At 36.5% G+C, this 57,671-nt stretch carries 55 protein-coding genes and 1 other annotated feature (2 of these 56 cut by a window edge); of the genes, 20 read left to right on the forward strand and 35 right to left on the reverse strand.

The window, feature by feature from the left end; translation table 11 throughout:
* Positions 1–2,404 carry the 5' portion of a DNA polymerase III subunit alpha gene (dnaE, locus tag GHT08_RS11850; RefSeq protein WP_163581610.1) on the reverse strand. It extends 884 nt beyond the left edge of the window, so only the first 2,404 of its 3,288 coding nucleotides appear in the window; it begins with the start codon at positions 2,402–2,404; its stop codon lies off the left edge, out of view.
* A gap of 147 nt (positions 2,405–2,551) precedes the next feature.
* Here dnaE and ytrH point away from each other — a divergent pair, with 147 nt between their 5' ends.
* Positions 2,552–2,884, forward strand: coding sequence for a sporulation membrane protein YtrH (ytrH, locus tag GHT08_RS11855; RefSeq protein ID WP_163581611.1), 333 nt, complete (start codon positions 2,552–2,554; stop codon positions 2,882–2,884).
* Entirely contained in the window at positions 2,884–3,396 is a 513-nt protein-coding gene (gene ytrI / locus GHT08_RS11860; protein WP_163581612.1) for a sporulation membrane protein YtrI, read from the forward strand. The genes ytrH and ytrI overlap by 1 nt, the downstream gene beginning before the upstream one ends.
* A gap of 54 nt (positions 3,397–3,450) precedes the next feature.
* Here the strand turns inward: ytrI and GHT08_RS11865 are convergent, their stop codons facing one another.
* Positions 3,451–4,395 carry a DHH family phosphoesterase gene (locus GHT08_RS11865; protein WP_163581613.1) on the reverse strand — a complete coding sequence of 315 codons (945 nt, stop codon included), beginning with the start codon at positions 4,393–4,395 and terminating at the stop codon, positions 3,451–3,453.
* 119 nt (positions 4,396–4,514) lie between these two features.
* Between GHT08_RS11865 and GHT08_RS11870 the strand changes: the two genes are divergently transcribed.
* On the forward strand, positions 4,515–4,814 hold the full coding sequence (locus GHT08_RS11870; protein WP_163581614.1) for a YtpI family protein: 300 nt from the start codon (positions 4,515–4,517) through the stop codon (positions 4,812–4,814).
* A 391-nt stretch (positions 4,815–5,205) separates the two neighbouring features.
* Here the strand turns inward: GHT08_RS11870 and GHT08_RS11875 are convergent, their stop codons facing one another.
* From GHT08_RS11875 to GHT08_RS11910, 8 genes are all read right to left on the reverse strand, one after another.
* Positions 5,206–6,519 carry a DRTGG domain-containing protein gene (locus GHT08_RS11875; protein ID WP_163581615.1) on the reverse strand — a complete coding sequence of 438 codons (1,314 nt, stop codon included), beginning with the start codon at positions 6,517–6,519 and terminating at the stop codon, positions 5,206–5,208.
* A gap of 455 nt (positions 6,520–6,974) precedes the next feature.
* A complete protein-coding gene (locus GHT08_RS11880) occupies positions 6,975–7,655 on the reverse strand; it encodes a metal-dependent hydrolase (protein ID WP_163581616.1) in 681 nt (226 codons plus the stop codon).
* Positions 7,656–7,727: 72 nt separating this feature from the next.
* Positions 7,728–9,278: a polyamine aminopropyltransferase gene (locus tag GHT08_RS11885; RefSeq protein ID WP_163581617.1), complete on the reverse strand. Its 1,551-nt coding sequence runs from the start codon at positions 9,276–9,278 to the stop codon at positions 7,728–7,730.
* 78 nt (positions 9,279–9,356) lie between these two features.
* Positions 9,357–9,752, reverse strand: a complete 396-nt coding sequence (locus GHT08_RS11890) for a DUF350 domain-containing protein (RefSeq protein ID WP_163581618.1) — start codon at positions 9,750–9,752, stop codon at positions 9,357–9,359.
* Positions 9,753–9,771: 19 nt separating this feature from the next.
* Positions 9,772–10,437, reverse strand: coding sequence for a DUF4247 domain-containing protein (locus tag GHT08_RS11895; protein ID WP_238343559.1), 666 nt, complete (start codon positions 10,435–10,437; stop codon positions 9,772–9,774).
* A gap of 113 nt (positions 10,438–10,550) precedes the next feature.
* On the reverse strand, positions 10,551–11,219 hold the full coding sequence (locus GHT08_RS11900; RefSeq protein WP_163581619.1) for a PspA/IM30 family protein: 669 nt from the start codon (positions 11,217–11,219) through the stop codon (positions 10,551–10,553).
* 22 nt (positions 11,220–11,241) lie between these two features.
* Positions 11,242–11,751, reverse strand: coding sequence for a DUF4178 domain-containing protein (locus tag GHT08_RS11905; protein WP_163581620.1), 510 nt, complete (start codon positions 11,749–11,751; stop codon positions 11,242–11,244).
* A gap of 85 nt (positions 11,752–11,836) precedes the next feature.
* Complete coding sequence (locus GHT08_RS11910) at positions 11,837–12,589, reverse strand: SDR family oxidoreductase (protein WP_163581621.1); 753 nt, start codon at positions 12,587–12,589, stop codon at positions 11,837–11,839.
* A gap of 215 nt (positions 12,590–12,804) precedes the next feature.
* Here GHT08_RS11910 and GHT08_RS11915 point away from each other — a divergent pair, with 215 nt between their 5' ends.
* From GHT08_RS11915 to GHT08_RS11935, 5 genes are all read left to right on the forward strand, one after another.
* Positions 12,805–13,248 carry a universal stress protein gene (locus GHT08_RS11915; RefSeq protein WP_163581622.1) on the forward strand — a complete coding sequence of 148 codons (444 nt, stop codon included), beginning with the start codon at positions 12,805–12,807 and terminating at the stop codon, positions 13,246–13,248.
* A gap of 432 nt (positions 13,249–13,680) precedes the next feature.
* Entirely contained in the window at positions 13,681–14,568 is an 888-nt protein-coding gene (locus GHT08_RS11920) for an ABC transporter permease (RefSeq protein WP_238343565.1), read from the forward strand.
* A gap of 17 nt (positions 14,569–14,585) precedes the next feature.
* Positions 14,586–15,506: an ABC transporter permease gene (locus GHT08_RS11925; RefSeq protein ID WP_163581624.1), complete on the forward strand. Its 921-nt coding sequence runs from the start codon at positions 14,586–14,588 to the stop codon at positions 15,504–15,506.
* A 25-nt stretch (positions 15,507–15,531) separates the two neighbouring features.
* Entirely contained in the window at positions 15,532–16,563 is a 1,032-nt protein-coding gene (locus tag GHT08_RS11930) for an ABC transporter ATP-binding protein (protein ID WP_163581625.1), read from the forward strand.
* Positions 16,526–17,530, forward strand: a complete 1,005-nt coding sequence (locus tag GHT08_RS11935; RefSeq protein ID WP_163581626.1) for an ABC transporter ATP-binding protein — start codon at positions 16,526–16,528, stop codon at positions 17,528–17,530. Before GHT08_RS11930 ends, GHT08_RS11935 begins: the two co-directional genes overlap by 38 nt.
* 481 nt (positions 17,531–18,011) lie before the next feature.
* Here the strand turns inward: GHT08_RS11935 and GHT08_RS11940 are convergent, their stop codons facing one another.
* From GHT08_RS11940 to GHT08_RS11960, 5 genes are all read right to left on the reverse strand, one after another.
* Positions 18,012–19,631, reverse strand: coding sequence for a glutathione ABC transporter substrate-binding protein (locus GHT08_RS11940; RefSeq protein WP_163581627.1), 1,620 nt, complete (start codon positions 19,629–19,631; stop codon positions 18,012–18,014).
* Between the two features lie 338 nt (positions 19,632–19,969).
* Positions 19,970–21,157 (reverse strand): acetate kinase, encoded by a 1,188-nt coding sequence (locus tag GHT08_RS11945; protein WP_026287360.1) that lies wholly within the window; start codon positions 21,155–21,157, stop codon positions 19,970–19,972.
* Positions 21,158–21,326: 169 nt separating this feature from the next.
* Positions 21,327–22,304, reverse strand: a complete 978-nt coding sequence (locus GHT08_RS11950; protein ID WP_163581628.1) for a class I SAM-dependent methyltransferase — start codon at positions 22,302–22,304, stop codon at positions 21,327–21,329.
* Positions 22,305–22,495: 191 nt separating this feature from the next.
* Positions 22,496–22,981 carry a GerW family sporulation protein gene (gene ytfJ, locus GHT08_RS11955; protein ID WP_163581629.1) on the reverse strand — a complete coding sequence of 162 codons (486 nt, stop codon included), beginning with the start codon at positions 22,979–22,981 and terminating at the stop codon, positions 22,496–22,498.
* A complete protein-coding gene (locus GHT08_RS11960; RefSeq protein WP_163581630.1) occupies positions 22,981–23,424 on the reverse strand; it encodes a hypothetical protein in 444 nt (147 codons plus the stop codon). The genes ytfJ and GHT08_RS11960 overlap by 1 nt, the downstream gene beginning before the upstream one ends.
* 237 nt (positions 23,425–23,661) lie before the next feature.
* Here GHT08_RS11960 and GHT08_RS11965 point away from each other — a divergent pair, with 237 nt between their 5' ends.
* Positions 23,662–24,462, forward strand: coding sequence for an NAD kinase (locus tag GHT08_RS11965; RefSeq protein WP_163581631.1), 801 nt, complete (start codon positions 23,662–23,664; stop codon positions 24,460–24,462).
* 186 nt (positions 24,463–24,648) lie between these two features.
* Here GHT08_RS11965 and GHT08_RS11970 read toward each other — a convergent pair whose 3' ends face one another.
* The 6 genes from GHT08_RS11970 to ezrA form a co-directional block, all read right to left on the reverse strand.
* Positions 24,649–26,325 (reverse strand): amidohydrolase, encoded by a 1,677-nt coding sequence (locus tag GHT08_RS11970; protein WP_238343560.1) that lies wholly within the window; start codon positions 26,323–26,325, stop codon positions 24,649–24,651.
* 21 nt (positions 26,326–26,346) lie between these two features.
* Entirely contained in the window at positions 26,347–26,553 is a 207-nt protein-coding gene (locus GHT08_RS11975; RefSeq protein ID WP_018933566.1) for an alpha/beta-type small acid-soluble spore protein, read from the reverse strand.
* Positions 26,554–26,651: 98 nt separating this feature from the next.
* Positions 26,652–27,854, reverse strand: a complete 1,203-nt coding sequence (gene thiI, locus GHT08_RS11980; protein ID WP_163581632.1) for a tRNA uracil 4-sulfurtransferase ThiI — start codon at positions 27,852–27,854, stop codon at positions 26,652–26,654.
* Positions 27,855–27,860: 6 nt separating this feature from the next.
* Entirely contained in the window at positions 27,861–29,003 is a 1,143-nt protein-coding gene (locus tag GHT08_RS11985) for a cysteine desulfurase family protein (protein ID WP_163581633.1), read from the reverse strand.
* A gap of 145 nt (positions 29,004–29,148) precedes the next feature.
* Positions 29,149–29,496 (reverse strand): hypothetical protein, encoded by a 348-nt coding sequence (locus GHT08_RS11990; RefSeq protein ID WP_163581634.1) that lies wholly within the window; start codon positions 29,494–29,496, stop codon positions 29,149–29,151.
* Between the two features lie 24 nt (positions 29,497–29,520).
* Positions 29,521–31,227 (reverse strand): septation ring formation regulator EzrA, encoded by a 1,707-nt coding sequence (gene ezrA, locus GHT08_RS11995; RefSeq protein ID WP_163581635.1) that lies wholly within the window; start codon positions 31,225–31,227, stop codon positions 29,521–29,523.
* Between the two features lie 242 nt (positions 31,228–31,469).
* On the opposite strand from ezrA, the gene GHT08_RS12000 reads away from it, so the two are divergent.
* Positions 31,470–31,949, forward strand: a complete 480-nt coding sequence (locus tag GHT08_RS12000) for a GAF domain-containing protein (RefSeq protein ID WP_238343561.1) — start codon at positions 31,470–31,472, stop codon at positions 31,947–31,949.
* A 238-nt stretch (positions 31,950–32,187) separates the two neighbouring features.
* Positions 32,188–32,790 carry a 30S ribosomal protein S4 gene (rpsD, locus tag GHT08_RS12005; RefSeq protein WP_163581636.1) on the forward strand — a complete coding sequence of 201 codons (603 nt, stop codon included), beginning with the start codon at positions 32,188–32,190 and terminating at the stop codon, positions 32,788–32,790.
* A gap of 223 nt (positions 32,791–33,013) precedes the next feature.
* On the opposite strand, the gene GHT08_RS12010 is transcribed toward rpsD, so the two are convergent.
* Entirely contained in the window at positions 33,014–33,451 is a 438-nt protein-coding gene (locus tag GHT08_RS12010) for an NUDIX hydrolase (protein ID WP_163581637.1), read from the reverse strand.
* A gap of 320 nt (positions 33,452–33,771) precedes the next feature.
* On the opposite strand from GHT08_RS12010, the gene GHT08_RS12015 reads away from it, so the two are divergent.
* Entirely contained in the window at positions 33,772–34,488 is a 717-nt protein-coding gene (locus GHT08_RS12015) for a sulfotransferase family 2 domain-containing protein (protein WP_163581638.1), read from the forward strand.
* 95 nt (positions 34,489–34,583) lie between these two features.
* Here GHT08_RS12015 and GHT08_RS12020 read toward each other — a convergent pair whose 3' ends face one another.
* From GHT08_RS12020 to GHT08_RS12055, 8 genes are all read right to left on the reverse strand, one after another.
* Entirely contained in the window at positions 34,584–35,450 is an 867-nt protein-coding gene (locus GHT08_RS12020; RefSeq protein WP_163581639.1) for an ABC transporter permease subunit, read from the reverse strand.
* Entirely contained in the window at positions 35,450–36,235 is a 786-nt protein-coding gene (gene phnE / locus GHT08_RS12025) for a phosphonate ABC transporter, permease protein PhnE (protein WP_163581640.1), read from the reverse strand. The genes GHT08_RS12020 and phnE overlap by 1 nt, the downstream gene beginning before the upstream one ends.
* A 13-nt stretch (positions 36,236–36,248) precedes the next feature.
* Positions 36,249–37,013 carry a phosphonate ABC transporter ATP-binding protein gene (gene phnC / locus GHT08_RS12030; protein ID WP_163581641.1) on the reverse strand — a complete coding sequence of 255 codons (765 nt, stop codon included), beginning with the start codon at positions 37,011–37,013 and terminating at the stop codon, positions 36,249–36,251.
* A gap of 78 nt (positions 37,014–37,091) precedes the next feature.
* Positions 37,092–38,120 (reverse strand): PhnD/SsuA/transferrin family substrate-binding protein, encoded by a 1,029-nt coding sequence (locus GHT08_RS12035; RefSeq protein WP_163581642.1) that lies wholly within the window; start codon positions 38,118–38,120, stop codon positions 37,092–37,094.
* A 488-nt stretch (positions 38,121–38,608) separates the two neighbouring features.
* The gene (locus GHT08_RS12040) at positions 38,609–39,214 is read right to left on the reverse strand and encodes a DUF2812 domain-containing protein (RefSeq protein ID WP_163581643.1); all 606 of its coding nucleotides are present in this window, start codon (positions 39,212–39,214) and stop codon (positions 38,609–38,611) included.
* A 15-nt stretch (positions 39,215–39,229) separates the two neighbouring features.
* Positions 39,230–39,544, reverse strand: a complete 315-nt coding sequence (locus tag GHT08_RS12045) for a PadR family transcriptional regulator (RefSeq protein WP_163581644.1) — start codon at positions 39,542–39,544, stop codon at positions 39,230–39,232.
* A 192-nt stretch (positions 39,545–39,736) separates the two neighbouring features.
* Positions 39,737–41,161: an alanine/glycine:cation symporter family protein gene (locus tag GHT08_RS12050; protein ID WP_163581645.1), complete on the reverse strand. Its 1,425-nt coding sequence runs from the start codon at positions 41,159–41,161 to the stop codon at positions 39,737–39,739.
* Between the two features lie 112 nt (positions 41,162–41,273).
* A complete protein-coding gene (locus GHT08_RS12055; RefSeq protein WP_163581646.1) occupies positions 41,274–41,729 on the reverse strand; it encodes an SRPBCC family protein in 456 nt (151 codons plus the stop codon).
* Positions 41,730–41,977: 248 nt separating this feature from the next.
* On the opposite strand from GHT08_RS12055, the gene GHT08_RS12060 reads away from it, so the two are divergent.
* From GHT08_RS12060 to cydS, 3 genes are read left to right on the forward strand one after another with little or no spacing between them, the layout of a single operon-like run.
* Positions 41,978–43,315: a cytochrome ubiquinol oxidase subunit I gene (locus GHT08_RS12060; protein ID WP_163581647.1), complete on the forward strand. Its 1,338-nt coding sequence runs from the start codon at positions 41,978–41,980 to the stop codon at positions 43,313–43,315.
* 5 nt (positions 43,316–43,320) lie between these two features.
* Positions 43,321–44,337, forward strand: coding sequence for a cytochrome d ubiquinol oxidase subunit II (locus tag GHT08_RS12065; protein ID WP_163581648.1), 1,017 nt, complete (start codon positions 43,321–43,323; stop codon positions 44,335–44,337).
* Positions 44,338–44,371: 34 nt separating this feature from the next.
* Positions 44,372–44,470, forward strand: coding sequence for a cytochrome bd oxidase small subunit CydS family protein (gene cydS, locus GHT08_RS22600; protein WP_420370973.1), 99 nt, complete (start codon positions 44,372–44,374; stop codon positions 44,468–44,470).
* 222 nt (positions 44,471–44,692) lie between these two features.
* Here cydS and tyrS read toward each other — a convergent pair whose 3' ends face one another.
* Complete coding sequence (tyrS, locus tag GHT08_RS12070) at positions 44,693–45,964, reverse strand: tyrosine--tRNA ligase (RefSeq protein WP_163581665.1); 1,272 nt, start codon at positions 45,962–45,964, stop codon at positions 44,693–44,695.
* Between the two features lie 60 nt (positions 45,965–46,024).
* Positions 46,025–46,233, reverse strand: a binding site (T-box leader).
* Between the two features lie 128 nt (positions 46,234–46,361).
* Here tyrS and GHT08_RS12075 point away from each other — a divergent pair.
* The 4 genes from GHT08_RS12075 to GHT08_RS12090 all read left to right on the forward strand — a co-directional run bounded on the left by GHT08_RS12075 (position 46,362) and on the right by GHT08_RS12090 (position 52,597).
* The gene (locus tag GHT08_RS12075) at positions 46,362–49,349 is read left to right on the forward strand and encodes a transglycosylase domain-containing protein (RefSeq protein ID WP_163581649.1); all 2,988 of its coding nucleotides are present in this window, start codon (positions 46,362–46,364) and stop codon (positions 49,347–49,349) included.
* 806 nt (positions 49,350–50,155) lie between these two features.
* Positions 50,156–50,776, forward strand: coding sequence for a GNAT family N-acetyltransferase (locus GHT08_RS12080; protein WP_163581650.1), 621 nt, complete (start codon positions 50,156–50,158; stop codon positions 50,774–50,776).
* Positions 50,777–50,787: 11 nt separating this feature from the next.
* Positions 50,788–51,438, forward strand: a complete 651-nt coding sequence (locus GHT08_RS12085; protein ID WP_163581651.1) for a CBS and ACT domain-containing protein — start codon at positions 50,788–50,790, stop codon at positions 51,436–51,438.
* Positions 51,428–52,597: an acetoin utilization protein AcuC gene (locus GHT08_RS12090; protein WP_163581652.1), complete on the forward strand. Its 1,170-nt coding sequence runs from the start codon at positions 51,428–51,430 to the stop codon at positions 52,595–52,597. Before GHT08_RS12085 ends, GHT08_RS12090 begins: the two co-directional genes overlap by 11 nt.
* 61 nt (positions 52,598–52,658) lie before the next feature.
* Here the strand turns inward: GHT08_RS12090 and motS are convergent, their stop codons facing one another.
* The 4 genes from motS to GHT08_RS12110 form a co-directional block, all read right to left on the reverse strand.
* Positions 52,659–53,462, reverse strand: a complete 804-nt coding sequence (gene motS, locus GHT08_RS12095) for a flagellar motor protein MotS (RefSeq protein ID WP_163581653.1) — start codon at positions 53,460–53,462, stop codon at positions 52,659–52,661.
* Positions 53,452–54,276 carry a flagellar motor protein MotP gene (gene motP / locus GHT08_RS12100; RefSeq protein WP_163581654.1) on the reverse strand — a complete coding sequence of 275 codons (825 nt, stop codon included), beginning with the start codon at positions 54,274–54,276 and terminating at the stop codon, positions 53,452–53,454. Before motP ends, motS begins: the two co-directional genes overlap by 11 nt.
* A 177-nt stretch (positions 54,277–54,453) precedes the next feature.
* Positions 54,454–55,449 (reverse strand): catabolite control protein A, encoded by a 996-nt coding sequence (gene ccpA, locus GHT08_RS12105; RefSeq protein WP_163581655.1) that lies wholly within the window; start codon positions 55,447–55,449, stop codon positions 54,454–54,456.
* Positions 55,450–55,803: 354 nt separating this feature from the next.
* Positions 55,804–56,868: a bifunctional 3-deoxy-7-phosphoheptulonate synthase/chorismate mutase gene (locus tag GHT08_RS12110; RefSeq protein ID WP_163581656.1), complete on the reverse strand. Its 1,065-nt coding sequence runs from the start codon at positions 56,866–56,868 to the stop codon at positions 55,804–55,806.
* 160 nt (positions 56,869–57,028) lie between these two features.
* Here GHT08_RS12110 and pilM point away from each other — a divergent pair, with 160 nt between their 5' ends.
* Positions 57,029–57,671, forward strand: partial view of a pilus assembly protein PilM gene (gene pilM / locus GHT08_RS12115; protein WP_163581657.1) — the start only. 1,496 nt of this gene lie beyond the right edge of the window; the window shows 643 of its 2,139 coding nt (coding positions 1–643); its start codon is at positions 57,029–57,031; the stop codon falls past the right edge of the window.

Raw genomic sequence — 57,671 nt, forward strand, 5'->3', positions numbered from 1 at the left:
GGGCATCCAATATCGTTTGTACTGCTTGAAATCCTATTCCTTTAATCATATTTAAGCCAATTCTGATACTACCATTTTCTGCTTTGAATTTACCGATACTATAATTAATCGATGGCGGTAGAACCGCAATATTTCTGTTTTTCGCTTCTCGTAAATAAATTTGGATTTTTTCACTGTTTCCCATATGCATACTCAACATTTCAATAAAGAAGGCAACAGGGTAATTTGCTTTTAGGTATGCTAATTGATAGGCAATAACACTATAGGCAACAGCATGACTTCGGTTAAATCCATAATTAGAGAATCGGACAATCCAATCAAAAACTTCTTCTGCCGTCTGGTTATGGTACCCATTTTTCAAACTTCCATTGATGAATTTTTGTTTGTTCTCCATTATAAGGGTTTTATCTTTCTTACTGACTGCTCTTCTCAGAATATCTGCTTCACCATATGTAAAACCAGCCATTTTATGAACAATTTGCATAATCTGTTCCTGATAAACGAGCACACCATATGTTTTTTCCAATATCGAGGCTAAATCAGGATGAAGGTGAGGTATTTCCTTCTTTTTGTGTTTACGCTCGATATAGGTTGGAATAAATTCCATTGGGCCTGGTCGATACAGGGCATTTACAGCTACGATATCTTCAAAATTAGTCGGGCGTAATTCCCGTAAAACTTTTTGCATCCCTTGCGATTCTAGTTGAAAAATACCATTTGTTTCACCTTTTTGTAAAAGTCTATAGGTATTCTCATCATCAAAGGGTATGTCTTGTAAAGAAATAACCTGCTTATAATGATATTCAATTTGTTTTAAAATCTTCTCAATCAATGTCAAGTTACGTAATCCTAGAAAATCAATTTTTAATAAACCAATTTTCTCCAGATCATTCATAGGATATTGCGTAAGCGCAACATTACTTTGAGATGGCATTGTTGCAACGTGTTGTGTCATCTCTTGATCACTGATAATAACGCCGGCAGCGTGTGTTGATACATGTCGAGGGAGGCCTTCAAGCTGATTAGCAATTTTAAATAAACGTTTCAACTGCTCCGATTGTTTGACATACTCCGTTAATTCCGTTGTTTGCTTTAATAATGCCGCAATGCTACTATTACTATCCTTTGGCAATGATTTTAAAATATAAGCCTGATCATTATCAGGTATGTCTAAAACTTTAAAAAGCTCTCTTAATAAAGATCGTGCCGCAAATGTTCCGAATGTGATGATTTGGGCTACATGATCACTACCATATTTCTCTACAACATAACGAATCACTTGATCTCTCTTCTCATCGGAAAAGTCTATATCGATATCAGGCATCGTCACACGATCGGGATTTAAAAATCGTTCAAATAATAAATCATATTGAATTGGGTCAACATCTGTAATACCTAAAAGATATGCAACAAGGGAACCAGCAGCTGAGCCACGACCTGGTCCAACCATAATTTGATTTTCTTTTGCATAATTTACAAAGTCCCAAACAATGAGAAAATAATCACTAAAGCCCATCGATTGAATAACATCGATTTCATAGTGGAGGCGATCTGTAATCTCGTCAGTTACATGGGAATATTTATCAGGTATTTGTTTTTCACATAATTCCTCTAAATATTGATCTGCATGCATACCACCTGGGACAGGATATTTAGGTAATAACCTTTGTTCTAAACGAAGTTCAATTTGACACTGTGCTGCTAACTGGTTAGCTTCTGTCAGTAACTCTGGCCATGCTTGAAAAGCTATGTTCAGTTCATCAGCTGCTTTTAAATAGGTACCTTCCACACCCTCTAACACTTCCTTGTCCCATTTCACACCTTGATCCATAGCTCGTAAACAACTATAAGCCATTACTTCTTGCTTATTCAAATACCTTACATCTGACAAAGCGACCTTTTTAATATTCAGTTGTTCAAGGATGTTACGCTGATCGACCAATTGTTCGGATACACCGAGATACATATTGTTCCAACCACTATGCGAACTAATTTGTTGGAGATTTGCTTCTATTTGTTCTACAGGCCATTGTTCGGCAGGCAGAATGGTAAAAAGTGATTCATCGTAGTGCTTCATCATATCGATCGTTATTTTTTCACCGTGCTGCAGTGCTGTACTTATTTGTAGCAAATGCTTGTAGCCTGTTGCATTTTTAGCTAAAGCAATAACGGCAACTGAATACTCATGGAGTTTAATGCGATAAGAAAGCCCGATAATTGGATTAATGCCTGCCTTCTTACATGCTTGATAAAAAGGAATCGCCCCATGCATGATTCCTTCATCCGTCAATGCCAAGTGCTGATAACCATAGCTCTTCGCCTGTTTGACCAACGGTTCGATTTGGATCGTACTATTCATTAAAGAGTAGCCACTTTTCAGTTGCAGTGCAGATAAATGCGACATATTATCACCTCCTAGTGCAATGCGATCAAATGTTTTGTTTCTTTATTATATCAGACCTTGTGTAACTTGTAAGTTAGTAAACATATAGTAGACAAGTTTGCCATATATTTTAATTGAGGATTAAATTAATTCCCGGGAGGGGTGTGAATGGAAGAACGCTTCATGGCAACGATGATTCAATGTTATTTTATCGCTTTTGGTGTGATGATTGGTGGTTCGATCATTGGAAGTATAGGTGCATTTCTAGCCGGCGATGCCCCATTCACACATATAAACCGGATCGCTAAAAATTTACGTATTTGGGCTATTGTTGCAGCAATTGGGGGTACTTTTGATGCCATCTATAATTTTGAAAGAGGTATCTACGAAGGATCTACTATTGATTTAGTCAAACAAATTTTACTGATTATTACTGCAATGGGCGGTGCACATACTGCACTATTAATTATCGAATGGATTATTCAAGAGGAGATACAATAATGCACATTCCACCGTATCACAAACGTCCATCATGGCAACGATTTCTGGCCGGTGTTGCGATTGGTACGATTATCGGCTATATAATCTTTATTTACATGTTTGGTGAATTACAAGAACAGTGGATTGAAGAAAACCTGGCATTGCGCGGAGATCTTCAGGACCTTAGACAAAGCTATGAAAATTTACGAAAAAATCATGAAGCACTTGATCAGCAAACAAAACAAGGTTTGCAAGTTGGAGAAATAAATATTGAATTTTTAAATCTGGAAGAATTGAATATAGACTCTGATCGAATTATGATTCAACAATTAGAAGATTCTATTCGAACTGAGGCATCTCATGCTATCGGAAAAAGCGTTGAGGAGATTATCAATTCCATAGATTTACTTATTTCGACCATTGAAAACAAAACCATTAATATAGATGATTTCAGGTTTCAAGCAGAAGTTCGCAGAATTATTGTAACGGAGACAGTATATTTATCGATCGAACTTAAGATGGCAGAATCCTAATCATTTCTCAAGGTCATACAACACTTGTTGACCTTGAGAGATGACCTCTTAAGATTATTGTTCTTTACATACTTCTTCTAAATCAGCCAAAACATTGTCTACTGTCTCCCACTGATGAATTTTAGCGCCTGATGCAAGCGGATGTCCGCCACCTTCATAATTTGCTGCTACTTGATTAATAACAGGACCTTTGGAGCGGATTCGAACACGAATAACATCGTCTTCTTCGACAAATATCACCCATACTTTGATCCCCTCAATATCTCCTAACACCCCTACCACAGAGCTAGTCTCTGATGCCTCTACTTCAAACTCTTTTAAAATATCCTTTGTTAATTTGACATAGCTTACACCAGCTTCTGATACCGAAATATTTTGAAGAATGTAGCCTTTCAATTTGGCAATGTTTAAGTTTGTTTTATACATTTCTTCATACATCTCAGTGCGGTCAAAATTATATGCAACTAATTCTGAGGCATATCGGAAAGTCCTTTTGGTCGTACTCGGAAATAAAAAGCGCCCAGTGTCACCAACGATTCCACTATACAAAAGAAAAGCAGCTCTATCCGTCATATTTAACCCGTTGTCTTTGTGTTCTCTATAAAAATGGTAAATCATTTCACTTGTGGAACTCGCATTTACATCTATCCATTGCAGTTCTCCATAAGCATCCACTACTGGATGGTGATCGATTTTTACCACTTCCTTGGCTTGCTCGAAACGCTGATCAGAAATTCTTTCCTGATTTGCTGTGTCACAGACTATAACAAGGGCATTTGAATAAACATCGTCATCAATGTCATCCATTGTTGCTAAGAATGATAAAGAGGCCTCCTCTTCACCAACTACATATACATTTTTATCTGGAAAGCTTGCTTTAATAATTTCGGCAAGTCCACTTTGAGACCCGTATGCATCAGGATCAGGACGAACATGGCGGTGAATGATAATCGTATCGTACTGTTTTATTTTCTCTAATATTTGCGACATTACTGACATATATATACTCCTTTTTTAGTACCTATTATTTTTTCACTAGCAATTCTATTATAGTCACGATACAATAGAAAGGTATTTTTATCTAGCATATAGCTCGTTATGTTATTGGAGGTTTTACTATGGTAATTTTCCCCATCATGATTATCTTATCGTTTATGATGTATATTTATTATAAAGTAATGATAATACGGGATCGTGATCCGCTGATGCAAGAGATTAAAAATGCCAAAGCTCGGATAGCGTTGGGTGTTTTTATCAGCGTTTTTGGTGTCAATCAATACCTATTTTATCAAACACAGCTTGCTTTATTTATAACACTTGTATTTCTTTTCTTTGGAGTTGTTCAAGGATATGGTGGTATTAAACGTCTGTCTCATTATAAGGGAGAATTTCAAAAAAGAGCACAAACAAATCAATAATGGTTCAACTAAAGCAAATTACCATATGGTAGTTTGCTTTTCTAATAACCTTTAACACACACTATGATCAGTAGTGGCACCGTGATAACGCTCTTTTGCGGTTTTGCTTTTTCTCATTCTGAAGTTTGGATTAGAGGTGCAATATGCTCCGGCAAGATACTTGGCTTTGTGGGAGCGGACATTTATTCCGTTATTTGTGGTAAAAGTACCAATTCTATCATGATGTCGAACATCTGTTCCGCTATTCATTAAAACAACGCTATTTTATGTCAAAAGTCATCAAATAAAGGATTAAATGTCCGCCTACCGCATAGCTCTCTCGTGATGTCACTGAAAGTTTTCGTATATTCACAGTTATTGTTGAATGTTTGGGCAATGCTCTACTTCTGATTTAACGATCAATTAATTGTGCCATCAGCATCGCTTTTCCAACTACTTTTTTCTCATGATATACTTCGATATCTACTTTTGCCGACTTTCTGCCAACATCGATAATTTTGGGTTGAAAAGTAACCGTTGTTTCTAATTGAATAGGTTTTATGAAATAAACTGTAATATTCTCCACAACCAAGTCACCTTTCTTCTGATACCGCAACAATCTCCGTGCTGCTTCAATGACAAAAGAAACAAATACACCATAAGATAACGTTCCTAGTTGGTTCGTCATTTGTGGAGTGATCTCTGCATGATAAGTAGCATGTTGTGGATCTGAAGGTGAATGATCAAAATAATTTGAAACAATGTCATCAATAGTTTCGCCGACTTGTGGCTGTTTTTGAATGTGCTGAAGTGCTTTCAACACATCTTGACGAGATATAAGTCCTTCCAATTGATGATGATGATCGACAACAGGCATGATTTCTATACCTTCCCAGACCATCATATGTGCCGCATATGCCAAGGAAGTCTCTTTCATCACCGTTAACGGATTTTTGGTCATCACCTTTTCGATTAACATATCCATCTTTCGCCCAATCACATCTTTTGATGTAACAATTCCTACCACTTTATTTTTTTCATCCACTACAGGATAGCGACTATGCGTTGTTTTTTCTTCCCATTCATACCATTTGGCAACTTGGTCTTTTGTCATTAAGAAATATGTATCTTCTACCGAGGTATATATATCACCGACTAAAACAATTTCTTTCTTAATTAGCTGGTCATATATAGCGCGGTTAATCATCGCAGCTACTGTGAATGTATCATAACTAGTTGATATAATCGGTAATTGTTTCTGATCTGCTAATTGTTTAGTCGTATCATCGGTATCAAATCCACCAGTAATAAGTACAGCCGCACCTTCTTTTAACGCTAATTGATGGGCTTCTGTACGATTACCAACGATCAAAAGCGAATCCTTTTCGGTATAACGCATCATTGCATCAAGCTTCATCGCACCGATAACAAACTTGTTTAATGTTTTGTATAAACCGTCTCTTCCTCCGAGTACTTGTCCATCTACAATACTTACAATTTCGGCAAAGGTTAGATTTTCAAAGTTTTCTTTTTGTTTGCGCTCGATTCGAATGGTTCCAACGCGCTCAATGGTACTAACCAGCCCCTTGTTCTCTGCTTCTTTGATGGCACGATAAGCTGTTCCTTCACTTACATTAAGCTCTTTGGCAATTTGTCTTACTGATATTTTATTTCCTACTTTTAAAGATTCAATAAAGGATAGAATTTGTTCATGTTTTGTAGCCAATCGTTTTTCACCATTCTTTCATCTGTACTAGTATATTTTCTCTTATTATAATTATACAGTTGTTCATTGTAATATTCAATTTATTCTTGAAATATTATGCATTTCTTATGGTTATTAAATAATCAAGTTATACTGTTTTATCTCTTATTAATTATCTGTATTAATAAAAAATAATATGTTTTTCAAGGATTAACGAAATATTTGTCTGCTTACTTTTGCGATTGTTGGTCTATGAATTTCTTGCGGACATTTGTTCCATTAAATAGCAAAAAAAGGGGATTCAAGGCTTCTAGCGGACATCTATTCCTTTATTCATCGAAATTATGCTTCTATTTAACGCCTTTGCCTAAAATAACTTAATAAATGTCCGTTCTGCAAGCCTGTTATATCGTATCGGCTCATTGGTCATCCACGACATCAAAAAAGGTCAAAGCAATATCACTTTGACCTTTTTCTTATAGTTCTACATGTTCTCCTGGTTTCAGGTGAACGCCTTCTCCTGTTTTTACTTGGTTGCAGAATGCTTCTCCATCTTGTTCGATTAATGGGAACGTGTTGTAGTGCATTGGTACAACTTGCTTTGCTTGTATCCAGTCAGCTGCAATTAGAGCATCCTCTGGTCCCATTGTAAAATTATCACCAATTGGTAAAAAAGCTAAGTCAATTTCATTCATATCTCCTATTAATTTCAAATCGGAAAATAGACCTGTATCACCTGCATGATAAATCGTTTTTCCCTCAGCAAAGAATAATATACCTCCAGGCATACCACCATAAATTTTGTTTCCTTCCTCATCCTCAAACATGGAACCATGGAAGGCAGGTGTAAATTTCACTTTGCCGAAATCAAATGTATGTGCACCACCAATATGCATTGGATGTGTATTCAACCCTCGTGAACCGAAGTACACAGCTAATTCGTTTGGTGCCACTATAAGACAGTTAGTTCGCTCTCCAATACTGACCGTATCACCAACATGATCATTATGTCCATGCGTTAACAGAATAACATCTGGTTCTTGCTCATCTGGATCCAAATCACTCGTTCCGTTACCTGAGATAAATGGGTCGATTAAAATCGTATGTTCGGATGTTTGAATTTTGACACATGATTGTCCGTGGAAAGATACTTTCATGCAAATATGCACTCCTTTTCACTATATTATTCTATTTCCGTTTTTCCCATTTACGGTTTATTTAAACATGAATTAATAATATTGCCAAGATTTTTCATAGATTTCTATTAGTCTAGGGTTAATTAAGGTATTTACTACTAATTCTTTCTGTTCACCGTTCTTTTCCAATATATTCTCGTCTTCATCCTTGCCAAAAAAGGTTAAGGTTTGGAGCATCTCATCTGTTAAAAAATCCGTATCCACATCAATGGCTAATGAATCAACGTTTATCTGCTCCCTACTTGCCATTACGAATCCCCAGTTACCAAAACTCGGTACATCTACATGGAAATTTTCCACTTCTAAACCAGTGGAAGCAATTGTATTCGAAATCGTCCAATAGACTTCACGAGCAAATACTGGGCTTGTTGCTTGTATCATAATCGCTCCACCAGGCTGTAAATGGTTGCGAACCAACGAATAGAATTCTTTCGTATATAATTTATTGAGACTTTCATTATTAGGATCTGGCAAATCTATGAATATGGCGTCAAACCAATCCTCACTTTGCTCTAGAAATTCAAATGCATCCTGATTGACCACATTAACATTTTCATTTTGTAAGGAGTGATCATTTAACGCCAGAAGATGCGGATTTGAATTGGCCAATTCTACAACAGCTGGATCTAAATCAACTAATGTTATGTTATGGATGCCTGGATATTTTAACAATTCCCTGACAGCTAATCCATCTCCACCACCAAGCACTAACACTTCTTCCTGACTTTCGGTATATGCCATTACCGGATGAACTAATACTTCATGGTATCGATGTTCATCAATCGAACTCAACTGCAAGGCACCATCCAGATATAACCGAATATCTTCGTTTTGTTTAGTCATGACGATTTTCTGATATTGACTTTCTTCGAGATGGACAATCGGATCATTATAAATTTTTTGCTCAAAAGATAAAACTAGTGATTCGCCAAAAATCAAACCAGCTAGTAACAAGAGAGCGATAATTCCCCCAACTATTCCATGCAAAGTTTTTTTGATTAACTCCTTACGAAATAAATAAAGGACAACTAATGCTACAGAAAGGTTGATCACCCCAACTAAAAAAGCGGTTTTCACCATTCCTAATTGTGGGCGTAATAAGAAGACAAATAATAAACCACCAATTAGACCACCAGCATAATCAGAAAATAACACTCTTGCAGTACTTCGCTGTAATGTAACTCCTATCTCATTGGCTTTCCTGATTAAAATCGGTAACTCAACACCGGTTAATGCACCAATGATTAACGTAATGGAATAAAGAAATAATGCATCTGTTCCGTCAGAAAAAAAGGCGGTTGCTGCAAACATGAGAAAGCTAGAAAACCCACCAATCAAAGCAACAAGAAATTCTATGTAAATAAAAGATAAAATTAAATGTTTGGTTACTTTCTCACTTAAACTTGCACCAATTCCCATGCCGGTCAGGAACAACGAAATGGTTAAAGTATATTGCTTTACACCATCTCCTAAAATATAAGACCCTAGGGCCCCGAATAATACTTCGAATATAATACCACAGATCGATACGATACCTGATGCCCAATAAATAAAATGACTTTGCTTTACTTTTATCTCTTCCATACCTACTCCACACTTCCTATGTAGTCACGATTGGAAAAGCCTGACCTTTTACGTATTGATGGTCAGGCTTTCTGTCCCTTATGTGATAGATGATCCGATAACAAATGCCAAACCGACAGAAACAGCAAACGATATAATTCCAACTGCAACATTATTGGCCTTCAGTTGGTCCTCAACGGAAAATTTACGTGTAATCCCTTCAAATATAAGGTAAGCTATTAGTTGCAATACAACTCCATACGCTCCCCATATTAATGTTTCGACTACATCAATACTATGATAAATAGCAAATGCTAAGATAATACAAATTCCAATTATTTTTCCTGAGATGGATAGTGCAATAGCTTGATTACCATCCCTTACCTGCTCCCAATCTTTATATTTGGTTGTCAGCCATTCAAAAATAACCAGTCCGATAATCACAATAATAATTGCAGCAATAAAATAAATAAATGTTGAAATAAAAGGTTCCATATTCAACTCTCCTTTTTTATTATTTTCCTGAACTAGGTCCGCCTCCACGAAAAGAACCTAAACCTCTGTTAGTCGTTGTACCACCCTTATTATAACTGCGTGATGTAGAGTAGCCACCATAACAGTCATTGGAACTGCAGTAACTCCGTCTATTTGACACCCAGTTATTACCAAAGAAACTATCTAGCATACGGATCGTAAAATATGTAGTTAAGAAATTAGGTGAATAATTTTTACGAACAAATTGCTCACTTGCGACTTCGATAAATGTTGCATTCTCTAGCTCTTCACTATCTTTGATAATAATAAACAAGTCAGAGTAAGCAAGGATTTGTTGACCATCGATATAGTCACTGACCTCTTGCGGTTGTTTAATCTCGGCCAAGAGATCGGCTAGCTCCTCTACTTCAAACAGCAACGTTCCATAGACATTTGCAGTTGTGTCGTCGCCCACAACGGAATCTACAAACGGAAAATTGTTGGATATAAGTGCTTCCATATCTGAGTTATTGGTCGTTTTCAACTGGTCAATCATTTCATCTTTTGTTTCGGAAACCTGCAGATCTTCTTCTAAGATAGCATCGGATTCATCAAATGCAGATAAATTAGTGAACGAATTTGAATTACAGCCAACAAGTAAAATAAAAAATAACATGGTAATACTCAAGCCTATCTTTTTATTCACGCCAAAATCACCTCCTGCTTTCGTACTATATGTATCCATGAGAAAGAGGGTGTTCCAGACGTTTAGCACCATATAAAGGTTAACTAACTGCTGAAACCCCCCGCTTATGTTTGTTACTCTTTTCCTAGTTTCTTTTTAAGAGCTGCTAGTTCGTCATCGACATCGCTTTTTTCTAATTCTTCAAATTCATCATCTAGTGACTTGCTTGCGGAAGATAAGTCTTCACTTGTGTCAGCTTCTGCTTCAAACTGCATCACTTTTTCCTCCATACGTTCAAACCCTTGTTTCGAAGCATCATTCCCAATAGATGACATAGTACGGTTCATTTTCGTACGAGTTTTTGCTGATTCTGCTCTTGCTTTTAGAGAATCTTTCTTCAATTGCATTTGTTGATATTCTTTTTTCATTTCATCTAATTTTTCACGTAGCTGACCTGCATCGCGTTTAGCACGCTCCCAAGATTCACGAAGCGTATTAGCTTGGGCTTCTTGTTCATTCTTATCTTCTAAAGCACGACGAGCAAGGTCTTCGTTGCCAGCTTCAATAGCTTTTTCTGCTTGTGCTTGTCGCTTTTCTACTAGTGCTTGTGCATCATCTGTCTTTCTTTTCAACATTTTTTCATTGGCAATTTGTTTGGCTACTGCTGATTCTACCTCGCGGATATCAGACTCCATATCACGCATGAACTGATCTAGCATTTTCACCGGATCTTCTGCTTTGTCTAACATTGAATTCAACTCTGAGCTTACTACTGTTTTTACACGTTTAAAAAATTGAAACATACTAAATTCCTCCTAATAATGATTAATGTGAACCTGCAATAATTTTAACTTCATAATTTTCAATTGGATAACCAACGCTTGCTTCTACATCACTATTCCACTCTTCCACACTAATAAAAGATTTTTCAGCTGCATCACAATACTCAGCATAACGTATACGTTGACCTGTAAGCGAACTGCTTCGTCCCTCACCAGTTACATCTGCCTGGCCACTTTCATCTAGAGAGTAGGTTTTGTTATTAAAGACTAGCTGGTTAGGGAAATTGTCTGCTTCAGGAAGCTGAATTTTTTCATAAATACCTAGTTCCAATTCATCATCCATCTCGGCGGATAACCAGATTGTCCTTGTTTCCCCTAAAAGCTGGTAACTGTACCATTTATAATTGTTTTGTCTGTAGATTATTTTTCCAACTACTTCGTAATCAGCTAAATCATATTCAATGATATCCCCCACTTCTATCGAAAGCAAATCTCTCTTTCTGACAGTTGCTTTCTTTTCTTTTTTATTAAATAACTTGGAAAAGAAACCCAATGGTACACCTCTTTTCTTCCTTTAATGGGTTGTTATAATTAGATACGATCCATGTTAAAAAAGGTTTCAGTTTTTTTAGAAAAATTTATCGATTTTGATGAATAACATCTAATCCTCCTGTCACATCCACGACAGTACCTGTTATCATATCTGCATCGTCTTCACAGAAAAACATCACAGTTCGGGCAATATCTTCACCTGTTCCAGAACGCCCAATTGGTGTGTTGGGATCTTCGGACTTTCTGCTTTCCATTATCGATGCTTCCTTCATCTCTCCAACAATGTCACCTGGGCATACCATATTCGAAGTAATACCATTTTCGGCTTCTTCATATGCAATAGACTTGGTTAATGATACTAACCCCACCTTCGCAGCCGAAAAAGCAGCTCGATTAACCCAACCTGCTGCAGTATTAGCACTCTGAAAACCATAATTGACAACTCTGCCAAAATGCTGCTTTCGCATTGCTGGTATTGTTAATTGTAACAGATGAAAAACAGCATCTAAATTGCCGCGAATCATTTGATTCCATTCCTCTTCTTTATGGTCGATTAATTTTTTTCTTTCAAATATAAATGGTCCTGCATTATTTATTAAATAATCAATGGTTCCAAACCTTTCCACGGCTTTTTTTACAGCATTTGTTAGATCATCTTTATTACAGACATCAGCTTGAATAATTTCAATCGATGCATCTGGAAATTTTTCTAACATTTCTTTTGCACGCTGATGATCCCTGAAGTATGTAATAGAAACAGCATGTCCTTGATTGATAAATGCCTCAGTTACTTTTAATCCTAGGCCTTTTGTTCCAGCCGTAATAAAGGCGTGTCCCATGTTATTTCCTCCTTAACCTTACTTCTTTCATATCTTATATGTTACATGATTGTTTTATTTTTTTCTATTAAAGTGTAGACAATTTCTATTTAAGGCATGAAGTTTTATAAATGGTTAATCGTGGTATGTGAATAATAAGAAAAATTTATTCGATCTTTCACATGAAAACGGATACATGATATAATAAGACTATAGACGTGAAGGGAGAGATAGAGATGTCTTTTGAATATGATCGTATTTTAGTAGCAGTGGATGGTTCAGATGCTTCAGAATTAGCATTTAAGAAAGCCGTTGATATCGTTTTAAGAAATGATGCGAAGATGTTTTTAGCTCATGTGATTGATACAAGAACTATTACCACTGTCGCACCTGAAGTGTATGATCAAACACTTGCGGCACGTTCAGAAAATTATGCGCAAACGCTACTTGATGAATATAAAGATAAGGCAACTAAGAAAGGTATAACCAATATTACAACACATGTAGAAATTGGTTCACCGAAAATTAAAATCCCAAAAGATCTAGCTAAGAAGTTTGAAGCTGATTTGATTATTTGTGGTGCAACAGGAATGAATGCAGTAGAAAGGTTTCTAATAGGAAGTGTTTCAGAAAGTATTACCAGATATGCATCATGTGATGTGTTAGTTGTGAGAAGTTAACCATTATAACCTCGATAGACTGACTACTGATAGAGAGCAAATCAAGCTCTCTATTTTCTCATGTAAGAATTGATTTTTTGGTAGCATACATATTACTTGAACAGAATCCATAATGATATAAGATATAAACATGAATGTTTTGTAATAATTAGAATTGTTTGAATATTTTTATTTTTATAAATACATTAATATATTACTAGTTATGTGGTATAGTTATTATCGTATTATTTTGCAATTGATATAAAACGACCTTTTTTGACAAATTCTAACTTCCTTTTTTATAAGAAAACGCAGGTCTTTGTAATCGATTGCGAAATGTAAGGGGTATCTTGTTAGTTTCATTGACAAACCACTTAAAATAAACAAGCTTTCCATTATAATAGTAGGGATAGACTGTGACAAAAGGAGGTAAATTAGTTGAACACCGAACAAATGAAGCAAACTAATATAAAAGCTACCAAAACAGATCGGCCGTGGAAAAGATCTTTAAAAGATTTTTATAAAAAACTAGTGAAGAATAAGAGTGCCTTAATTGGTGGATATTTAATTATTATCCTAATCATTATCGCTATTGTAGGTCCATTTCTTACTGTTATGGAACCAGATACAACAGATTATGCTATTAAACTAGAAGGGCCTTCTGCTGATCATTGGTTTGGCACCGATCATCATGGAAGAGATATTTTCACTCGTGTTATTCATGGCCTTGGGATTACGATGTTTATCGGCTTTACTGCTACGATTTTAGGTAGTATTGCAGGTGTCATTATTGGTATTATTTCCGGATACTATGGTGGCAAAATTGACGCAGTAATCATGCGTTTTATGGACATCCTACTAGCATTCCCTGGTATCTTATTAGCACTAGCTTTAATCAGTATTCTAGAACCAAGTCGTTCTAATGTTATTTACGCTATTGCTATTTTTGCTATTCCGACATTTGCACGGATTGTAAGAGGATCAACACTCGCAACCAAAAACTTAGAATATATTGATGCAATGAAAGCTCTTGGAGCTTCAGATTTGAGAATTATTTCGAAACATATATTTCCAAATATCCTATCACCTATTATTGTTCAAGCAAGCTTGTTTATCGCAAATGCTGTTATTACCGCAAGTGGTCTTTCCTTCCTAGGAATGGGAGAACAACCACCATCTCCTGAATTAGGTGCATTACTTAGTGATGGCCGAGATTTCATGTGGGATGCAGGGCATATCGCTTTATTCCCAGGCTTGGTAATCATGTTAATAGTATTGGCATTTAATGTGTTTGGTGATGGTTTACGAGATGCTTTAGACCCTAAAATGAATAAAAAATAAAGGAAGAAGGTGCACTAATGTTTCAATTTATTGTTAGACGTCTCATTCAATTGATCCCTGTTCTATTAGGTGTAACCATCATTGTTTTCTCACTTATGCACCTTACTCCGGGGAATCCAGCACAAATTATTGCTGGAGAAAATGCGCCAAAAGAGACCATTGAACAAATAGAAAACCGGTTAGGCCTTAATGATCCTATACCTGTTCAATATTTTCATTTTCTAAAAGATGCTGTTATGTTAGATTTCGGAACTTCTTGGAGAACAAGTTTACCAGTAAGTCAAGAACTTGCGCCCAAGTTTTGGGTTACGCTTGAACTAGCCGTATATAGTACGATATTTAGTATATTCTTAGGTTTAATAGCCGGTATTATCTCAGCTGTGAGACAATATTCCATTGCGGATGTAGGGATAATGCTCGTCGCTTTATTCGGGCTATCTATGCCAAATTTCTGGTTCGGTTTAATGCTTATGCAATGGTTCTCCCTTCAACTAGGATGGTTACCGCCAACAGGTTGGGGATCACCACAACAAATAATCTTACCAGTTATTACTTTAGGGACAATGGGTGCTGCCGTTATCGCTAGGATGACAAGGTCCAGTATGCTTGATGTTATCTCACAGGACTATATCCGAACAGCAAGAGCGAAAGGTTTAAAAGAAAGAGTAGTCATTTACAGACACGCTTTAAAAAATGCGCTTATTCCTGTTGTAACCGTAATCGGGTTACAGTTTGGTAGTTTACTAGCAGGTGCTGTTTTAACAGAGACCGTTTTTGCTATTAATGGCATGGGTAAATTAATGGTCGACCGAATCCTTGCAAGAGATTTCCCTGTTGTACAGGCATCCGTTCTCATTATTGCTGTTGTCTTTGTTTTTGTTAACTTAATCGTCGATATTTCTTATAAATTCTTAAACAAACGAATTAATATGGATTAAATCCTTACAGAAAGAGGTGAGCGATGTGAATCAAGATACTATTTTAGACATAAATGATTTAAGAACTTCCTTTCTAGTGGATGGATTTGAAGTGAAAGCTGTCGACGGCGTTTCATTCAAATTACCGAAAGGAAAAACAATCGGAATTGTTGGTGAGTCAGGATCTGGTAAAAGTATTACAGCGATGTCTATTCTGCAATTACTAGATAAGCCAGGCAAAATTATGGGTGGGGAGATTAATTTTAAAGGAAGAGACCTTACAAAATTAAGTGAAAAAGAGATTCGTAACATTCGCGGAAATGAAATCTCCATGATATTTCAGGAACCGATGACGTCCTTAAATCCTGTTTATACGATTGGACAGCAAATTCGTGAAACACTAAAAGTCCATCAAGGTCTTGACAAACAGCGTGGTACAAAAAAAGCTATTGAACTGCTTACTTTAGTTGGTATTCCTTCGCCAGAACAACGTGTGAAACAATATCCACATGAATTGTCAGGTGGTATGAGACAACGTGTTATGATTGCAATGGCACTCGCTTGTAATCCAGAATTACTTATAGCAGATGAGCCTACCACCGCGTTAGATGTAACTATTCAAGCTCAGATTCTTGAATTAATCAAGAATCTTCAATCAGAATTAGGTATGTCTGTTATCATGATCACTCATGATATGGGTGTAGTAGCAGAAACATGTGATTATGTTGCCGTTATGTATGGTGGAAAAGTTGTAGAATACCAAGATGTGAAATCAATATTTAAATCTCCTAAACACCCATATACGGTAGGCTTACTCAATTCAATTCCTCGCCACGATACAGACGTAGATGAACTAGAGCCTATTAAAGGGAATGTACCAAGTCCTAAAGATATGCCTGATGGATGTCGTTTTGCACCTCGTTGCCCGTTCGCAACAGAGTTGTGTACCCAAGAACTCCCAACATTAGATACTCAGGCAGACGGTGGCGAAGTACGTTGCTGGATATACACAGACCGTTGGGACGGAGATCCGGAGGTGAATGTACGTGAGTCAAAAAGAACTGCTCAAAGTGAATAATTTAAAACAACATTTCCCTATTAAAGGGGGATTTTTAGGAAGAACCGTAAACCATGTAAAAGCTGTGGATGATGTCACTTTTGATATTTATGAAGGTGAAACACTAAGTGTTGTAGGTGAATCTGGATGTGGCAAATCGACAACAGGACGCGCTATTTTACGCTTAGACGAACCTACTGAGGGTTCCATCGAGTTTGATGGTGTTGACTTACTAGCATTAAACAAGCGGGAAATGAGAAAGAAACGAAAAGATTTACAAGTAATCTTTCAGGACCCTTATGCTTCTCTTAACCCGAGACAAACTGTAGCACAAATCTTGATGGAATCTATGGCAATACAGAAGGCTGTACCAAAAGAAAAACGTAGAGAGCGAGCGATCGAATTACTTGAAACAGTTGGACTAAATGCGGACCAGATCGATCGTTATCCACATGAGTTCTCAGGTGGACAGAGACAACGAATTGGTATCGCACGTGCACTATCCGTTGATCCAAAGTTAATCATTTGTGATGAAGCTGTTTCTGCTCTTGACGTATCCGTACAGGCGCAAGTTCTTAATTTGCTTAAGAAGCTTCAAAAAGAATTCAATTTGACATTCTTATTTATTGCACACGATTTAGGTGTTGTTCGTCATATTTCCGATCGAATTATTGTGATGTATCTAGGAAAAATCGTGGAAATCGCTGATAAGAAATCATTATTTGAAAATCCACAACATCCTTATACAAAAGCATTACTTTCTTCGATCCCAACACCAGATCCAGAAGTAAAGAAAGAAAGAATTATCCTAAAAGGAGATGTTCCTTCTCCTATTAATCCGCCACAAGGATGCAGGTTCCATACAAGATGTCCTTTCGCTACAGATATTTGTAAACAGGAAGTTCCTGCGTTACGTAATTTGGATAATATGAAAGAAGGCCATCGCGCTGCATGTCATCATATTGAAAAAATCGCAGCAGAACAATAATCTGAAAAAAGATCTTTGACAACTATAAAAGTTGTCAAAGATCTTTTTTAAAGGGTATGAAAGTATATAACTAGCGCAATCGCCGTGTTTAACGAAGTAGTTATTTTGACATATTTTATGTGTGTTTGCCAACGCTCCGACTAATTACTTCGCTATGAGGAAGTGCAGCAATTCTTGTCAGAAGTAATAGGTTGACTTTTATAAAATAGATAAGAGCAAGAATAGCTATCCATAAGTATAAAAGCAGCAATGTTACATCATGCTAGAGTTGGAGAGCAGAAGTTAGCTAAAGGGCAACCCCCACGGAAAGGGAAGTGGGCAGCCGGATTGGTCGTCAAACTGTTCAAATATTTCATCATTACTACCAAAGTAATAATAGACCAGCAGAGTTTGCCGGTTTTTCTTAAAACTTTGATTTAGTTGTTACTACTTTTATAAAATCCATAAAAAAGGAAGCCATAGCCGGCTTCCTTTTTTATTATTATTCTTCGATATATGCGTCTTTAATTTGGTAAATACCTTGTGCATTGATGCCAAAGTCTTTAACTGAATCACTTACTCCTAATAAGTATTCTTGGTGATGCGTATACATCATTGGAGCAAGATCAACAAGCTTTTGTTGTACTTCGCTATAGATTTGTTGGCGTGCTTCAGGATCTGTTTCACGACGGCCTTCATCTAATAATTCATCTACTTCATCATCTGCTAAGAAAGAACGGTTACCCGGCTCACCCTGCTGAGAGCTATGGAATAACGGATACAATCCGTAATCAGCGTCAGCTGTTACCGTAGACCAACCTAGAATAAACATATCGTGCTCTGCGTTAGCAGTACGCTCAATGTATGCACCCCATTCTAACTCTTCAATCTCAACATCGATACCTATATCACCTAATTGTGATTGTAGTGCTACTGCTGTATCAACACGCTGCTCATTATCATTTGTCCAAATCGTCGTTTCAAAACCATCTTCATAGCCTGCTTCAGCTAATAATTCTTTCGCTTGTTCAACATCATATGGTAAACCTTCAATCGAATCATCATAACCAAACACAGGAGGTGCTAATGCCCCAATCGCAGGGATCCCTACTCCATTCATCACACCATTGATAATTTCGTCTTTGTTAACCGCCATAGAAATAGCTTGACGAACTTTTTCATCATCAAACGGTTCTTTTTGCATATTAAATCCTATATAAGAGACAGAAACACTCGGTGCTTGTAATACACTAGCATCAGCAAGATTGTCTACACGTGAGATATTGTTTGGACCAATTTGATCTGCTACATGAGAGACACCCGTTTCTAATTCTGCAACACGAGAACTTTGTTCAGATACTACTTTAAACGTAACACTATCTAACTTTGCAGGGTCTCCCCAATAATCTTCATTTTTAGTTAACGTGATGCTCTCACCTGGAGACCAGTCTTCTAGTTCAAACGGACCAGTACCCGTTGGATTTTGGTTAATATATCCATCAACATCTCCACCATCTTCTAGCTGTGCATAGTCTTCGTCGATGATTGCAGGACTCATAATTCCTGTTCCATCATGTGCTAAATTCGCCAATAATGGTGCATAAGGGTATTCAAGTATAATCCTTACCGTATAATCATCTTCTACTTCAATACTTTCAACTTGTTCAAGTAAAAAAGCACGTGGGGACGCTATGTCTTCATCAATTAAGCGTTCAAAGTTTTTCTTTACTGCCTCAGCATTGAATTCTTCCCCATCATGGAAAGTAACACCTTCCTGAAGCTGGAATTCCCATGTTACATCATCAATTTGCTCCCAGTCTGTTGCCAAGCCGGGTTCAACTTCTTGATCCTCGTTCAGTGTAGTTAATGTTTCATATATATTTTCACGAACATTACTGGATGGTGTATCATTATTACCTTGCGGAGAAAGTGATACTACGTCTGATGGAAGAGAGATCACTAATTCCCCGGAACCTGCTGCTTCTTCGTTCTCGTTGCCTTCTTCTGCTGAATCGTTTTCATCTGTTGTTTCCTCCGGTTCACCGTCACCTGCACAACCAACTAGTGCAATCGATAGTACAAACAGAAGAGATAACATTAAAACTAAATGTTTAGATTTCATTAATCTAAACCCCCCTCTTTTTAAGTTTTTGTAAAGATTATGTAATATATAATCATGTTATAATATAACTGAAATTTCCCAAACTTTCAAGCAATTTTGTCAAATATCTTCCCACACTTTTTTAATTCAAGATTTGTTACAAACTATTGACTTTCAGATATTGACATATTAATCATTAACTTATAATAGTAAGTTTAATCACCATCAACAAGGAAGCTAGCTTACTCCTGAATGGAAGGCCATCTGCCCGTTTGCGTAGACTTCCAATCTTTTTTATATGCAAATAAAAATAGATCTTCTCCCTATTTAATAGGAAAAAGATCTATTTCAGAATAAATTTATTGTGTTAATCTCACTGCATCTCTAGCAATCATTACTTCCTCGTTCGTTGGAATAACAATTACTTTTACAGGGGAATGTGGATAGTTTACAAATGTTTCTTTACCACGAATGTTGTTTAGGCTTGGATCCCAGTATACACCCATAAACTCTAATCCTTTTAATACACGTTCACGAATCGTTATACTGTTTTCACCTACACCAGCGGTAAAGATGATCGCATCCACACCATGCATTCTTGCAGCATAGGAACCAATGTATTTATGAATTCTCTCTGCAAATACTTGAAGAGCTAATTCGGCACGATTGTCACCATTTTCTGCTTTTTCCTGGATATCTCGTAAATCACTAGAAAATCCGGATAAAGCTAGCATACCACTTTTCTTATTTAAAACATTCATTACTTCTGAAGCAGATTGTCCAGTTTTCTCCATGATATATGGAATTAAAGCTGGATCAATATTTCCAGATCTTGTCCCCATTGTAACACCAGCTAAAGGTGTAAAGCCCATAGAAGTATCAATTGACTTACCTTTTTCAATTGCTGCGATACTTGCGCCATTTCCTAAGTGACAAGATAACAGACGTAATTGTTCCAAAGGTACACCCATTAACTCTGAAGCACGTTCAGAGACGTATTTATGTGACGTACCATGAAATCCGTATTTACGGATGCCATATTTCTGATAGTATTCATATGGTAAACTATATAAATATGATTGCTCAGGCATTGTCTGGTGAAATGCTGTATCAAATACTGCTACAGAAGGTACATTAGGCAACACTTCACGGAAAGCACGAATACCAGTTAAGTTTGCTGGATTATGCAACGGTGCTAACTCAGATACCTCTTCAATTTCCTTAATTACTTCATCAGTAATCACTACCGAATCATTAAATTTCTCGCCACCGTGTACAACACGATGACCGATACCATCGATTTCATCCAAACTTTTAATTACACCAAATGATGTTAATTTATCAAGTAATAGCTTGACAGCTACAGCATGATCAGGAATATCTCTTGTTTCTTCATCTTCTTTATCATCAAATTCAATAGAAAAAACGGAATCAGCAATACCAATTCGTTCAACTAGTCCTTTTGACAACACTTTTTCTTCCGGCATTTCAATTAGTTGAAACTTTAGTGAAGAACTTCCGGCGTTTACAGCTAAAATTTTACGCAACATTTTCAATCCTTTCATTCTTTCATTTACTTATCCTGGCTAATAAAATCAATGTTTTGACATATGTTCAAACATTCCCATATCCATTTAAACACCGTCAGAATAAGTTTGCAACCGGAATATCAAATGGTAACGTTTGCTTCATGAAATTTTTATTTTCTGACTATTCTCACTTTTCTAATTTGAACCAATCATCGATTTTTTTAAGGATGTTTTGAGTCTTATTGACATCTTTAAAGGATGGCAATTGAGCCATTAATGTTTGCTTTGGTGGTTTTGTATCCTTACCGTGCTTCTGTAAGACTAAGATACTTTTAGCATGTTGTTCGGAAGAAAACATTGATAATGGTAATTGCAGCAGAGCTAATATATGGGCATTATTGTGCAAATACTTTTGTAATTTATCACTTTGATCACTAGTAAAAAGAAAATTAGGGATGACGAATAATAAGTACCCTGCTTCTTTTGTGTACATTATACTCTGTTCAATGAATAAGTGATGTGCATAAGCATGTCCTTCAGCAGCATTCAATTCAAATTTAGCGGCTTGTTCATCGTTTGGATAATATCCGACAGGTAAGTCAGCTACAACCGCATCAACCGGCTCTAACAATAAAGGTGTTAAGCTATCTTGATGAAAGTATTCAACCTCAACTTCCTGCAGATTCGCACTTTCTACTGCTAACTGAATCAATGTCGGGTCAATTTCACTTCCATACCCTGTAACATCTGCTTCTACCTGATTAATCACAGCAGTTAATAAATTCGTAGCACCACTTGCCGGATCAAATAGTCGTAATTGTTTTGTTTCAGGCATTAATTTTTGGATAAAGTAGCCCATAAACATTGCTACACTGTCAGGTGTTACAACGTGTTGATGTTGAGTTGATCCCTTCATTCCTTTAATTAAGGCTAATTGAATGACTTTACGAATCGATTCACTTGTAGTGTCTTCACTATAAAATGATTCTTTTAGTGATGCTAAACTATCTGCTGTCTTTTTATCAGGTAAATCTAAGGCTTCTTCTGTTTGAATAGCACGTAATGCAAAAATTAAACTTTCTAAATAAGGTTCATTTTCTGTTTCTTCTATAGTAGATGTTAGTTGATCCAAATCTGAAAAAGCTTTTTCTATATCAAATGACATCTTTTACTCCCTCCACAATATACAAAATGATTCACTGCCTAACTTATCATGGTGCTAAATGTCCGTTCTTGCAAGATAGGACGCTATAACACCCTGATAAGCTTCGCTAACCAACAGTGGGTTCAAATCCCACTGTTGGAAGTCTCACTATTTTATGAGGGCAGTGAAATCAAATTGTCTACTGAGAAGCATTATATATCATTACCTTGCTGCTTTTCATCTCTTCTTTGTTTTAACATATCTAAAACCTGGTCAATTACTTGCGGGCTTTTCTCTAACACTTTCTCATAAGCTGTTGTCGATTCATTTAGTGGCAACAGCCGAACTCCTTCTTTATTAGCAATGACAAATGCTGAAGGGATAATGGATACACCTCCACCACTTCCACCACCAAACGGGATGATCGATTCTGATTGAGTATCATCTTGCCCACTTTCTTGACCTTTTTCTTGACCTTTTTCTTGACCTTGCTGATCTTGTCCTCCCCCAGGTACAAACTCACTGCCACCAGCTGCAAAGCCAAATTTTACTTTTGATAAAGGAATGATCAAGCTGCCATCTGGAACTTCTATTGGTTTACCAATTGCTGTATCCACTTCGATTAATTGTTTTAAATTGGCCATCGTTAAATTCATAAATCCTTCTAACGGGTGAACATTTTGATTATTATCTTCCATTATTGTCTGGCTCCTTTTCGTATTTTTTTCATTTTCTTCATTTCTTTGATAGTCTTACTCAAATTTACCGATATCATGCACTCACCTGCTGATTGAAAAGTTTCTTGTTCAAAATCTGCTGCTATATTAATTTCAACGTCTCGTTTACTACTATAATGAGCTTTAATCCATTCAGCTAACGTGGTGATAGACACGTAAAGGTATGCTGTTATCGAGGGATCATATGTAGCAACAATTGTTTCGGTATGTAAAGCTTCAATTTCTGATTTTTTCAACAAACTTTTTACAAGATGATACATCTCCTTCATATCCACGCTTTTATCTGTTTCTAAAGATGTTAAATCGAACTGGGTGAAATCGATTGTCTCTTGATAAAATGTAAAACGTAATATACTAATTTTAAATTGGACATTTTTATCCTCTTCATCCCATTGCCAATCCAATGATATATATACTCGCGACCTCAGAAAAATGAAAAAAATGATAATGAAAAGAACGATTATAATCAATAATAGGACAATCAGCATACTCTCACCTCTTCATTATTATTTACGAGTAAATAGTAGATTAATCATAAAGTCGTAACAATCAACACAAAATAATCAAAGTTATCAATAGGATAGCTTTGGAAACCATGATAAGATGAGAATAGATACATATGCTTGCTAGGAGGAAGGAAAATGGACAACAGAAGTAAATTATATTTTTACTACAAGAAAAACGAGGAACTTATCAACAAATTGGAACCGTTATTTGAATATGTGGAAAATCAAGGATTTCAAATCGTAGAAGAGTCTAAAGAAGCTAATATTATCATTAGTGTTGGTGGGGATGGTGAATTTCTGCAAGCTGTCCGTCATACAAACTTTCGTCAGGATTGCTTATATGTAGGCATTACCCAAGCAGATGAATCTGGCTTGTACTGTGATTTTAACATTGACCAATATGATGAGATGGTGGCATCAATGAAAAATGACAGTATTGAGGTTCGTCGCTTTCCAATAATTGATGTTACGATCAATGGTCAGTCAACATTCCATTGTTTAAATGAAGCCGCTATTCGTTCTGCGATTATTAAAACGATTGCAATGGATGTATTTATTGATGATAATCATTTTGAACGCTTTCGTGGAGATGGATTAATCGTGGCCACACCTACCGGAAGTACGGGGTATAACAAGTCAACTTCAGGTGCTGTAATTGATCCGAAAATTCCTTGTTTACAAGTAACGGAGCTTGCTTCATTAAACAATAACCGCTACCGTACGTTAGGTTCTTCATTTGTATTAAATCAAGATCGAATCTTGCGTCTAGAGGTCATTCAGGATGGTAATGATTACCCGATTGTAGGCCTTGATAATGAGGCATACTCAATAAGAAACATTCAAACATTAACGATTCAGCTAAGTGATAAACGAATTAAAACAGTCAAGCTGAAAAACAACTCCTTCTGGGACCGCGTTCAACGAACCTTCCTGTAAGTTGAACGCTATTCTACTGTTATCTTGATCGGACATTTAATCCGTTATTTGTTCTTTTTTGGTATAGAATGACGTTATTTTCATTGAATAGCGGAATAGATGTCCGCTTGTAGCCTAAAATCGCCACTTTTATCACAAATAACGGAACAAATGTCCACACTACTTTTCACAAAAAAACCAGAGGTGTTACGCCTCTGGTTTTTCGTACATAACTTCTCCGTCTACGATGGTTGCTTTTACTTCGATTTCGTGGAATCGACCAGGATCGTGTTTGAACAAGTCTTTTTCCAATATAGTAAAATCCGCTACAAAGCCTGGCTGAATCATGCCACGGTCATGGGCATGATTAATAACATAGGCACTACCCTTGGTATACAAAGAGATCGCTTCAAAAACCGAAAGCTTTTGGTGACTGCCATACACTTGTCCATCAATGTTTGATCTTCTTGTTACAGCTGCTTGCATCCCTAATAACGGGTTTACCTCTTCAATTGGTGCGTCTGATCCACCAGCACAAGCAATTCCATTATTTAAATAGGTTTTCCATGGATAGGCATCATTCGTTCTTCTATCACCTATCCTATCCTTGACCCATGGGAAATCCGATGCAACAAAGGAAGGCTGAATATCCAGCACAACCGGAATTTTCTTTAATCTGTCCAATAACTTGTCATTCATAATTTGAGCGTGAATGATCCGGTCTTTCAAACCATTATTTAATGGATACTTTTCAATACAAGCTACTATCTCCTCAACCGCCTGATCACCTATTGCATGAACGGCTACGGGATGCTCTGTTTTTCGCGCTTTTTGAAATAAAATCTCTATATTATGCCGCTTATGAATTGGGATTCCCACATTACTTGGGTCATCGTGGTATGGTTCACTCAACCAAGCTGTTCTTCCCCCTAGTGCGCCATCCGAAAATATCTTCATTGCACCAAGAGTAGTAAAATCTCCTCCATCACCATAGTGTAAACCTTGGTCTAACATTTCATTAAAAACAAGATGATGAACTAATAGGTGTGCTCTAAATTTATACTTCTCAGGTAAAACCTTGTGATACGCATTCAAGGTACGTTCAAACCCACCATAATAAGAAAGATCTTCACTATGTCCGCCAACTAAACCTAGTCGAAGAAGATCTTCAATTGCGACTTTAACGGTTTCCTGTAACTTAGATTCTGATATTAGTGGCATTATTTCCTTCACTAATTCCTGGGCTTGATCTAATAAATATCCGGTTGGCTCTCCAGATTGATCTCGGACAATTTTCCCGCCTTGTGGGTCTTCCATTTCCCTCGTTATCCCAGCTAAGTCCAACACTTTAGAATTAACTATAAGAGCATGACGGCATATTCGGGATAATATGATCGGGTGTTCACTTGAAATATCATCTAATTCTTTCTTATCAATAATTCTGACTTCTTCCCATTGATTTTCATTCCATCCATCTGCAATTAACCATTCCTCTGGTTCTAATTCTTGTGCTTTTCTTTCTAAAGCTTGCAATACTTCATTTGCAGATTTCATAGATGATAAGTCTAAATGTAACAATTTTTCACCATGTCCAATAATATGTAAATGACTGTCGACAAAACCAGGATACATGATTGCTCCACTCAAATTGTATTCGTCGTCTATACTGTTCCTCCATGTATTTCTTAACGCTGATTCTTTCCCGACACCCATGATTGTTCCATCTTCTACATAAACAGCTTCTGCTATCGATGTTTCATCTTCCATTGTGTAAATTGTACCGCCATAAAAGAGTGTGCCCATTCTATCACCTAGCCTAATATTCTTCTGTTGATTATGATATAACGATAGCAAAAAGTCATCCATAAGAAAAGGATAGTGCACTTAGCACTATCCTTCATTTTATTATTGATTTGCTTGACCACCCATTTGTTGTTCAGCCATTTGTACAAGACGTTTTGTGATCTCTCCACCAACTGAACCATTGGCACGTGAAGTAGTGTCAGCACCTAAGTTTACACCAAACTCTTGTGCAATTTCAACTTTCATTTGATCTAGAGCTTGGCTTACTCCAGGAACTACTAGATTGTTTGAACTGTTGTTGTTCGCCATTTGCTTTCACCTCCTCTTGACTACATTACTATCATGAACTTTTAGAGGTGAAATCATGCAAAATATTGACTGGTAGTTGTTGTTAATTCATCCAACAGTTAGAGTAAGTCTTCTAGTTCTTCTTCTTGTTTATCTTTTGCTTCAATCTCAACGGTTTCGATCGATGACAAGATTTCCTTAATATCTGACTCAAACTTTATATTAGCTTCAAATTGCTCTACTTTTTCCAATTTTGGTTTTGTTTTTGGCTGTTTAGGTACAAATACTGTACAACAATCCTCAAAAGGACGAATAGAGATATCATACATATCTATCTCTTCTGAAATTCTGATGATCTCGTCTTTGTCCATTGCGACTAATGGTCGAATAACAGGATAATTGGTTACAGCATTAATCGCGTGCATGCTTTCCATGGTCTGACTGGCAACCTGTCCAAGACTTTCACCAGTTACAAGTGATAAGATACCTTCTTGTTCGGCAACAGCTTCACTGATACGCATCATCATTCTGCGCATCACCGTCATGGAATAACCATGTGGAATCTCACGATGTATTTTCTGCTGTAATGCTGTAAAAGGTACAATATGGACTTTAATCGAATGACCATAAAAAGACAGTTTTTCCGCTAAATCTAACACTTTTTCTTTCGCTCTTTCACTTGTATATGGTGGTGAATGGAAATGGATAGCTTCCAATTGGACACCACGTTTCATCGTTAAATAACCAGCAACAGGGCTATCAATACCTCCAGATAATAGCAGTAATGATTTTCCTGAAGAGCCTACTGGAAGTCCAGCAGCACCTGGAACCTTTTGCGATGTTAAATAGGTTGCTTCAGAACGAATATCAACGGTAATTTCCAAATCCGGCTGATGAACATCTACTGTAATGCCATCTGTATTGGACAATAAATATCCACCAAGCACTTGATTAAATTCTTGTGATCCAATTGGAAACTCTTTATTGGAACGCTTGGTTGATACTTTAAAGGTTCTTACATTCTCTGTTTCAGTTAAAAGTTTAAGTGCTTGCTCTTTAATGGCTGTTTCCTCATTTTCTACCTTAAGTGCCACACTCATATTTTGAATACCGAATATTTTTTGGCATCTGTCGATGATTGCTTCCGGGTCCTCACCATTTAACACGATATACATGCGGTCACGCTTTTTGTCTACTTTAATAGCTGGGAAATTGCGCAATGCAAGACGGACATTTTTAGCTAATTGCGTTGTAAACAGTTTTCGATTTCGACCTTTTAATGTGAGTTCCCCATATCTAATTACTATATGATCATATTGCATTGATATCTACCCCATTACTTCACTTAATTTTTTTATAACTTCGGTTAATTTTTGAAAGAAATAATCGATCTCGTCTTTGGTTGTCTCATAAGACATACTAATACGCAAGCCGGAAATTGCAATATCGCGGTCTTTACCACAGGCAATAAGTACAGCACTTTCATCCGCACTCTTCGATGAGCAAGCAGACTTAGTCGAAATAAAGATATCAAATTCCTCTAATGCATGTATAACTACTTCCGGTTTTAATCCACGAACAGAGAAATTTACTATGTGCGGTGCACTAGCGATCTTTGGTGTATTGATGACAACTCTATCTAACGTTTGCAGTTGTTCCATTAATGCATGCTTTAAAGTAGTCAATTTCTTAGAAAGTTCTGACTGCTTTTCTTTAGCAAGACGCATCGCCTTTACTAATGAAACGATCCCGGCAACATTCTCTGTACCTGAGCGTATTCTTCTTTCCTGACCACCACCATGAGCTAATGAAAACAACTTCACCGTTTGCTTTACATAAAGAACTCCAGTTCCTTTCAACCCATGAATTTTATGACCAGATATCGTACATAAATCCACATGACTTGCTTGAATATTTATTGGGACTTTTCCATACCCTTGCACATGATCAACATGAAAAAATGCTTTCGGATAGCTTTGTACGATTTCTCCTATTTCTTTAATCGGCTGAATCGTTCCTATTTCATTATTTACATGCATGATAGAGACTAATATTGTATCTTCGCGCATTTTTTTCTTTAAGTTGTCTATATCCACTAAACCTGACTCATCCACATCTAAATAGGTCACTTCAAAACCTAAAGCTTCTAACCCTTGGCAAGTTTCGATAACAGACGGGTGTTCAATAGAAGAAGTAATAATATGTTTTCCTCTATTTTGATGTTCTAGCGCAATTCCTTTAATCGCTAAGTTATTACCTTCTGTCCCTCCCGATGTAAAGATAATTTCATTAGGGTTAACTTCTAATAATGATGATGCTTGTTCTCGGGACTTACGTAATAAACGTTCCGCATCCATCCCAATCCCATGAATAGATGATGCATTCCCAAAGTACCCGGTAGATGCTTTCGTAAAACTGTCTAATACTTGTGGATTTGGTTTTGTGGTAGCACTATTATCTAAATAAATCATCCTTGAACCTCTCTTTTTTCGATTAACATTGAGATATCTTATCATATTTTACCGATCGTGCAAATAAGTTATGCCTGACAAAAGTTTGCTACTGACAATAGAAAAGATATCCCTATATCAATACAGGAATATCTTCTCGACTTTACTATTCAACCGCAATATCTAACTTCGACATTATCTCATCAATGGAAACTGTATTGTCATCATTCAATTCCAAATTCATGTTTGCTAAAGATTTTGGAGCTTGTTGCGATTGTTCAGATTCAGTATCTGACTTGCTCGACTCTTGATCTTGTGCTCCAGTGTCAGTATTGTCGGGCATTTTCTTTGATCTAAATATAAAATTGGTCTGTTTGTAATCGTGTTTGTGTTGCACTACTTCATGTTGATCAGCGTATACATAAGCTGTTTGCCCTAGATCTAAATAAAAGAATAGAACAATTCCCCAGATGGTAACTGTCACGCTAGATAGTGCCATTACTAACCATTTCATGATGTCTTCCCACCTTTGCTATACCTAATTAGCCTTTCGTTGAAATGCTTTGTCCATTTCTTCAATTTTTGCCATGGCATTGGAATCTACTTCCTCCAACGCCTTTACCGCTGTTTCTAATGCATTTTCGTATTTATAATCTCTAAATAATTGTTCCGCTTCCGATAAATGGGAAGCTAATAATGGATGACTACTTCGATATCGATTTCCATATTGAATAGCTAATTCCACTAAACGCGCCTGATCCAGTAATAAATTGGTTTGCTCGACAAAATTATTAACGGATTTAGTCGCTTCCGCAATGCTATGTTGTACTTTCCCCATATCTAACGGATGTTTTTGTAACTGTTTTAAAACCACTTCACATTTTTCCGTTGATTCTTCCAATGCATTGATAATAAAAGAAGGAATTCCTGGCATATTGCTTTTCTGTAACTTTTTATCGGTATGAATCAATTGTTGCTTTAATTTAGCAATCTGTTCTTTTGCTTCCATTTCATCTTTTCTTAAATCTTTAATCTGCAATTGGAAATCTGCTTGTGCTTTATCTAACTTATCCAGTTCTTCTGAGAAAGTATCCAGTTTATCTTTAATTTCTAAATGATTTGCTTGACGATCTTCATATTCTTTTTCAATTTGTTCAAATTGATTTTCTGTTTTAGCAAGCCATTTTTCAATGCTGAGGAACAGTTCAAGATCGGCCTCTTCTAAATAGTATGTTTGTTGTAATTCTTTAATTTCATTAGAAGTGCTTTCCACCTGCTCTTGAATATCGATTAAATGTTGTCTCGCATTCGGAAATTGACTTTCTACAATTGATTTTGACTTTGCTTCTTTTTCCAATAACTGAAACATTTCATTCAGACGTTCTTCCATTTGTTCTAATGATTCTTCAATTTTATTTGTCTCACCGTTATCTAATTCTTTTATCGCATTTTTTAACATATTTTCATATTGCTTTAATTCTTTTTCAAAACCAAACTGCTGTACACGATAACCTTCTTCTTCCATTTCAGCCATACCTCTAAGCAAGTCTTTCATCTGATCTGGAATTTGCTGTTTGCATTGGCGATAGATACCTGGAAAAGCACTGATTCTTTCTTCTATATTTTCTATTTCGTCTTTTAGTGCTTCAATTAAATCTTGTGCTTCCATATAATTTCCTTCATCTGTTAACATGGAGTACTCTGTTAAACGTTTCTCCAACTTCGTTAATTCTGATTCAAAAACAATTTCCGCTCTACCAAATTGCGTACGATTATGTAAGAGGTATTTCTTCAGTTCTTTAATTCTCGGATCTAAATCTTTAATTTCTTGTCGAACATATTTCTCTGAATTAAGCAAATGATCTAGTTCCGTATACATGTCTTCAATATTCTTTTCAATATTTTGCAAGGCTTTTTCAACATGTTGCAGATTTTTCTTCGATGCATTAATTCGAAATCTGTCTGCAGCTTCTTCTGCATCTAACAAATATTCCTCCATATCTGGCAGTTCTCTTGTCAGAATGAAGTCCCAGTTTTCTTTCCAGCTCTCAAATTTTTCTTGTGTTTCACCTGATAAATTTAGTTGTTTTACTTTGGCCAATTCTGCCGTAACATTTCGATTCATAATATCCATCTTCCATGCTTCCAGGCGATCGACATTATCATAGACCTTTTTCCTAAAGATGAGTCCAATAATAAGTAATACAATAATAATAAGAATTCCACCGATCACGAATTCCAACATAAGTAATCCTCCTTTAAAACAACCGATAGCTTGTATATGTATAGTTAAATTTCCTTATATTTTAAGACGACTTTATTGTTACTTGTTATGATACCATGTTTCTACACCTTTTTGCTAAAAATTTTACTATTTTTGAATATTTTTATCGAAATCTGTTTTTTTATATAATTAAGTTTGATGATTTGTCACGTAAGTTAATGTGTTGTATGATAAATAAAATTCATATTGAGGAGTGGGGACATATGTTTGAAACACAAAGTTATAACGGTGCTAAACAGAAAGATTATCCAATCGTTATTAAGCAATTAGATGCCCTTTTACATGATGAACCTGATGTAATTGCAAATTTATCTAATGCATCTGCATTATTAAACCAATTTTTAGAAGATGTGAACTGGGTAGGTTTTTATATTTGGAAAGACGACGAATTAGTGTTGGGGCCATTCCAAGGGTTGCCTGCATGTGTACGAATTAAAAGTGGCAAAGGAGTATGTGGAACAGCTGTTGCGGAAAAGAAAACCCAACTGGTAGCAGATGTACACCAATTCCCTGGTCATATTGCTTGTGATGCAGCAAGCCAATCAGAAATCGTTGTACCCATTATCAAAGATGGTGAAATTTTCGGTGTATTAGACATCGATAGCCCTAATAAAAATCGCTTTGATGAAACGGACCAGAAATATTTAGAACAATTCGTTCAAACTCTAGAAAAATATATTTAGAACACATATTGCTATTGACATTACTCCCCTAGCATCATATAATGGACTTTGTGTAAAAAAGGTAGCCTATGTGAACCGCTGGCTGACCATTTTGTTCCTCATTGGAAAAGCTAAAGCGAGGTGCATCGAGTAACTCTCTGCTACTAGGGCGAGGATGCATGAAAACAAAATGGCTGTCGAGATAGGGACACACTGTCTTATTTTATGCAAAATTCATATATAAAGGAGAAGATGTACAATGGCTCGCTATACAGGTTCTGTATGGAAAAAGTCTCGTCGTCTTGGTATCTCATTAACAGGTACTGGTAAGGAGTTAGACAAACGTCCTTATGCACCAGGTCAACACGGACCTAATCAACGTCGTAAACTATCTGAATATGGTTTACAATTACAAGAAAAACAAAAGCTACGTTTCATGTACGGAATCAATGAACGTCAATTCCGTAGTTTATTTGATCGTGCTGGTAAAATAAAAGGTATCCACGGTGAGAACTTCATGATCCTTCTTGAATCTCGTCTTGATAACCTTGTTTACCGTCTAGGACTTGCTAGAACTCGTCGTCAAGCACGTCAATTAGTTAACCACGGTCACATTACTGTAGATGGAGGTCGCGTTGACATTCCTTCTTACCAAGTAAAACCTGGTCAAGTTATCGGTGTACGTGAAAAATCTCAAAAGCTAGATATTATCGCTGATGCTATTGAGGCTAACACTTTCACACCAGAATTCGTAACTTTCGACGCAGACAAATTAGAAGGTACTTTCACTCGCTTACCAGAGCGTTCTGAATTACCAGCTGAAATTAACGAAGCACTTATCGTTGAGTTCTACTCTCGTTAATTTCAGAGCATACTTTTTAGCAGTTTTAAAAACTCTAGAAGACTTGTTCACCAAGTTTTCTAGAGTTTTTGTTTGTTTTTATCTTTATAAATGATCATCTTATATTTACATACTTTACTCCGTCAAGCACTAGAAATACATGAAAGGATTGTAAAAAGGGAAAGATTAATTCAATTTGATCTTTATTTCCAATTTTACTTATTTACAATAGAACATTATGGTTTTATTTTTCACGTATTAGTGTCATTAAATTTTCAGGTACAAGCTTTAACTCACCTTTTTCGAATTCGCTTAGCGTTTTCCAGAACAGTTTAAATGTTGTTCCATCATTTTCTATCCCTAGAAAAGAATTAGTTCTATAAACTAAACCATCCACAAATTCAGCATCATACACCATAACAATTTCATGTCCAATATCGCCGTTGTATGTAAAAATATTTTCAATGGTTCCTAAATATTTAAGGTTATTTATTTCTTGACCTATTTCCTCATTAACTTCTCTAATCAGTGCTTGGGAGCTTAATTCTCCATATTCAATGCCACCGCCAATTGGCCGATAATAGAATTGATTCTTCAAATTATCATATCCTTCTGCTACAAGAATATAATCTTGATTGCTAAATATACAAATAACTAAAGGTCTAATTATTCCTTTTTTCATAGGAACCTCCTGCAAATTAAATTTAATTAAATACAATTCTTCCTTTATTTTAACAATAATTATTGAATTCACGTTAACATAATAAAGAATAGGAGGAATCGTTCACTCCTTATTAATCAATTGTAAGTAAAATTAAAATAAAAAAACACCTTATTCAAGACGACACTGTTATAACACCAAATATCCATTTCCAAGTTTTCTTCACTCATAAAAAAATATGCCTTTAAGCTCCTTTTATATAACCTACACAAATTTCTGTCACCTGCTTATAATACAGTAATAATTTTATAGATAAGAATGATACAGAAAGGCTGAAGAGCGTGATCATTTTTGATAAAGAAGCTACGACCCCTGAGAACCCAGTTTTTTTGCATATACCGAAAACAGGTGGAAAGACTTTGTGGGACTTATTCGAAAGACAACAAGATACTATCCATGTATGGCACAACCGATATTTTAAGGAGTATCAAAAACCAATTCGCTTTTTCACGTTTCTAAGAGACCCAGCTGACCGTGTTATTTCTACTTATTATTATATAAGAAGTTATGAACGAGACCCGTTATACCAAAAAGTAAATGATATGCCCCTGCAAGAATTTGTCGAAAATATGCAAAATGAAGAAATAGATAACCAACCATATAACAAAAACGATATTCGTAATATTCGTTATAGAACGGTTAACCTCGCGACACGATATTTATCCGGTGGTGATCCCAATGATTTAGAAAGAGCAAAACATCATATCACTAAACACTTTGACTTAGTAGGATTTACCGACATGTATCTTGAATCTTTGTTTTGTATGCAGCAAATTTATGGTTGGAACATTGCATCTATTAATAGAAAGAATAAAACAAACAGCAGACCGGAGATGAATAACATTGCTCCCAACATCATTCAGTCCATTGATCAAGTCAATCATCATGATAAAGAACTATATGAATGGGCAAAACAGCATTTCATTAAAAAATTGAACTCTCTTGATAAAGATACACAAAAAGAATTAAACAAATGGGTCAAGCAATTCAATACCTGACTATTCTGTAAACGTAAAATCCCCCACCTAAATTAGATGAGGGATATTTTTTTTCATATTAACAGTCAAAAATCATTTACCAATGCCACTGAACTCTATCCTGTTTTAACCGAAGAGGGAAAATAACGTTCTTTCAAACGAGTTGAAATAACCTCTAAGATAATAGCAATAATTAATACCGCGTATGTAATAAAACCTACTTCTCGTAAATCAAAATAGAATCCAGATGCCATGAATAGTTCAAATCCGATACCACCTGCTCCGGCAGCCGCACCCATTGCCACTGCTACAGAAAAGTTTATCTCAAAACGTAAAAACGTCCAAGACAATAAATAAGTGAAAGTGGATGGGAGGACACCATTGATCACAATATGCCACCAACTAGATCCTGTTGCTCGTAATGCTTCGATTATCCCCGGATTCACTTCCTCAAATGATTCAGAAAATGCTTTAACCAGATAGGCTACGGAGTGGAACAACATCCCCAGTACTGCTGCTTCACTTCCAAGACCAGCAGCAATAGCAAATATTAATACCCATAGTACTGTTGGTACTGCACGAATAAACGCTACTACAACCCGAACAGTGTTGGATAGCCATGGTTTAGAGAGATTTTCTGCTGCCATTAAGGCAAGAAAGAAAGCAATTATCGCACCAAAAATCGTTGCTAACACACCTAAACCAAGAGTTACTCCTACTTGATAAAACGCCTCACCCCAGCTAAAATGACTTAATCCTGGTTCGAAAAACATCACTCGAATATTGTGGATTGTCTCTGTAATCGCACGTTCTAACTGAAGTCCTGTATAATCAAAGAAGAAAAAAGCTAATATCGTTAACGCAGTTAGCACCCATATCGTCCATTTCACGACTGAATCAATTTTATTCCCAGATTTAATATTAATTTGACCGTTTCTCTTACGCTTAATAAGAGCTGGATCGAGTTCTTTCACCATCTCCATTATAAGATCACCCTCCGTATTTTATTAGATACTAATTCAATGGCAATAACGGCGATAATAATGGTAAATGTAATGAGTGCAACTATGTTATAATTCATATTTTTATAATAAAGGTCAAACATGTATCCAATACCTGTACCTGTCAAGATCCCAACTAACGTAGCACTACGAATATTAGTCTCAATCATAAACAAGATCCAGCTAAGCATTTGCGGAAGGCTTTGTGGGATGACAGCTTTACTAATCATATGGAAATAGGTTGCACCTGTCGCAGTTAGTGCTTCAACAGAACTTTGATTGGCTTCATCTACCGATTCAATAAATGCTCTAGTCAAGAAACCCACTGTTGCAACAAATAAAGCCAAGAAGCCTGTTACAGAATTTTGCCCGAACGAGATTAACAAAATTAGTGACCAAGCTACAACCGGAATATTTCTTGAAAACGAGGCGATAAACCTTGCGATAACACTAAATGTTTGATTCACTTTCGTAGTTTTTGATCCCATTATTGCTAGAAAGAGTGATACAATGGCCGCCAATGTTGTAGCGGCAATCGACATAAAAATGGTTTCCCCTAGTTTTTCCAAAATTTGAGGTAGCTTTTCCAAAGACTCCTCGGTAATCAAGAGATTAGAGAATATCCAACTAAACGCAGCTGGTATAGTTGCAATGCTTTCGATTAAATTAAACTTCGTTATGAAAGAAGATAAATAGGTGATCAAAATGATGAGAATTAAAAATATCGTTGTTTGCCATTTATTCTTGCGCATTTGCTTTGCGTCCATGTTACCTACTCCCTTAAACCGTTATTAATTCTCTTGATTCAATTCCATAAATATTCTCAATCTGCTCACCATAAAGAAGTTTGCTAGGGCCATCAAACACAATTTCACCTTTTTTTAAGCCAATAATTCGACTGGCATATTCCTTTGCTACTTCCACTTGATGGAGATTAACAATACAAGTAATTCCCATTTCCGTACTAATCGATTTCAAATAATCCATAATAACTTTGGAGGAATTTGGATCTAAGGAGGCAATCGGCTCATCACAAAGAATCAGTTTCGGCTCCTGAATAAGTGCACGACATATTCCGACACGCTGTTGCTGACCACCGCTTAATTGATCACAGCGTTTGTAGGCGTGCTCTGAAATTCCCAGCTTCTCTAGTAGATAAAATGCCTGTTCCTTTTCTTGTTCTGTAAATCTTCCAAGTACACCTTGGATCGTTGATTTATAGCCGAACCGACCATGCAGTACGTTTTCGATCACTGTTAAGCGTGGCACGAGATTATAGTGCTGAAAAATCATTCCGATATTCGTGCGCAACTGTCGTAATTCCTTCTTCTTCATTGCGCCTACATCTAATCCGTTAAAAATGACTTTCCCTTTATTTATTTCCACCAAGCGATTTATACAGCGAAGTAGGGTGGACTTTCCAGCACCTGAAGGACCAATAACAGATAAGAACTCCCCAGCTTCCACTTCAAAATTAACATCTTTTAATACCTTGGTCTCCCCATCATAAAACTTACTTAGTCCTTCCACTTTAAGTAATGACATGGAACAAACTCCTTTATCGTTTTATTTAGAAAATACGGAGTATGCATTACTCATGCATACCCCTCTTGGGCTTTCTTATTAATTTTGAGAAAGTTCACGAATTGGATTGAACCACTCATCCTCTACCGGAACAAATCTTTCTTGATCTGATTTAGAGAATAAGCCAGATGCGTCAGAATCTTCTGGCACAAAGATATCCTCATTATTTGCGATTTCATCAGAGGCAAACACTTCTTGAATGAGATCATAGTCTTCTTGTCCCAATACATCCATATTGGCAACGAATGGGGCATTCAATACTGGTGTCACACTCATTAACATAAACTCGCTACCAGTCACCGTATTAAATGGTTCTGCCGCGTCATCTTTTACTCGATATACGCTACCGACTGTGTTTTCTTCACCTTCTGCAACTTCTACATAATTGTCTACACAAGAATCACAAAACGCTGCAATATCAGCACTATCATTTAATAAGTTCACAGCTGAACCTTGATGAGAACCACCAAACAATACTTGTGAGAAAAGTGGTCCGCCTTCCATTAAATCTTCTTCTGTTAAGTCCTTATCAGCGAAATGCCCTATTATCGTTGAAGAAGGCACCACAAACCCAGATGTTGAACTATTGGAAACAAAAGAAAATCTTGTGTCTTCAAGAGTATCTAATGAAAACTCTCCATCCACTTTGTAATCATCTTGATCTTCGACTTTAACTGCCAACCAACTGTGATACATGGCGTCATCTAAAGTACCGGACGGACCAGTAGATACAACAATCGGCTGGATAGCATCATTTTGATCACTTGCTTCGATATATCCTTGCGCCCCCATAAATGCTAGGTCTGCATTATTATTAACAATCGTTTCAATTGCAATTGCATAATCAGTCGTTAAATGATGTTCTACTTCTTTACCAGTTGCTTCAGCAATTTCATCACCAATTGCATCACGTGCTGTTTTTAAATCATTACCAGATTCATTTGGATACCAGACAATATCAATGACATCATCCGAACCTGTTTCTTCCCCTTCTGCACTTTCTGAACAAGCTGCTAACATTACGGTAACTACAAGGAACACAACACCAAGTAACCATTTCTTTTGCATGACATTTCCCTCCATGATTCATAAGTAGTTTTTTCGTTCAACTGAGAAGTCGTCTACCTGAAGCTAGTCACATTAAATCATAAACCATGGAAGTTTTGGACAAATTTACTATCTTTTCACATATAATTAAGAATGTTCACACTATCTAAACAAAGTATTTACAAGACTTGTTATCTCACTTTTTTACTTGCAGTGTCTACCTAGACTTTAGAGAACTAAAAATTGACGCTTATCTAATACTTGAAGATAAGAAAATTGGGCAAAATCCGCTCAGTTCTTATCACTAAATGCTAACTAGATCTTCGCCTCCTCTAGTAACCATTATGAAATAAATCGGCTGTTTTGACTGTCACTCCGGCTGCCTACTGGTCTTTCCGTAGGTTTGTCCTTCAGCTAACTTTTTCGAGCACAAACCGCTCGAAAAAGTGGATCTTCATAAAGTGCAAATTATGGCCGTAGCGAAGGGGTAAAACGGTTATTTATTCAGCTTAAATTAAACGATAGAGTTTTTTTGCTTTTAAATAGAAATATATATATAAAATGATAGAGACAGGAAAGAAATACCACAGCAAACCTCGAAGTAGTGCAAAAGGAGTTTCAAGAAGGAATAGTGTCCAAAATGAAAGACCTTGCATTTCCCAGATTTCTGTATTCAGGTACAAGTACATAGGATTATATAATGCCTCTACGTTTATCACTTTGGTATAAATCAATACTAAAAATAATGGAATATAGCCAATTCCTGTCCTTAAACACCTAGTAGAAAGCCTTTTGTATTTACTTGCTCTTGATAGTTCATCTGAAAAAATATCTTTGGCACCGTTTTCAGCAGCTTTTATAAAATATTGCTTTCCTGACGATTTTTTACCCTCTATATGCTTCCAGCCACTGTCTTCAAATAAAGTACAATAATCCATAAAATCTATCTGTTCATTAAAAATCCTATAATCTATTTTTATCGTTCGATCTTGTGCCTTGGTTTTTCTGAATTTATATCCGAAGCTAGTGTCTTCCAATTGATATCCTTTTTGTAACATCTCTTTTAACCATTTTTCTTCCTTTTCCTGATCAATGAATACCCTGAATTTTCTCAATTTAAAAAACCTCCATTATTCATTTAGTAACTTATCAGTAATGTCTATTAATGTCTGCATTCTTTGATAATCTAGTTTTAATACTTCTTTTCCTTTATCCGTAATGACATATATTTTTCGACGTTTATTGTCACTTTCAACTGACTTTATTAGCTTCTGTTTTGATAAGTTTTCAATAGCACCATAAAGCGTTCCTGCTGCAATCACCACATTTTGATTACTTAGCTCTTCAACTCTTTTCATAATAAGATATCCATGTGCCGGTTCCAATAAAGATAATAGTATATAGTATGTTGTCTCCGTTAAAGGCAAATATTTCTCTCTATTCATGAGTAATCCTCCAATAATTAACTACTTGAGAGTATTTATATAGTTAAACTGTATAGTTTGATTATATAAAGTCAGACTGTATATGTCAATCCATATTTATCTCGTGCATTATAAAAAAAGCAGCCCATCTTGAAATCAAATGAATGAAATCAAAATGAAACTGCTTATCTAGATAAAATAATGTTTGTTATATTATTTTTTCTTTTCCTGTGCTCCCCACCAAGAAATGTTTTTTAAACCTTTAATATTCTTATAGTGGAATGTAGGATCTGTTCCTTGTTTTCTCTGTTTCACATAATCTTGCAGTACATCCATTGCAATTTTACTCAATAATAAAATTGCAATTAAGTTGACTACAGCCATCATTGCCATAAACAGGTCTGCCATATCCCAAACAATCTGGATAGAGGCCAGTGAACCGAACATTACCATCCCTAAAACGACAACACGATAAACGTTAACCCATATCCCCTTTGGATTCAAGAAACTGACATTCGTCTCACCATAATAATAGTTACCAATTACAGAACTAAAGGCAAAGAAGAAGATCGTGATCGCTAAGAAAATTGATGCCCATTCACCGACATGTGCACTTAAGGCAACCTGTGTCAACTGAATACCATCTTCTGATGCTTGATAAAAATTATCATAGAGAATGATAATAAAGGCTGTTAAACTACAAATAACAATCGTGTCAAAAAATACTGCCAGCGATTGTACTAATCCTTGTTTAACTGGGTGATTGACCCCTGCTGTTGCAGCTGCGTTAGGCGCACTACCCATACCACCTTCATTGGAAAAGAGACCACGACGGATTCCATACATCATCGCTGCACCTGCACCACCACCGAATACTTCTTCTAATCCAAATGCATTTTTTATGATCAGCATAAACACATCTGGAATAGCTGTAATATTGGTGAATACCACGTAAAGGGCAACAGCCATATATATTACTGCCATAATAGGTACAATCACTCCTGCAACAGAAGCAATACGTTTAATACCACCAAAAATAATTAACCCTGCTAATACAACGAGTATAATACCTGTCCATACTTTATCAATATTAAACGCTTGTTCTACTGCAGCTGAAATCGTATTGGCTTGTACAGCATTAAAAATAAAGCCAAATGTAATGGTTATCAATATCGAGAATAGAATACCAAGCCATTTCTGTCCTAAAGCTTTTTCCATATAATAAGCCGGTCCGCCTCTGAAACCATCTTTATCTGGAACTTTATAAACTTGAGCAAGTGTACTTTCGATAAATGCAGTTGCCATTCCAATTAATGCAATCACCCACATCCAGAACACAGCACCAGGTCCACCAATTGCAACGGCTAACGCTACACCAGCTAGGTTACCTGTCCCAACTCTTGACGCGATGGTAATACTGAATGCTTGGAAGGCATTGGTTCCTTTTTTACCGCTTTGTTCAAGTGCTTCCTCTGAAATAACTTTAAACATATCCCCGAATAAACGGAATTGAACAAATTTAGATCGAAGGGTAAAGAATATACCTGCCCCTATCAGTAAGTAAATTAATACATAATCCCAAAGAATCAGATTACCCCATTCGACTATTTTGGAAGCTAGCCATTCTAGTTTGTCCATGATGTTCCACTCCTCTCGTATGAAAAACTATCCCCAAATTACATAATATAATACACATTCTCCAAAAAAACAAGTTAATCCCTTATCCATTGGATGGACAAGGGATATGTAGTTACTTTGAAACAGCTTGCTCTTTCATCAACCTGTTTGCAACTGATTCTGTAAATTCAATGGTTGTCTTTGGAACTACCGATTTTAATACACTATTAATCATCGGTGCCATCATGCCACCAGCAGATATAGATAAACATCCAGTAACATTCGTTCTTTCAGCAGTAATTTTCTCTGCTTGAAAATATCCACTTCCTTCTAAGTTTTCACTTATTCCTTTCAACTTAAACCTGACACTAGTCGGTGCCACCCATTCTATTATATTTACTTTCAGTCCTATCTTCTTTTGCACCTTGCCAACGTCACCTTTGAAATGCCATGTTGATTGATGCTCATCAATAATCTTGTGGTCGATATATCCCGGTGCTAACGGTGCCCATCTGTTTATATCGCTGACAAATTCCCAGACCTTCTCAATCGGTAAATCCAATTGGACAAAATGTGTACCATTCGGCATTTAAATCCCTCCTTATCATTTCATATGTAGAACTTTGAACGATCATTCACATTTTTGTATTTATTTTATGTAAAAAAGGTATATTCTTCTCTAGAGAGTTTACACTACCAATAGCTTATCGCTAACCGGAGGATATCACCATGTATAAGAAACAGGAACACTGGTTAATTATTTTAACTTTTTTTGTCGCTTTTGTGATCGGTTTATCAATACTCGGACGTATTCTTTCAGGATGAGAGGGAGCAACTATGGAAAGTGAACAAGCTGTTTTTTACAGTCGCCTATTAACCGAATTAACACTTTCATTCCATATTATTTATGCAACCATTGGTGTAGGGATTCCTTTTCTTATATTTCTCGCACAATGGCTTGGCATAAAGAAACAGGATGAGCACTACATTTTATTAGCGAGAAGATGGACAAGAGGTTTCGTCATTACTGTTGCAGTTGGTGTGGTAACAGGAACAGCAATTGGTTTACAACTTAACTTGCTATGGCCAACCTTTATGGAGTTAGCTGGCCAGGCAATAGCACTTCCATTATTTATGGAAACATTCGCCTTCTTCTTTGAGGCTATTTTTCTTGGTATTTATTTATATACGTGGGACAGATTTCGTGATCAACGTAAGCATATGTTACTTTTAATTCCTGTAGCAATAGGCGCTTCTTTTTCTGCTGTTTTTATTACGATGGTCAATGCCTTTATGAATGCACCACAAGGATTTGAATTAATGAATGGCGAACTCATTAATGTTGAACCGCTTGTTGCCATGTTTAATCCAGCCATGCCGACAAAAGTTGCCCATGTTGTAGCAACAGCATATATGACGTCAGCATTTGTATTAGCAGCAATTGGCGCATTCCGTCTACTAAAAGGTTCCAATCATATCTACCATAAAAAAGCTCTTTTACTGACCCTGAAAGTTGGACTAATATTCTCGATAGCTTCTGCTGTTATCGGCGATTTTGCTGGTAAATATCTCGCAGCATATCAACCAGAAAAGCTAGCAGCAATGGAATGGCACTTTGAAACGGAAAATCAGGCATCACTAACATTGTTCGGATTTTTGACTAATGGGGACGAGATTAAATTCTCGTTAGAGGTTCCTTATGCATTAAGTATTCTCGCTCATGGCAACCCGAATGCAGAAGTAATCGGCTTAGATCAGTTTGAAGAAGATGAAATCCCTCCGCTCTACATCCATTATTTATTTAACATTATGGTGATTATCGGTATGATTACAATGATAATCGCACTATTTTACATTATTGGTAATGCCTTAAATAGAACTTTTATTAGGAACAGATTTTTTCTCTGGCTGATCGTAAGTACAGGACCATTATCCATGATAGCTATTGAGGCCGGATGGTGGTTAGCTGAAGTTGGTAGACAGCCATGGGTATTGCGCGGCATCTTACGGACAGAAAATGCTGCTACGACAAGTAATCATGTTGATTTTATGCTTCTACTCTTTATTGGATTATATCTGGTACTCGGGTTAGCAAGTGTTATTGTCTTAACCCGAATGTTTAAAAATAATCCTGTAGAGCAAGAACTACTGGATCAACAAAGAAACGGAAGGTGAACTACATGTCCTATGAAATCATCGGTATTGTAGTACTTTGGCTATTTTTATTTGGATATATTATTGTTGCTTCTATTGATTTTGGAGCAGGGTTCTTTCACGCCTACAGTGTCTTAACCAATAAACAACATATTATTAGTAAGATTGTTCAACGCTACCTTTCTCCTGTGTGGGAGGTTACCAATGTCTTTCTTGTCTTTTTCTTCGTTGGTATTGTAGGATTCTTTCCTAGTACTGCTTATTATTATGGCACTATATTATTAGTGCCTGCCAGTTTGTCTCTGATCCTCTTAGCAATTAGGGGTGCCTATTATGCATTCACTACTTATGGTAAACTAAGAAGCAATTTCTGGACTTACTTATATGGTTTTTCAGGCTTGTTGATCCCTGCTTCGCTTTCGATCGTATTAACAATCTCAGAAGGTGGTTTTATTGTAAAAAAAAATAATGAACTTTCTTTGCAATATGCTAACTTATTCACAAGCCCTTTGACATGGAGTATTGTAATTTTAAGTTTAACTTCTGTTCTCTACATTTCAGCTGTTTTTCTTACTTGGTATGCTCATAAGGCAAAAGATCGCCCAGCAACCACTCTATTAAGGAAATATGCCTTAATATGGGCTGGGCCTGCAATGATAACAGCTACTGGGATTATTGTTGAATTGCGAACCCATAATCCTGCTCACTTTCAAAGAATGCTTGATCTATGGTGGATGTTTGCACTTTCGGGAATTTTGTTTATCGCAACCGTCTATTTTATTTGGCAGAAAAAATCTTATGGCCTTGCATTTTTCTTACTTACTGGTCAATTTTTTATTGCTTTCTATGCTTATGGAATCTCTCATTATCCTTACTTACTTTATCCATATTTGACGATAGATGAAGGTTTCACAAACGAAGGAATGGCTATTGCGCTAATTTTTGCTTTTATTGCGGGATTTTGCTTATTAATACCTTCCTTATGGTTACTATTACGTCTATTTCTTTTCAACAAGGATTACGTAGAAGGGAAAATAAAGTGAGACATATTGGCGCTAAAAAAAGGAGGACTCACATATGAACGAGTTTATATACTTTTATGCTCCCTTTATTATCTTAATCATCAGTATTATATTTACATTCTGGTTCGTTGCGAAAAACAACAAAATAAAGTAAGAAAAGCGTAGAGCGCCCGTTTAGAAACGTAGCGACTGGAACGCATCAACTGAGATAAAGGAATCACGGTGAGTTTACGAACCGATGATGACTTATCGTAGGGCGATTCGTGAAGTCGCCTAGTTTCTGGGCGCTCGGAGCTAGACATCTTCGCAAATTACTTTCTTGTCTCTTTAAAAAAACCAGGCTGTTAACTCTTAAGCCTGGTTTTATCCTCAATCATTAAAAGCGAATTAAGAAGTATTTCTTCTTCCCTCTTCTAATAATCGTAAATTTATCTTCGATTCGGTCTTTCTCTGTTAATTGATGCGTTAATTCTTGATTTCTAATACCATTAATGTAGATGGCACCATTCTTAATATCTTCACGTGCTTGACGCTTGGAAGAGGAAATATTAGCTTCCACCAATAAATCAATTAAACCAATTTCTTTATTCTCTATAGTCACAGAAGGTACATCTTTAAATCCTTGCTCAATTTCAGCAGCATTCAAGCTTGTTAAATCCCCACTGAATAAAGCTGCAGTGATTTTCTGTGCTTGTTTTAACGCTTCTTCACCATGAACCAGTTTGGTCATTTCTTCTGCTAAGCGTTTATGCGGTATACGTTGCTCCGGAGCTTCTTCTAACTCTTTCTCCAGAGCTGCTATTTCATCAAAATCAATAAACGTAAAGTATTTAATAAACCGGATTACATCACGATCATCGGTATTAATCCAGAATTGGTAAAATTCATATGGTGTTGTTTTCTCCGGATCAAGCCATACTGCTCCACCAGCCGTTTTCCCGAATTTGGTTCCATCGCTCTTGGTAATCAAAGGTACTGTTAAACCGTATACTTCTGCTTCTTCTTTCTCGTTTTCAAACCGTTTACGACGGATTAGCTCCATTCCCGCTGTAATGTTCCCCCATTGATCACTACCACCAATTTGCAGGGTGCAATTTTCTTTTTCGTACAGATTCAGAAAGTCGAACGATTGCAGCATCATGTAACTAAATTCTGTAAAGGAAAGGCCGCCTTCCAATCTGGATTCTACAGAATCTTTAGCCAACATATAGTTGATACTAAAGTGTTTACCGATGTCACGCAAAAATTCAATGAAGGTTAAACTCGCTAGCCATTCATGGTTGTTACGAGCTACAGCACTATTTTCCCCTTGATCGAAATTTAAGATGCTTGCTAGCTGTTCTTTAATTTTTTCACTAAATCCTTTTACTACTTCCGGACTGTTTAAAGATCTTTCTGTAGAACGGCCACTTGGGTCACCAATTAAACCTGTTCCACCACCAATTAAAGCAATTGGACGATGACCAGCTTTTTGGAACCTTTTCAGCATTAAAACCGGTAACAGGTGTCCAATATGTAAGCTGTCAGCTGTCGGATCAAATCCACAGTATAGGGTAACAATATTGTTATCTAAATGTTTTCTTAAACCGTCATCATCGGTTGTCTGTTGAATCAGGTCTCTTTTGGCTAATTCGTCTAAAATATGCATTTTAATAAACACTCCTTTTTTGTTGGTAAAAAAATCCATAAAAAAAACTCCTCCCTCATAGTAAGGGACGAGATATTCGCGGTACCACCCTTGTTGCAATTCCAATGAACTGCCACTTAAGGAAATAACGATGCAGACCACACCGTCTTCATTCATCATGAAGATACTCCAGAACGTAATTCATGCCAAGGTTATTTACTGACTTGCACCAACCGCCAGCTCTCTATAAAAGGGAACCTTACACTACTTCAATCCTTCATAGTATTATGGATGTTTAATTGTTATATCATTATTAGCATATTTGTAATAAAAATGCAATATTTTTTTGGCAATTTTATAACAAAACTGATTGACTGTTGTGCTATAATATGTAGTGGATTATTTAGGAGGGTATCGAATGAACTTAAAAGATTTTTTTCATAATATGTGGCAGTCTATGAAAGAAATTTGGAATAAAAAAATTATTCAAAAATCTACTAGAATTAGCTATCATATCATTTGGAATATTGTATTATTCTTTATTACGATTGGTATTGTTGGTGGATTTTTCGTTGCCGGTCTTGGTGCAGGTTACTTTGCATCTTTAGTTGATGACGAAGAAATCCAAACAGAAGAACAAATGGCAAGTGCTATTTACAACTATGAAGAAACATCTGAATTATATTTTGCCAATAATGAATTCCTATCAGATGTTAGCTCGGAATTATTACGAGATGAAACATCTCTTGAAAATGTAAGTGAATATGCCCAAAATGCTGTTATCGCTACTGAAGATGAATATTTTGAAACACATAATGGGATCGTTCCAAAGGCGATTTTACGTGCGGTCTTCCAAGAGGTAACCAATTCCTCTACCAAGTCAGGTGGAAGTACATTAACACAGCAAATAATTAAAAATCAAATCTTAACAAATGAAGTATCCTTTGAGCGGAAGGCAAAAGAGATGCTGTTAGCGATGAGATTGGAACGCTTCTTTGAAAAAGACGATATTTTAGAAGCATATTTAAATATTGTTCCTTTTGGACGAAACGCTTCTGGTCAAAACATAGCTGGTATTCAAACCGCTGCGGATGGTATATTCGGTGTCAATGCTGAAGATTTAAACCTTCCACAAGCAGCATTCATTGCAGGCCTACCTCAAAGTCCATCTTATTACACCCCCTTCTTAAACGGTGGTGGATTAAAAGAAGAGGCTGGTCTCGAGCCTGGGCTAAATCGGATGCGATCTGTTTTAAGCAGAATGTTAGAAGCAGGATACATTAATGATGAGGAATATCAAGATGCGTTAGAATATGATATTGTTGCTGACTTTAAAGAGCCAGAAGATTCCGTTCTGGAAAAATATCCTTTTTTAATGCGTGAATTACAAGATAGAGCAGTTGATATTTTAGTTGAAGTTCTTGCGGAACAAGATGGTTATTCGAAAGAAGATTTAGAGTCCAGTGATATTTTGCTAGAAGAATATCAGATAAGAGCAAGTCGGGAAATCGGCAGCAATGGTTATAAAATACACTCTACCATTGATAAAGAAATATATGATGAATTTCAAAAAGTTGCTCGAGAATATGATAATTACGGACGAGATAAGTTAGCCAGAAATGAAAAAACTAAAGAACCGATTATGGTGGAAAACCCGGACACTGGCGAAATGGAACAGCTTGGCGAACAACCTGTTCAAGTTGGCAGTGTACTGATTGAAAATAGTACAGGTAAAATATTGAGTTTTGTTGGTGGACGTGATTTTGAAAAATCTGAAAAAAATCATGCAACAAACGTTGCACGACAACCGGGGAGTACAATGAAACCTCTTGCTGGTTATGGACCAGCAATGGAATTGGGTGTGATACAGCCTGGTTCAGTCATTGCAGATGTACAAAAAACTTATCCTGGTAATTATACGCCAACTAACTATTCTCAACGGTTTTACGGTTTAACACCAGTCAGGGAAGCACTATATCGATCACATAACGCTACTGCTGTTGCTGTTTTCAACGAAATCAAAGGCCCCGACCTAGCAAGAAACTTTCTATGGAAAATGGGCTTAACTCGTATACCAGAAGAAGCTGGTGGCTATCCATCAATTGTATTAGGTTCTCGTAATATAACAGTTGAAGAAAATACGAATGCTTATGCAACGTATGGAAACTTAGGAGAGTTTGTTGAAGGATATATGATTGAAAAAATCGAAACCAAAGATGGAGAAGTTGTTTATCAACATGAATCCGAACCAGTGGAAGTGTTTAGTCCACAAACAAGCTATTTGATGATTGACATGATGCGTGATGTACTCACTCGCGGTACAGGTACTGCTGCCAGAGCAGGCCTTGCTAACAAAAATGTTGATTGGGCCGGAAAAACAGGTACAACTAGTGAGTATAAAGATACATGGTTTATCGCAACAAACCCTAATGTAACGTTGAGTAGTTGGATGGGATATGACTATAATCAACAGTTAGACAAAGACGGTTATAGTACCCGTAATAACACATTCTGGGCAAAACTAGTCAATGCTGCCACTGAAATTCGTCCTGAATTAATGGCACCTTCGGATAAATTTGAGCGACCTGGTGGTATAGTTTCTAGATCTTATTGTGCCGTCTCAGGTCTGTTACCATCAGATGAGTGCAGTAAGCTTGGGTTGGTTCAATCTGATATTTATAATGCCAATTATGTCCCTTCTAAACGAGATTATAGTCTAATTAAAGAAAACTATGCGACAATTGACGGAGAGGTAGTACTAGCTGGTAACAATACTCCGGATGAGTTCTCGGACGGGGACGGTGTAAGCTTTAACCCTGAATGGTTGGAGGATATGGGCTATAATAAACTAGCAAATATTAAACAACTGACATCAGGTAAGGGCGGTGCATGGGAAAAAATTAAATATCCAAGTGATGACAAAGAGGTCAAAAATGATGGAAATGCACCAAGTGCCCCTACTTCCTTAAAGCTAAATGGACAAAAATTGAACTGGAATAAATCGAAGAGCTCTGATGTGGTTGGCTATCGCATTTACCGTACAAGTGATCCTGATTCTGATGATTTTCAGCGGGTTGGCTCTACCGCTGATACATCATTCTCCATTCCTGGCAGTGATGCAGTCTACCATGTTAAGGCAGTTGATTATTTTGGACAAGAGTCTAAGCCGAGTAACGTAGTAGAAAAAGGAGATTTCTCAAAACCAGAAGAAGATGACGACGAAGACAAAGATGATGAAAAACCTAAGAAAAAGAAAAAGAACAACAATTCTGGTAACAATGGAACTAATAATAATTCAGGTGAAAGTAATAACAATGAAGAGGAATCCAATGATGATTCTGAAACAGAGTCTGAAGAACCGGAGACCGAGCAAGAACCAGACCAAGAAGACGAAAATGATGACTAAAATTAAAAGAACTCTTATCCAGACTTGGATAAGAGTTCTTTTCTTTATGTTATAGAAAATTATAAAATTTGATCATATAGTTATATATGGCCATGTTGAGCCACATCCTAACGAAGTGCCGAAAAACTAAGCGGTCGTCCTATGCTTTTCTTGTAATATAGGGAAGCATATAATCCGCGGTATCAACGCATTTGTAAGCAGAGTAGCCATTTTGAAATAGCTTGTACAGGAAACCATCGCCTCGGCTGTCCACTTCCCTTTCCACCATCCTGTAGGAGTGGAAGTGGACGGCCTCCGCTATAAAACTGTTCTACTACGTATGTGACTGCTAACTTCTCGAGCTTTCTTAACCTGTGTAATAAAATTGGAATGTCAGCGAGTACATTCATTGTAGAGCATTAATTAGCGTAGGCGCCCACTTCGACTCTTGTGGGATCAGCGTGATCTGAAGATCCACTTTTGTAAAGCGATCTTCTTTACAAAAGTTAGCTGAAGACACGCCCCACAGAAAGCGAAGTGGGCAAGCCGTAGCGGTTGTTACGCCCAATATCCATCTTAAAATAACTACTTTATACCATCGATATATTATTTTGGTCAATGAAAAGCACCGGGTGGGCTTTCCCGGTTTTCCTTACTGTTCACCGCTTTCATTCTACGTTATAATGACATAAAGTGAGACTATGATCAACGAGGGTTTTAACCCCAAACTGATCATTAACGAAACCTATCAGGGTGTTAGTGAAGTAGGGAGATTACAGACGTTTGGCACCGTGATAAAGGGAAATTGACTTGGGGTGATAGAACTTGTGATACACGATAAACTTTACCAGTCGTTAAAAATTGAATCTGATAGTTCAAGTATTTTGATAGAGGGACCTGTATCGTCTAAAAAACTTTCACGATTAACCATGCACGAAGCGTTAACTGCTTTTCGACCTGCTAATGAGCAGCTAGAAGCATTAGAGGAAATAGCTGACTTACCAGAAGGTAGAATCTTGATAGCAACAGTGAATCAGCAAATTATTGGCTATGTAACATACTTGCATCCAGACCCTATTGAACGATGGTCACAGTATCCAAAAGATAACCTATTAGAATTAGGGGCTATTGAAATTGCACCTGCCTATCGCGGAAACAAACTCGGTTCCCGTTTAATCAAAACCTCTATGCAAGATGAAAATATGGAAAATTATATTATTATTTCAACCGAGTACTATTGGCATTGGGACTTAAATTATTCAGAATTAAGTGTCTGGGACTATCGAAAAGTTATGGAAAAAATGATGAAAGCTGGCGATCTATATCCCGCACCCACAAATGAACCCGAAATAATGGCTCATCCTGCCAATTGTTTAATGGTTCGAATTGGGAAAAATGTTTCTCAAGAAGACCAAGTATTGTTTAAAAAACTACGATTTCTTACCTAAGGAGTGGGCAAATGTTAGTAAAAGATATTATGAAAAAGGAAATAGTTACTTTATCTCCTGATGCTACGGTGTCAGATGCCTTACAGTTATTACAAAAACACAGTATCCGTCATATTCCTGTTATCAACCAAGATAAGCGTGTCCTAGGTATTGTATCGGATCGAGATGTACGTGATGCCAGTCCCTCAATTTTAGATTATGAAATAAACAAAGAAGTACTGTCAAGATCGATTCAAGATATTATGTCTACACCTGTTGTTACTACACATCCCTATGAATTTTTTGAAGAAGTTGCTACCATATTCTATCAGAGGGAATTTGCGTGCCTACCAGTAGTTAAAAACCATCAACTAGTTGGAATGATTACGGAAAAAGATATGTTATACGCATTTATACAATTAACTGGCACTCATTCACCAAGTACACAGCTTGAAATCAAAGTCCCCGATCGCATAGGCGTTCTATCAGATGTGTGTCAATATTTCACCAATAGAAACATTAAAATTGTATCCGTTTACAGCTATCCAGATCCTATTGATTCAGAATATAAAGTGCTCGTTTTTCGCATCCAAACGATGAATCCAATGCCGGTTGTGAACGATTTTCAGTCAACTGAATATCAAATACTCTATCCATACAGGGAGGATCAAGATGAAATCTGAGAACACCGCTTTTATTTACACAGATGATTTCCTAGATTATTCCTTCCATGAAGAACATCCTTTTAATCAGAAAAGACTACTATTAACGAAAGAACTACTAGAAATAAGCAAGGGATTAACAAAGGATCAAATTGTTGCACCGGTACAACTAGATGAAGAGATCTTATATTCTATTCATGACGCCGATTACATTCAGGTAGTAAAGAAAGCGAGTAAAAAACATCCTATTTCGGATGAAAGTTATGGGATAGGAACACATGATACCCCTAGTTTTTTAGGCATGTTTGAGGCATCTTTGGCTTCGGTAAGCGGATCAGTTGAGGCAATTGAACAAGTGATGACAGGTAAGGTATCCCATGCATTAAGTCTTGGCGGCGGACTACATCATGGATTTCCAAACCGTGCTTCTGGCTTTTGTATCTTTAATGATATAGCTATTGCTATACAACATTTAAGAAAGCACTATGATGTTAAAGTGTTATATATTGATACAGACGCGCATCACGGGGATGGGGTGCAGCATTGCTTTTATCAGGATGCTCATGTTTGTACGGTATCTTTTCATGAAACTGGTCGTTATTTATATCCAGGGACAGGAAAAACAAGTGAACGCGGTATAAAAGACGGATTTGGTTATTCTTTTAACTTTCCTTTGGATGCTTTTACGGAAGACGATTCTTTTCTCGAAGTATTTCATGCTTCGATCCAGGAAATCGCTACGTACTTTCAACCAGATATTATTGTCAGCCAACATGGTGTTGATGCTCATTACCTTGATCCCCTTACTCATTTACATAGTACCCTTCACCTATTCGAGGAAATACCTAAGGTCATTCATCAACTTGCCCATCAGTATTGCAATGGAAAGTGGATAGCGTTAGGCGGTGGTGGTTATGATATTTGGAGAGTGGTTCCACGCGCATGGTCACAACTATGGCAAGTAATGAATACAAACGAAACATTTAAAGGGAGAATACCACAGCATTGGTTAGATAAATGGCAGCCATACTCACCTGTTTCCTTACCTAATACATGGCACGATAGTTTACAAGATTATCGAGAAATTCCTAGACGTAAAGAGATCGAAGAAAATAATCGAAGGATGTATCAACAAGTTCTAAAATTCATTGATATCAAACAAGGTAAAATATCTGATTGAGTCATCATTAACACCTGTATTTAAATTTTATAACGTAAAAAGGATGACTCTGTCGTCATCCTTAAGATTCATCCGTCGAATCAAGTATTACTATTTCTACTCTACGATTGGCGCTCCATCCTTCGGAACTATCATTTGAGGCTACTGGTCTTGTATCTCCAAAGCCAGCAGCAATAAATCTAGATTCATTAAAATCATTGGAATCTAAGAGAAAACGAATAACACTGCTAGCTCGAGCACCTGATAACTCCCAATTTGATGGATACCGATAGCTTGAGATGGGACGATTATCTGTGTGCCCCTCTACCCTTACTTCATTTGGTATATTAGCCAGTAACGTACTAACTTTATTCAAAAAGGGCTTTGCAGGATCAAGAACTACTGCCTCTCCTGTTTCGAATAGAACACTTTCCTGCAATACCAATACAACACCTTGATCAGTTCTAGTAGCAGAAATAACATCATTTAGATCATTTTCATTTAAGTAGGATTCCACTTCAGCTAATAACTTATCTAACTCATCTTGATCTGGTATACCATCGACTGTATTCAGTTCGGGTTCAGTTTGTTCTTCTGCTTCTTGATCTTCACCTGGAATGGTGTCCTCAGATTTATCATCATTTTCTTCTTCTTTTAGGACTTCCACATTTTCAGTTGGATGTTGCTCTTCAATAATCGATGGCATTGCTTCAAATATTGTTTCACTTCTAAATGCCTCCGCAATCGCTTTAAACTTTTCTGCATCAATTTGGGACATGGAAAATAAGAGGACAAAAAATACTAAAATTAATGTTACCATGTCAGAATATGTTACCATCCATTTTGGTGCACCTTTATTCTCTGGACGTTTGTTTCTACGCTTCATTAAAGGATTCCTCCGTGAAATTCTCCTCTTCTAACTCTTCTTTCTTATTCTTTTCTTTATTGGATAAAAATGCGCTTAGTTTTTCTTTTAGAATACGTGGGTTTTGTCCAGATTGTACACCGATTACTCCTTCTATAATAACTTGTTTCATAAAGACTTCTTCATTTGTCTTCGTTTCTAATTTACCAGCCATTGGAGTAAATACTAGGTTCGCCAAAACAGTTCCGTAGAAAGTGGTTAGTAATGCTACAGCCATACTAGGGCCAAGAGTAGTAGGATCTTCTAAATTCTGAAGCATAAGAATTAAACCAATTAATGTACCGACCATCCCCCAGGCCGGGGCATATTCAGCAGCTTTTTCAATGATTAGACGGCCACGGTAATGACGATCTTCCATTGCATCAATTTCTGCATTCATAATATCATTAATCACTTCAGGCTCAATTCCATCAATGGCTAGCAATACACCTTTTTTAATATATGGATCATCGACTTCTTCTAATTCGTTTTCCAGTGCCAATAGTCCTTCTCTTCTAGCACGTTCAGATAATCGCTCAAATAATTCAATCAGCTCAGCCAAATTATGTTCATTTTGCTTAAAAACTTCTTGGATCACATTTTTCGTTGTTTTGATTTGTTTGATATTAAAATTTACGAGTAGTGCAGCTGTTAGGCCACCAAGTACGATTAAAACTGAGGACCCTTGTATAAATCCAACAAATCCTCCCATACCACCACTACTAACAATACCAAACATAATCATCAGAAAACCAATGGTAATACCGATTGGAGTCAAAAAATCTCTTTTGTTCATTCGTATTCTCTCCCCAGTAAAAAACTCTTAAAGTATCTGTTCAAAAAGTTTCCAAATTAGAAACAGCAAACGTAGAGATTCGCAGCTTATTATTCGTTGACTTTTTGAAAAACCTCTTAAAAATTAATAATGCCAGGGTGTCATGAAATCACCCTAGCATTATTATCGGCATTTATTTTATTTTGTTGAGTTTCTTTTCACAATTTGGTGTGGCAATACAACATTTTGTTCTTCTACATTTTCTTTATTCATAAATTTAGTCAATAAACGCATTGCTACTGCACCAATGTCATACATAGGTTGTACAACTGTTGAGAGTGTTGGGCGTACCATTGTCGCTAATCTTGTGTTATCAAAACCAACTACTTCAACATCCTCAGGGACATTTACTCCGTTATCTTGCAGACCATGGATAACACCTAATGCCATTTCATCAGTTGCTACGAAAATAGCCTTTGGATAATCTTTAATGTCAATGATCTGGTTAGCAGCCTCCATACCTGATTCATAAGAGAAATCTGCGGTAATGATATAATCTTCATTTACTTCTTTATTTGATTCTTTAACTGCTTTTACATAACCTGCATATTTCTTTTCGTTGACAGCAGAATCTTCTTCTCCACTAACATAAATCGGGTGTTTTGTTCCATTTTCGATAAGAAGCGAAGTTGCTTCATAAGCCGCTTGTTCATAATCAATATTAACGGATGGAATCGTCTCACTCGAATCAATAGTAGCAGCTAATGCGACAGGTACAGGCGATGTTTTTAATTGTTGTACATGCTCTTCAGTAATAGTAGCACCCATATAAACTAAACCATCTACTTGCTTTTCAAACATGGTATTAATCAGGCGTAACTCTTTATCCTTATTTTGATCTGAGTTACTCAGAATAATATTATATTTATACATCGTAGCAATATCATCAATACCTCTCGCTAATTCTGAGAAGAAGATACTTGAAATATCAGGGATGATAACCCCTACTGTCGTTGTTTTTTTACTTGCCAAACCTCGTGCAACGGCATTCGGGCGATAGCCTAGTCTTTCAATTGTATTTAATACTTTCTTTCTTGTTGCTGGCTTCACGTTCGGATTTCCATTCACCACACGTGATACAGTAGCCATGGAGACGTTAGCTTCTCTTGCTACGTCATAAATTGTTACATTCATTATTATAACCTCCAATATTCTAATTCACGGTATATTTCTCTCATCATACGCTACAAAGAGTATTTCTGCAAAAAATAAACGATATCTACATTATTTATGTATATCATTCATATTATAACAAATTTTGCACAAAAATTAACATCAAAACAATTATTTTATGAAAAATTTTCATTTTACTCGCGTACACTCGAATAAAATCCTTCATAAAGATACCACATTATTGATAAAAACATTTTGCAACGTGTTTAGTTGAGGCTGTGATCGCGGGATAACAAGATACTTTGATACGGGGGATTATATACTTTCTCTTCATATAATAAAAACTCCTGCCATTAATTAACAGGAGTTTTTACATTATTTATTTAATAATTCATTCATAAAGTTGTGGAATGTTGGGATGTCCATTTGTTGTGCTGCGTCAGATAATGCTACTGCAGGATCTGGGTGTACTTCTGCCATGACACCATCCGCCCCAATTGCTAATGCTGCTTTTGCAGCTGGCAATAATAGATCTCTTCTACCTGTCGAATGCGTTACGTCAACCATAACAGGTAAGTGTGTTTCTTGTTTTAAGATGGGAACAGCTGTTATATCTAGCGTGTTACGAGTTGCTTTCTCGTAAGTTCGAATTCCACGTTCACAGAGAATAATTTGTCCGTTTCCTTTAGAATTAATGTATTCAGCTGCATTAATAAAATCAGAAATAGTAGCTGACATACCACGTTTTAACAGAACTGGTTTATTTGTTTCACCTGCGGCTTTTAATAGTTCAAAGTTTTGCATGTTACGTGCGCCAATTTGTATCACATCGATATAATTAACTGCCTCTTCAATATGTGCAGGATTTACAATCTCACTAACAACTGCTAATCCCTGCTCTTCAGAGACTTTTTTCAATATTTCAAGTCCTTCAAAACCTAAACCTTGGAAATCATATGGAGATGTTCTCGGTTTAAACGCACCGCCACGAATTAATTTCAATCCTTCTTTCTTAATAGCAGAAGCAACTTCAGAAACTTGCTCATAGCTTTCCACCGCACAAGGACCAAAAATAAAGTGTTGATTACCATCACCGAATTTATCACCATTTATATCAATTACAGTATCTTCAGGTTTTTTCTTACGAGATACTAGTAATGCTTTACTATGGTCATCTTCTTGTAATTCAAGGCCAGCTTTAAAAATTTCTTTGAATAAGTGAACAATCGTAGAATTTTCAAATGGACCATTATTATGCTTTGTAATTAAATTGAGCATATCGCGTTCACGAACTGGATCATAACTACGATTAGCACCTTGCTTTTCTTTTACTTGACCAGTTTCTTTTACTAATTCAGCACGTTTATTAATTAACTCTAGGATCTCTAAGTTAGCTTGGTCGAGTTTTTCACGAAGCTGATCCAATTGTTCATTACTCATTATAAATCCCCCTACTCCTATTTTAAATTCCTGAAAAAATGTTATACTTTTTATAGAATTACGGATAATTATAGCTAAAATATGGCGACTTGTCACCAGTTAGAAGAAATATTTTATAGAATATTTATTATTTTTTCACAATAGAAAGGAAAAAACAGTTATGAATGAGCAAATGTTCGCACTAGATATCGGTACCAGGTCTGTTGTAGGTCTGTTAATGGAAAAGAAAAATGATCAATATCAATTAATTGACTATCATATGGTAGAACATGATGAACGCTCCATGTTAGACGGCCAAATACATGATATAGTCTCTGTAGCAAAAGTGATACAACAAGTAAAAATTCGTTTAGAAGAAAAGCATAATACTGTGTTAGAAAAAGTTTGTGTAGCTGCTGCTGGACGTGCTTTAAAAACAAAACGGGTTCAAACAACGAAAGAAATCAGGAAACAACCATTAATGAATGAAGAAGACATTCTATTCTTAGAATTAGAGGCTGTGCAAAAAGCACAATATGAATTGGCAACAGGTGAGGAAGATGCGAGTCATCACTACTATTGTGTTGGTTACTCTGTCATTCAGTATTCATTAGATGGGGAAGAAATCGGTTCATTAATTGATCAACAAGGTGAAACAGCAGAAGTAGAAATAATTGCAACTTTTTTACCGAAAGTCGTTGTAGAATCATTATTATCTGCCCTAAATCGTTCTGGGTTACAATTAGAAGCGTTAACGTTAGAACCGATTGCCGCAATCCATGTGTTAATACCACCTTCTATGAGACGGTTAAACGTTGCGTTAG

Source organism: Gracilibacillus saliphilus, assembly GCF_010994085.1.
Taxonomy (GTDB): domain Bacteria; phylum Bacillota; class Bacilli; order Bacillales; family Amphibacillaceae; genus Gracilibacillus; species Gracilibacillus lacisalsi.

Coding starts and splice junctions, on each gene's coding strand:
- ytrH (WP_163581611.1), top strand. CDS start 2,552: ATGGAAGAACGCTTCATGGCAACGATGATTCAATGTTATTTTATCGCT.
- ytrI (WP_163581612.1), top strand. CDS start 2,884: ATGCACATTCCACCGTATCACAAACGTCCATCATGGCAACGATTTCTG.
- GHT08_RS11865 (WP_163581613.1), bottom strand. CDS start 4,395: ATGTCAGTAATGTCGCAAATATTAGAGAAAATAAAACAGTACGATACG.
- GHT08_RS11870 (WP_163581614.1), top strand. CDS start 4,515: ATGGTAATTTTCCCCATCATGATTATCTTATCGTTTATGATGTATATT.
- GHT08_RS11880 (WP_163581616.1), bottom strand. CDS start 7,655: ATGAAAGTATCTTTCCACGGACAATCATGTGTCAAAATTCAAACATCC.
- GHT08_RS11885 (WP_163581617.1), bottom strand. CDS start 9,278: ATGGAAGAGATAAAAGTAAAGCAAAGTCATTTTATTTATTGGGCATCA.
- GHT08_RS11890 (WP_163581618.1), bottom strand. CDS start 9,752: ATGGAACCTTTTATTTCAACATTTATTTATTTTATTGCTGCAATTATT.
- GHT08_RS11900 (WP_163581619.1), bottom strand. CDS start 11,219: ATGTTTCAATTTTTTAAACGTGTAAAAACAGTAGTAAGCTCAGAGTTG.
- GHT08_RS11910 (WP_163581621.1), bottom strand. CDS start 12,589: ATGGGACACGCCTTTATTACGGCTGGAACAAAAGGCCTAGGATTAAAA.
- GHT08_RS11915 (WP_163581622.1), top strand. CDS start 12,805: ATGTCTTTTGAATATGATCGTATTTTAGTAGCAGTGGATGGTTCAGAT.
- GHT08_RS11920 (WP_238343565.1), top strand. CDS start 13,681: ATGAAGCAAACTAATATAAAAGCTACCAAAACAGATCGGCCGTGGAAA.
- GHT08_RS11925 (WP_163581624.1), top strand. CDS start 14,586: ATGTTTCAATTTATTGTTAGACGTCTCATTCAATTGATCCCTGTTCTA.
- GHT08_RS11935 (WP_163581626.1), top strand. CDS start 16,526: ATGTACGTGAGTCAAAAAGAACTGCTCAAAGTGAATAATTTAAAACAA.
- GHT08_RS11940 (WP_163581627.1), bottom strand. CDS start 19,631: ATGAAATCTAAACATTTAGTTTTAATGTTATCTCTTCTGTTTGTACTA.
- GHT08_RS11950 (WP_163581628.1), bottom strand. CDS start 22,304: ATGTCATTTGATATAGAAAAAGCTTTTTCAGATTTGGATCAACTAACA.
- ytfJ (WP_163581629.1), bottom strand. CDS start 22,981: ATGGAAGATAATAATCAAAATGTTCACCCGTTAGAAGGATTTATGAAT.
- GHT08_RS11965 (WP_163581631.1), top strand. CDS start 23,662: ATGGACAACAGAAGTAAATTATATTTTTACTACAAGAAAAACGAGGAA.
- GHT08_RS11975 (WP_018933566.1), bottom strand. CDS start 26,553: ATGGCGAACAACAACAGTTCAAACAATCTAGTAGTTCCTGGAGTAAGC.
- thiI (WP_163581632.1), bottom strand. CDS start 27,854: ATGCAATATGATCATATAGTAATTAGATATGGGGAACTCACATTAAAA.
- GHT08_RS11985 (WP_163581633.1), bottom strand. CDS start 29,003: ATGATTTATTTAGATAATAGTGCTACCACAAAACCAAATCCACAAGTA.
- GHT08_RS11990 (WP_163581634.1), bottom strand. CDS start 29,496: ATGAAATGGTTAGTAATGGCACTATCTAGCGTGACAGTTACCATCTGG.
- ezrA (WP_163581635.1), bottom strand. CDS start 31,227: ATGTTGGAATTCGTGATCGGTGGAATTCTTATTATTATTGTATTACTT.
- GHT08_RS12000 (WP_238343561.1), top strand. CDS start 31,470: ATGTTTGAAACACAAAGTTATAACGGTGCTAAACAGAAAGATTATCCA.
- rpsD (WP_163581636.1), top strand. CDS start 32,188: ATGGCTCGCTATACAGGTTCTGTATGGAAAAAGTCTCGTCGTCTTGGT.
- GHT08_RS12010 (WP_163581637.1), bottom strand. CDS start 33,451: ATGAAAAAAGGAATAATTAGACCTTTAGTTATTTGTATATTTAGCAAT.
- GHT08_RS12020 (WP_163581639.1), bottom strand. CDS start 35,450: ATGGAGATGGTGAAAGAACTCGATCCAGCTCTTATTAAGCGTAAGAGA.
- phnE (WP_163581640.1), bottom strand. CDS start 36,235: ATGGACGCAAAGCAAATGCGCAAGAATAAATGGCAAACAACGATATTT.
- phnC (WP_163581641.1), bottom strand. CDS start 37,013: ATGTCATTACTTAAAGTGGAAGGACTAAGTAAGTTTTATGATGGGGAG.
- GHT08_RS12035 (WP_163581642.1), bottom strand. CDS start 38,120: ATGCAAAAGAAATGGTTACTTGGTGTTGTGTTCCTTGTAGTTACCGTA.
- GHT08_RS12045 (WP_163581644.1), bottom strand. CDS start 39,544: ATGAATAGAGAGAAATATTTGCCTTTAACGGAGACAACATACTATATA.
- GHT08_RS12050 (WP_163581645.1), bottom strand. CDS start 41,161: ATGGACAAACTAGAATGGCTAGCTTCCAAAATAGTCGAATGGGGTAAT.
- GHT08_RS12055 (WP_163581646.1), bottom strand. CDS start 41,729: ATGCCGAATGGTACACATTTTGTCCAATTGGATTTACCGATTGAGAAG.
- GHT08_RS12060 (WP_163581647.1), top strand. CDS start 41,978: ATGGAAAGTGAACAAGCTGTTTTTTACAGTCGCCTATTAACCGAATTA.
- GHT08_RS12065 (WP_163581648.1), top strand. CDS start 43,321: ATGTCCTATGAAATCATCGGTATTGTAGTACTTTGGCTATTTTTATTT.
- cydS (WP_420370973.1), top strand. CDS start 44,372: ATGAACGAGTTTATATACTTTTATGCTCCCTTTATTATCTTAATCATC.
- tyrS (WP_163581665.1), bottom strand. CDS start 45,964: ATGCATATTTTAGACGAATTAGCCAAAAGAGACCTGATTCAACAGACA.
- GHT08_RS12075 (WP_163581649.1), top strand. CDS start 46,362: ATGAACTTAAAAGATTTTTTTCATAATATGTGGCAGTCTATGAAAGAA.
- GHT08_RS12085 (WP_163581651.1), top strand. CDS start 50,788: ATGTTAGTAAAAGATATTATGAAAAAGGAAATAGTTACTTTATCTCCT.
- GHT08_RS12090 (WP_163581652.1), top strand. CDS start 51,428: ATGAAATCTGAGAACACCGCTTTTATTTACACAGATGATTTCCTAGAT.
- motS (WP_163581653.1), bottom strand. CDS start 53,462: ATGAAGCGTAGAAACAAACGTCCAGAGAATAAAGGTGCACCAAAATGG.
- motP (WP_163581654.1), bottom strand. CDS start 54,276: ATGAACAAAAGAGATTTTTTGACTCCAATCGGTATTACCATTGGTTTT.
- ccpA (WP_163581655.1), bottom strand. CDS start 55,449: ATGAATGTAACAATTTATGACGTAGCAAGAGAAGCTAACGTCTCCATG.
- GHT08_RS12110 (WP_163581656.1), bottom strand. CDS start 56,868: ATGAGTAATGAACAATTGGATCAGCTTCGTGAAAAACTCGACCAAGCT.